The following is a 49,954-nucleotide window of genomic DNA, read 5'->3' as shown; positions in this document are numbered from 1 at the left end:
CGCGAGGTGGTCAATTTGAACCGGCGCACACTGGATATTTAGAGCGTTTTTTCCAATGGCTGACCAAAAAGTTTGTTCCATCGGCCTGTGAACTCAAAGGCTCTATATTCAGTTTCGGCAAGCTGCTTAACAGTGATGACTTTGGATGAAAGGGATATCGGATTACTCGAATAATAATCGTGTAAGTCGTTTAATTTAGGGCTTGCGGCGGCAACAGGCGGTTGCAATTTCGACGGTTCAGGTTGGCACTCCCGCCTTGGTTGTTGCGGAATAGGCAAGGAAACCGCAGGTGATGGAACCATTCTTGTTTCATATCGCTGGACAAGGGCTATCCGCCTGTCCATTTCACGAAGTTGGGCAAGATTATCCGTATAATAAACGATTAATGCCTGTATTTTAACGATTATTTTTTGCAACCGTTCCTGTTTGTCAGCTTCACGAATATCCTTGGTTATACTTTTCAAACCCATACCCAAGCCAACACCAGCCGCACCGGAAAGCAATACCTGCCATCCCTTCTTGTATTTTGTCGCACCTAAAATTATTCCAGCCGTTCCACCTGCTGCCGGTATAATGATGCCATTTTCCATTTGAATTATTGCTTTTTCTTTTTTTAGTTTTTCAATTTCATTTCTTTGTTGATTGTACTTGTTTAGCAAGGCCAACCTGTGCTTCCTTAATCCAATGTATTCACTGGTTTCAACTTTTTCGGCCTTCATCACGACCTGTTCCGTAACCTGTTCGGCGACATTTGAAACACTTTCATCAACAACGCCCTTTAGTGTATCCATTAAACTCACTTCCGGCTGCATCTCCTCCCCCTTGTGCTCATAATGATGCCTTGACTTGCACCCGATATTACAGAAGCGTGCATCGCTCCTTTTTGGCTCAAATTCCGTATTACAATATTCACAAATTTTCATCACGTTGGTTTTTTTTATATTGTTAAGAAAAAGTGGCCTGCCCGAAGGCAGGCGCACGTTAATTTATACCTCATCGTCTTCTGTACCGATATTATCATCGACCCATTCCATCAGCTCGTACACGGCCTGCCTTTCATCGGGTTGGTAAAAGATATTAATAATGATGTTGTCATCTTCTTCGCCTTTGCCTGCAATTTCATTGCGAAGACCAGTTTCCTGAAGTAACTCGGCGAACCCGGCAAGTTCACTGGCGGGAATCTCGAAACTCTTTTTTTTCATGGGAATATTGTTTTAGTGAAATACGTGAAAATTATTTTTTCTATGGTGGTGGTTTTTCTCGCTTTTCTGCGTCCTTACGTCCAATGCCATGATAATACTCGAAGGCTCAAACGTTAAGGGAATTATTTTTTTTAAATATTACTAAATGTGCTACGTCCAAGTAAGTCCAACTTTGGACGTAAGGACGTAGGCTATTTTTTCATTTTTCATTTTTATATGTTTTTATATGATTGATATTCTGTTTATTAATTCATTTGGACGTACTGGACGTAAGAAAAGTATAAAAAGAGGTACACTCTCAAGGTGGTGGAAAAACGATGTATCTTGCCACTCCGCTTTTCCGTTCATGTCTTTCAGGTTCTACAGGTGAAAAATATCCTGAATACCTTGCATAGTTCCTCAACCATTCAGTGAACCTGCGCTGTTTCGCACCTTTTAGTTCCGCGAAATCCGGGCAGTCTTCGACAAATTTCAAATACAAGTCCTTTTTCTCATATTCAATCCCGGCCTTGATTTGTCCTTCACTAACCAAGCTATCCATGAATTCAACAAATTCAACGCTTGTTGTCTGGTGGAGCTTGCGCCTGTTCAGGTTTATTTGTACCGGGGTTATGACACCTTCAGCAAGGTAGGTTGCAATACAGCCAAGACAGAAGTTGTCAAATAGCTGCCATTGGCCATTATCCCAATCCCGAAAAAACCAATGCCCGAATTCATCTTCCGGGGAATAGTTCTCGCTATAATGGTCGGCAAACTCAAATTCAACTGCCCTGTCCTTCGCGCTTGCCCCTTCAATACGCAGGGTTTGGTTTGTTGAAACAATGAGTTTTGATTTAATTTTAAACGGTTTGGCGTTCTTGATGTCCACCACGATGCCCTCGGTGATATCGTTGAAAACGGTTTCAAAATCGAAATGCTTACGTACATCGTTCAGGTGGATAATCTGCGTGTCAAGATGTGCCTGTGAATACTTATGCTTGTTGGCAGGGTCGAAGTCCTTACCGTTTATCTCGGTATATTTTTTCAGGTAGCCCAGTGCCTGCCCCAACAGTGTCTTGCCTGTCCTGCCCGAAGGTGAATCAGATATCTTGCTGTCGGTAAAAACAACAGCCTTGAGCTTGCCGGCATAGAAACTATGCAACAGGTATCCAATGATGGTTCGTAAGGCATTAAACCGTTTCTCGTCTTTGCCGCAAATATTTAACAGGAAGGCCGAAAAATCGCCTTTGACATCCGGGGGCAAAGAATCAATGTCAACAGGTGCAAAATCTCTGTCAACGATTTGGTCACGCCATATAAGCCCCTTTAATTCTGTATAGGCCGATAGCTTGTACCCGCTGGATGTGCATTTGACAAAACCATTTCGATAATAGATATAACATTCGTCCTTGGTGTCATAATTGAACACGAACGGTTGCTTGGGCTTGAGAAGATTCAACCTTTTGTCGCAGAAATAATGCGAAGGGTTCCGGTAAATTTTGCCAATGATACTCTCTTTTGTTATGCCTTCTCCAAGGTTTTCAGGTAGTCCTTCGAGGTAGTTGATAAATGCATCCTGAATATGGGTGACGGATACTTCCTGTATTATTTGGTCTTGCACGCTGACAAATGAAAAGTTCATATCAATATCAAACCGTCTGAATCCAAGACCATACAACAGGTCAATCCATTTCATGTAGTCTATCTTGATATCCTTGAGTTGGCCGTCTTTATCATAAGAGGGCTGATAGAATTTTATATTATTCAAGGATGTCGCAGCAGGTATTGGCGGAATTGGACTGTTACTAACTTCGATAGAAGGAAGCAACTTGCCAGCTTTTTCAAAAAAGAAATCTATGCCAACCGAGTGGCTTCCGTCATGCAGGCACTTGAGATATTGGTCGCTACAGCTCTCATGGCTGTATCCGCCGTAAAACTTGCTTATCCGGTGGAAGTACTGCTCCCCGTCAGCGCCAAATTCATCTACAAACGCGAAGGCTAATTTTAACCAGTCCTCGTAGGAAGCAGTAAAATCGAGCTGTGCCGATTCAACCTTGCCTACAACATCTTCAACCTTTATCCTTGTTGTTTCATTTCTGGGAGGACTTTGCAATGTAGGCATTTCAAAAGTCGCCGCATCAGGATTGACATAAATATCAGGGTCAAACGAGTAAAAACAAAGGCGGCTTTCGTCTTTGACCTGTTCATCAATGGTTAACTCGTACTGCTTCAAGAAATATGTCTTTAACGCCTGAAACGCATCCTTATGGTTGCGTTCACCGGTATAGATAATACCTTTGATACCATTTCCACTTGGACTGACAAATAGAAGGTATAAATAAGGGTCTTGGCTAAGAACCTTTTTTATCGCTTCCGGGTTTTCAATTTTGTCGATGTCTATTTGCAAAAAATGAGTAAGACTGATTATGTCAGCCTTTTTGTGCCCTTTCTGACAGATGGCAGAAATAGTAACTGCCGGTAGTCCCTTTTTCAACTTACCTCTTTCATCACGGTCTTGAGTTCTTCTTATGCGTTCAATGACCGGCTTGATGCAGTTGCCGTTGACATCACCTGTCCTGATGGAGTTAATAAAATCATCGGCAGTAATAGTCTTGGGGGTTTTATCCCTGATGTTCTCAAAATGCGAAAAGATTATTTTTTTCATTCTCTCTTTTTTAAATTGCCAATTGGCGATGATGTAAATTCTTTTTCCTAAGGTAATTTTCAACTTCCGCTTCTGCTATGCGGCCATCGCTTGTGGTTAGTATCAAGCCTTCCTTAATGCGTTTGGTAATGGTAGCGTGAGCCACACCAAGCCTTTTTGCAATACTGTTCACCGTGTAGGTCTTGTCACGGTTCTTCTTTTTGAAGAAATCTTCCAATGCGGAAGCCATGAGCTCCTTCATCTCCATTCTCGTTTCTTTGTCCATCTTCTCCTTTTTTTTAATTTAATTTGTACTTTGTATCAATATTTATTTTATCTTTGTCAAATAAAACAAAAGCCATAAACGAAAACTGTAAATAAATATTTGGCAAATATACAAGTACCTTTTGACATTCGCAATGTTTATTTTTTACATAAGTAAGAATTTATGAACAATGAAATAGGTTTGAAAATCAAAGAGATCGCTGAAAAAAAGAATGTTTCTGTTAAGAACTTGGCAGATAGCATTGGCCGTACACGGCAGGCGATATATGATATCTACAGCGGAAAGGTTTCGGTAAACGTGGATATGCTAAATAAAATTTGTGGTGTTTTAGGTGTCCCGGTTTACACTCTATTTATTGGCGAATCTCAATTACCGCAATCCCAAGTTGAGTTAAAGAAAGTCATTAACTCCATTTTGGCACAGGTGATAAAGAAAAACTACGTTGAGAAACTCGCCATCAGGCAACTGATGATAAATATTTACACCAAGGCTTCCGAGGGGCATGGCTTGGTCAGCCTTGAGTTAAAGGCTGATAAAGGGGAAGGTCAGCCCGTCTTTCACGAGGTATATAAACCATTGAAGAATAAATTAACGGATAGCGAATTGAAAGATGCCGCCAACCTCATCTTCAAAAAATTCTTCACTAATATAAAAGAGATGGCTGACACGGCTGATTATGGAAAAATATTGGACGCATACATTGATGACCATTTCAAAGTGTAATCATTGCCTGTAGCCCTGATTATTATTGAAACCTATCGTTCCTTGAAGTTTTATTTGTATGTTTACACGTTAATTGAAAAGCGTGGCAGGAAAGTGATAGAGAAGCTGCCAGCTAAATGAATTACGGAATGATGATGTTTCACAATTGATTCACAATTTTTAAAATAAACTTTATAACAGATTGTCGATTAGCTACATAGTGCTTGAAGGTTCACAATCCCTACGCTCCACAAAAAATAGTCGTAAGTCAAGAGTCGTGAGTCGTAAGTACAAAAAATCTTTTACTCTTTCTTTGTACTAAATACTAAGTATTTAATTGTTTGGTGTTCCGCTGTCGATCCAGCAGAGAACAATATTCTTCTGGTCGTTGCTAAGTGCATTTCCTTGGGGCATGGAACCATCAGCAACACGACTGCGGATAGCTGTCGTTGAAGCAACCATTTCTGTGTAGCCACCAAAAGATGCGTGACAGCCTACACAATACGTATTCATTATGGGCTTCACATCAGCCTGCCACGATTTAGCCGGTCCGGAACAAACCGGTGTATATACCGTTGAAGAGGAGTTTTTTTTACAGGCAGAAAAGCCAACAAGTATCGCAATGGCAATCAGAAATCGTGTATGTTTATATTTTATCATTTTTTTGTTATTTAAATAAATTTAAAAACCATTGCGCTCGTCACCTTCTGTTCCTTCGTTATGGTGGTGCCCACTGCCCTCCCAATTTTTTCCTCCACCGACCCCAAGAGATTTTTCATGTTTCGCTTTAAGGTCCTGCATATATGAAGTATATTCTTCAAATTTTAAAGACGTTTTCAGAAGAATTTTCATTTTATCGTCCCGTGTTTTTTCTAGAGCCATTACAATTTTTTCATCGCCAGCGGAATGATATATTTTTAAATTATCAAAGAAGTCAGAAAATATCACTTGAACCGAATCCTTTTCTGATTTGTTTAGTACAAGTTTTTGTGCCAGTTTGCCGGCTATTTTTTTTGATCGCTCCTCAGAAGTTGGCATTGTTCCCTCATCGCGATTTTGCCCATTGACTAGTGGCATTATAGTTATTAGCATTGAAATAACGGCAATCAAGCGTTTCATGAGCATTCGGTTTAGGTTAAGTGCTGCTTTTCAAAAAATGACTTTTCATCACGTTTCAACGACAAAAATGGGAATAAAGTATTTTGAACAGCCTTTTATAAAAAAGGGTGTAGACATTGGCGGCAACACAGCATATTATAAAAATTCCAAAGATTGATTTTTTTTAAAATATAAAAACAAGTATATCCCGGCATTGAAAAGGATTTATAAAACAATCTATTTGATGAAGTATCTGCACGCGCCGGATTTCTAAATCACCTTCCGCGGAAATCGTTTTTTTGTTTCATAAAATCAAACGTAGTCTTACTTCAATGCATCTTTAAAAACCTTTTCGAATTTTTCGAGTTTTGGTCGTATCACAACCTGGCAATAAGGTTTTGATTTGTTGAGGTTGTAATAGTTTTGATGATAATTTTCGGAGGGCCAGAATACCTTTAACGGCACAATTTCGGTCACTATTTGCTTGTCAAATGCGCCTGATGCATTCAATTCTTTTTTGTATTTTTCTGCAAGTTCTTTTTGCTTGTCACTTTTATAAAATATGGCACTCCGGTATTGGGTGCCAACATCTTCACCCTGCCTGTTGAGCGAGGTGGGGTCGTGCACTTTCCAGAACACTTCCAGGAGCTTGTCGTAAGTAATCGTGTCGGGAGCGTAAATAATCCTGCAGCATTCGGCATGCCCGGTAGTGCCGGTGCAAACCTGCTCGTAAGTAGGGCTCTCGGTGGTGCCGCCGGCAAAGCCGGGTGTAACGCTGATTACGCCTTTAAGCTCGCTGAAAATGGCTTCTGTGCACCAGAAACATCCGGTGGCAAAAACGGCCGTATCCGTTTTAATAGTTGTTTCCATATTGTTTTTGTTTGGATCCTGTTTCATAGCATTGCACGAAAAAAATGCAATAAGCGTGAAAACGGAGATGAAAATGATAGTCGGTTGTTTCATCAGGTTTGTTGATTATAAAAGGGGATGATCCGGACCATAAAACCACATTTCAACAGACAGATAAGCTGAACGGCCGCGATTTGGCTCAACGTATTTGTATGCGACACTGAAATTCATGTTCGCTGTTTCCCAGACAGCGCGTATCACCGTGGTGTTTGTATTTTTTTTCCGGATTTTTTCAAAACGCGGACTTCGTTTTTTTAATAAGGATGGTTTCCCTGATTTTTTATTCTGTGCACTTATAAACTGCAGGGTCGCATCTCTGCAAAGGTTGAAATTCTGTTCTGTCAGATCCTTGTCGTTAAAGGTAAAGAAGCTGTAACAAAACCATTTCAAATGGCCTTCTTCGAACTGGTACAGCCAAGAACCATTGAGGCCGTGCACGATTTCGTCGCGATAAATCTGAGTGCGACTTTTTTCCTCATATTGCCTCAAAGCCGGGTAGCGCTGTGTAAAAGAGTCTAAGGGCATGCCGGGTAAAATACCGACATCCTGTGCCGTAGTTGAAAACGTAAGAAAACCAAGAAGCAGACCGATCAAAAATAATCGCATTCGCAGTTAATTAACCGTTCGGAAAAGTCAATGGAAAGAGGTGCAGAATAATTGCTTATTCTGCTACCAGCTTACCAATAAATTTCTTCTTTCCGGTGAGTTCAATAAAATAGATACCGGGAGCAAGATTCCGGCGCTGTAAAGTAAAACGGCTCGCAGTGATATTTTCCTGAGAGAAAACTATTTTGCCATAAATATCTCTGAGAGCGAGGCGGTATGAATCGTGCGTGGTATTGTCAAACTCAACCGTTACTTCTTCTTTGAACGGGTTCGGATAGGTTGATATTCTCGCGGAAGCCGCCATTTCTGAGATTCCTGAGTTATCGTGGCTGATGTTGATAAAAACGCAGCTCGAGTCATTATGGATATCATAATCATTCATTTTTGAAGTCCATACACACAAGTCGCCATAAATATCTGTAGCGTTATATAAAGGTGTTGTGAAGGTGAATAGCACTGAATCGCCCGGTGAGAGGGTTGCTCCGCTGTATGGCTGAACAACTTCCGGGCAGCCCCACATTTTATAATGCACATCAAAAGCGCTTTCGGCAGTTTGACCATAATTTTTAACCCATGCTTTAACAGTACCGGGAGCAAATAAGGTGTCGTTGAGCAGTGGCATGGTAATGCCTGCTGTTCCCACATCTTCTATTTGCGCCTTCTGTAAATTAAGTTCTATCAGAAAATCTTCGTCCTGATTATTGCGGTAAGGCGACCAGTAGTTGCCCACAAATTCCCATGAGTTGAATGATATAGGTGGTGTAGGATCTTTGCCTAAGGCTGTGCCGGTGCCATGCATTTCCCAAGTTACGTATACGCCGCCATCGTAAATTATTATCGGATGGCTCGGGTTAACCGTATTATATCCGCCAACAATAATGCCCGCAGCAGGCACAAACACAGAGTCAATGAGCGTGCCCGGAGAACCACCCTGACCATCGTCATCATAAATTTTTGCGCTGAAACCGTTCAAATTGGGATTCGATTCAATAAAATACTTGGTATTGTATACCTTGCATGGGTACTTGGGCGGAACCATGTACATGGCGACACCTCCCGTACCATCAACCCAGGAAAGACCCAGGCCATCGGAACTATTGTCGGTATAATTAAGTTTCATAATCAGCGTGGAAGTATCAATCGCCACCAATTCCTGTGTTACAGAATCGTTGGAATAAATAAGGTCGCCTGTAATACCGGTCAAGTGCGTAACATAGCTGTAGGTACCAAAAGTTGACGGTGTAAATGACTGGGTATAATTGAATATACTGTCATCAAGAACTTTCAGAGTATCGCTGAAAGGAACACTTGTGTTGAGGAGTATCGCACCCGAATAATTCTTGATTCTGCCTTGAGCCTGGAATGGAGGAGGTATATCCAGATTGCCTGTATTGGCAATTCTGGCTTTCAGCGGGAATGTCGTCGGATAGGGTAGGAATTGCCCGTTATTGCCCTGATGGGAATTCCATAAAGCAGCGCCGTCGTAAACGAAATAGGTTGGGTTTACAGGATAATAATACCGGATGCAATAGTTGCTTGCCGGGTAAGTCCCGTTGAACGGCATAAGCCCGATATTTCCGGTTAGGTTTTCAATGCCTGTTTTTACATCATTGGTTAAGGTGACTCCGGTTTGATTCAGGAAATTAATTGTGATTGATTTGTCAACTTTATTGAGAATAATCTGGAAGGTATTACTACCGGTCCATGTAGGCTGAACATCGGTATAAAAAGGAACGTTCATGTAGCATACGATAAGGGAGTCCCAGGTGTCTTTGTAATAGCACTGAGCCGGGTTGCCGACTCCGCTGAATGTGAGGTCGGCGAGAAGTGCGGAAATGAAATTATGTCTATTGTCGGTCGAATCGGGAATTTGTGGAAATACGCTTGCAAGCATAACGTTATTGAAACAGATGTAACCATTTGAACCCACCCAGAATTTATCAACGGTGTACCAATAAAAACGGAAATCAACTCCGCCGGCGTTGATAAAACTAAAAGGTCCGCGTACGTTGTCGTCGCCGAGTCCGTTCACTTTTCTGTCGGATGTCAGAATGTTTACCCAGTTAAACGTCGGTCCGCCCGGCTCATTGCTGTCTTTCCAGGTATAGCCGTATTTGTCGGGTCCGCCTGATAAAGCCATAGCGTTCAGGCAAAAAGGCAGTAATGCCAGAATAAGCAGAAATCTTCTCATAGTTAAAAGGATTTTGTAGTTAATTTTTTATTGAGCGTAAAATTATAAAATATAATCGTTTAAAGTACAATTTTAAGAATTATTTTTAGCATTTCATTAGCATTTGATATTGCTGTTAATTTGCCTGTTCATGTACAGACAAAATCTCCGGATATTTCAATGACCCGGCACTATTAATCATCCAAAGCCTTCAGGAAGCCAACAAAGAAACGGTTGAACGACTTCGGCTTTTGGTTGAATTTATTTTTTTTCAGGAGTATTGTTGGCGATATTTGTACTGAATCCCCCAAAGAAATGTGCCCATGAGATTTTATCTGATAACCATCCTTTTCCTCCTGTCAAATATGTTGCATGCGCAGTACGGAGGAAAATCATATACTCCGCTCAAAGTAACTGCAGCGCCTAAAATTGATGGTTACCTTAATGATGATGCCTGGAAAAACGCGGCTGTGATAGACGATTTCATTATGTATCGACCGGTGGAAGGCAATGCCCCGACACAACGGACAGAGGTAAAACTGGTGTATGATGATTATGGCATTTATGTCGGGGCCATGCTCAAGGATACTTCGCCCGACAGTATTTTGCATGAATTGGGTGTAAGAGATGATAATGCCATCACAGCGGATCTTTTCAGGTTTGGTATTGATCCGTATAATAAAGAGCAGGATTGCTATATTTTTGAAGTGTATGTCTCGGGAGTACAGATTGATTCACGGACACTCGATCCAACTTACAACGGAGTATGGCAAAGCGCCACTCGAATTCACGACAACGGATGGAGTGTTGAAATTTGCATTCCGTATTCGGCAATTCGCTTTCCGGATACACCGGTACAAACCTGGGGAATGCAGTTTGCGCGTGATATTGCCCGTAATCATGAATATGATCAGTGGTCGCTTACACCCAAAAATGTAAACAATGTACTCCCGTACTGGGGAAAACTCAAAGATATCAAGAACATCCGATCGCCGCTGCGGCTGTCGCTTACACCTTTTGCTTCATTTTATTATGAGCAAGCCCAGAGTGATATCAACGGGAAACGAACAACAAATGATTCGTACTCATACAACTTCGGTGCAGATCTTAAATATGGCATTGACGAAAAATTTACACTGGGTGTTACCTTGCTGCCCGATTTCAGCCAGGTACAGTCAGATAATAAAGTAAAAAATATCAGTTATCAGGAAGTAACCTACAATGATAACCGGCCTTTCTTTCAGGAAGGCACCGACCTGTTCTCGCGCGATAATCTTTTCTATTCGCGACGTATTGGTCAGACCCCTGCCGGATTTTATTCCATGCCTTACCGCATTGGTCCCGGTGAAGTGATTCGTGAAAATCCTTCAATTAGTAAGCTCATCAACGCAGTCAAACTTTCGGGACGCAATAATAACGGCATGGGAATCGGTCTGTTCAATGCCATCACCGGCAATACATACGCGGAGATTGAAGATTCAACAGGCAAGCGGAAAAAAGTTCTTACCGAACCGCTTACCAATTACAATATTGTCGTGTTTGATCAGCAACTGAAAAATAATTCATCAGTATATTTCATCAATACAAACGTTATACGCGACAAAAAATATGATGATGCGAATGTAACGGGAACGGGATTTACATTCTGCAACAAAAAGCAATCGCAGGCAGTTGATGCGACCTTCTCTTTCAGCCAGAAATTCAGCAATACCGACAGTGTACTGAATACCTTCAGCGACCTTATGGGTTATAAATATTTCATTGGCACACGCCGAATCTCGGGTAAATTTCAATGGGGCGTTTCACAAACCATGATTAACCGAACCTTTGATTCCCGAGATCTGGGCTATTATATTGTGAACAATCTGCTTAAGAACCGCGCTTATGTGGCATTCAATGTATATGAGCCCACGAAAACCTACAGACAAACGTACAACACACTCACCTTTGATTATATGCTGAATCCGGTTACAGGAAAAATGATACCGGGTACACAGGTAAGTTTCGACAACTATACCGAATTTCTTAATTACTGGTCGCTTACTGCCGGTGGTTTAATGGCGCCCTTTAAATCTTTTGATTATAATGAACCCAGAGTAAGCGGCAGATTCAGCAGGTCATTCGGAATGTTCTATGTTTATGCAGGATTCAACAGTAATACACGACGGGCGGTTGCATTGAATTGCAATCTTACCATCGGCAATTTTATAGGGCATTTTTTAGGCGAGAATTATATTGTCACACCGGGTATCCGTTATCGTGTAAATGACCGGCTTACCTTTAAATACAATTTAGAATACAATTGGGATCCGCAGAATTTCGGCTTCGCCAATTTTGACGAATACGGAAACAGTATTTACGGAAGCCGTAAAATGTTCACATTGACCAATACCCTGAATGCTAAATATATTTTCAAAAACGACATGAGCCTAAGCCTGAATGCCCGCCATTACTGGAATACATGCAGCTACCGTCATTATTTCATTTTGCAGGAAAATGGCGATTTTAAGGCTACCGATACTTATACAGAAAACAATGATTTCAATTACAATGTGTTCAATATTGACCTTATCTATTTATGGCAGTTCGCACCCGGAAGCAGTTTATCTTTCGTGTATAAAAACGCCATAGAAACACAGGCAGCGAATATTACTCATGATATTTCGGATAATTTTCGCCAGACACTTGAATCACCTCAAACAAACAGCATCTCACTGAAAGTGTTGTATTACCTGGACTATCAGTATATACGGAAACATAGCCGCAAGTATTAAATCAGGCGGTTTGGCTGCAAAATCGGGAATATTTGACTCAGGGCTTGAGCAATCTGGTTTTCAGTGTACGGATAAAATCAAAATCAGACAGTCGGTAATGCAGCATTTCGACTAAAGGAATGTTCATCACACGGCTGTATACAATGAGCAGCGTAATTGCCCCAAGCGTATAACTGACGTTGGTTGCCATAGCCGCGCCAAGTCCTCCGTATAGCGGGATCCAAAAAATATTAAGGATAATATTGATTACCACCGGTGGTGCAAATACCAATGCCGAAATATATGGTTTACCGATACCCGATAAGTGTCCGTTCAGCACCTTAAAAATAATAATAAACAATATTCCCGGAAGGATAAGCTGTACCACTTTTATACTCGGTGCGAATTGCGAGCCGTAGATAAACGTGATGAGAAAGGGGACGGCAAAAAACAGAATCACGGAACAAAGTAATGCTATTGCGAACGTTATTCTAAGCAATTTAGATACGTCGCGTGTCATCTTTACCTGATCGGTGGCATTGGCCGAACGGCTTACTACCACAGCAAAAAGTGCCGCCGGCAGCTGAAATAGCTGTTCGGCAATGTTAACGCCCAATGAATAATAACCGACCTCGGTCAGTGTTGACAGGCGTTCCATCAACACAATATCGATACGGTAATTCAGTCTGATGATGAAGTATGAAAGAGCAAATACCAGTCCCTGTTTAAAAATTGTGGAAACAACCTTTATATCAAATCCAAGCTGTATTCTGTGCTCGCGGGCAATAACCGCAACAGAGTATATTGATACCACCAGACTCGCAAACAACAGTGATAACAGGGCGCCCAGAACGCCAAGCTTCAGTATCCACACCAGCACGATAACGCCGATAAGATTACACAGCATGAAAAAAAGATTGGAGCGGTTAAAGCGTTTGATTTTTTCCTTTGCCAGAATAAATGCCCGCGAATAGGCAATAGCAAGGCGAAGCGGTGTAATGATAATTATAATGATGATGAATGAAATGTGATAGTCGGGATTATTCAGAAAGTAAAAAATAATGCTGAACAGTATTATGCAGACGATGGTAGAAATGGCAAGGATGTAAATTAATCCCGAGACGATTTTTTCTTCGGAATAAACTTTTTTACCTGTAAGAAAAACGATGGTGGGACGAACGCCCAGTTCAATTAAACTTTGTGTAAGCAGCGGAATAGCAAGTATAGCAAAGTACAGACCCATGGCTCGAGGTCCGAGTTCGCGCGGAAGAATGATGCCAATGACGAATCCAATAATCAGTATAAAAATATTCGTACTGAACACCCCGAAAATATCTCTTGTCCATCCGCGGTTTGCTTCCAAAATATTCAGGCGTTTTTGATAATTATTTATAAGTGGTGGTTAATGTATCTCATCACTTCCACTGCCGTCGGCCAGGCATTTTTCATTTTTCATTCTTCCAGTGCACGGCCAGCCATATACATTGAGGCAGTTCCGACGTTTGAACAACCCGGTGCTTAGTTCCTGATGGGATATGCACATAATCGCCCGTTTGAAGTTCATGAAGCCCGCCGGTTTCAATTTCAAGAACGGCATTTCCCTGCATAACAATTACCCACTCATTTTTCGCCTGTTCGAGCCAGACTCCGTCAGGTGTTGATTCGCCCGATGAAACGATGCGTTCAATCAGAACACGTTCATCACTGAAAAGTGATTCAAACAATTCAGTTCCCGTTGCTTTATCAATCGCTTCAGAAAAAATGTTGTTTTTGATTTTCATAGAATAATGCTCAGAGATACTCTGCAATGTTGCCTTTTCCCTGACGGACAATGATTGGTTCTTCGCCGGTACAGTCAACCACCGTAGATGCTTCAATATCGCCGTAACCGCCGTCAATTACCATATCCACGAGTTTGGAATACTTTTCATTGATGAGCTCGGGGTCGGTGCTGTATTCAACGATAGTGTCTTCATCATGAATAGAGGTGGTCATCAACGGACATCCAAGCAACCTGACAATTTCCAAAGGTATTTGGTTTCCCGGAATTCTTATGCCGATGGTTTTTTTACGGCTCTGAAATAACTTCGGAACATTGCTGTTTGCCTCCAATATAAAGGTGAACGGCCCGGGAAGCACCCGCTTCATCAATTTGAAAATTGTATTCGGGATGGGCTTGGTATATTCGGAAATGTTACTCAAATCATGACAAATGATAGAGAAATTGGCTTTTTGTGTATCAACACCTTTTATACGACCGATGCGCTCAATTGCTTTGGGCTTGTATATACTGCATGCAAGGCTGTAAACGGTATCTGTTGGATAAATGATTACGCCGTCGTTTTTCAGACAGTCAACCACCATCATGATTTGTCGTTCACTGGGATTATCAGGATAGATTTTCAGCAGCATATTGTCGTTCGAAGAATTCACGTTTTCGGCAGCTCTGCACGAGCTTGCACATTCAGGACAAATGTACAAAATATTGATTAGTACCAATAAAAAATGGGTAAGTTACTTATATCGCACCGCTACGACTACTTACCCTTGCTTCCTTCCGAACCTGGGGGAGTTCGCAGGAGCTGGTCGTATAAGACTTACCCGGTGCAAATATAGATATTTTTTACAAGCTTGATTTGAAATAATATTAAATTTGTCCGATTAATACAGATAATTATGGAAAACGAGCCAACACCGGTGGTCGAACCACGGTTAAATACAAACAAGGCACTTCTGATGAACTCACTCAGTATGGGGCTCATCATTGCAGGTATTTTTGTACTGCTGTCGGTTATGTATTATATTTTGGACATTAACATGATGTCAATACTGTCATCCATTTTGATGTTCCTTGTAAATCTTGCTGTTCTTATCACTACCATTACCATGGTTATGAAAAAGTTTCGCGATAAAATTAACGGAGGTACTACGACCTATACAAAAAGCCTTTTTAGCGGATGGATTGCAGGCTTTATAGGTCTGGCCGTATCCGGAATCTTTTCGTTTCTGTTCTTTCATTTCTTCGCACCCGAATACTGGACGGAACAAGTGGCAAAACTTGGCGAAATGCTCAGTGCGCAGAATCTTCCTCAAGAAAAAATTGATGAGGTAATGGCGCAGGTTACAGCACGTTTTGAGCCCATCAAACAAATTACCGGCACAGCCATTAATTCTGTTGTTTTCTCAGGTATATTATCTCTTATCATTGCAGCGTTCATCCGTAAAGGTGAAAAAATGCCCGAAACTTTATAAGCTACCATTCCATGGATATTTCCGTTGTTGTACCTCTGTTAAATGAAAGCGAATCGCTGCCGGAACTTACCGAATGGATAGCGCGCGTGATGGATACGAATAAATTTTCGTACGAAGTTATTCTGGTTGACGACGGCTCTACAGATGATTCCTGGAGCGTTATTGAAAAACTGCAGGCGGCAAATCCGTGCATCAAAGGCATAAAGTTTCGTCGCAATTATGGCAAGTCAGCCGCACTGAATGTGGCTTTTGAAGCAGCACACGGCAATGTGATTATAACCATGGATGCCGACCTTCAGGATAGCCCCGACGAAATTCCCGACCTGTATAGAATGATTACGGCCGATGGTTTTGATCTGGTATCGGGATGGAAGAAAAAACGGTATGACCCGCTTTCAAAAACCATTCCTACCAAAATATTTAACTGGGCAACACGCAAGATGTCGGGTGTGCGGCTGAATGATTTCAACTGTGGGCTGAAAGCGTATTCAAACGATGTTGTGAAGAATATCGAAGTATACGGCGAGATGCATCGTTATATTCCGGTTATTGCCAAATGGAACGGATTCAGCAAAATTGGCGAGAAAGTAGTTCAGCATCAGGCACGCAAATACGGCAAAACAAAGTTTGGTATGAACCGTTTTATCAACGGTTTGCTCGACCTTATCTCTATCAGTTTCGTTGGTAAATTCGGAAAAAAGCCGATGCACTTTTTCGGAAGCATGGGCACGATAATGTTTGTGTTAGGCTTTATTGCCGCGGTTTTAGTGGGTTCTCAGAAAATTTACTATCTGGTAAATGCTATAAAAGCACCCAAAGTCATTGAAAGTCCTTATTTTTTCATAGCTCTGACCATGATGATATTGGGCACGCTGCTGTTCCTGACAGGCTTTTTGGCGGAGATGATTGCACGCACCGGCAGCGACCGCAACAAATATCACATCGAGAAAAAATCGGGGATTTAGAGCCTTATTTACAATAAGCATCAATAGCGCCCTGCACATCGGTAACGCCGAGCTCAAGTGCTTTTTTCCAGTCCGCGCAGGCATTTGTCGTATCTTTAAGATTATAATACGCATTCCCGCGATTGATATATGCTTTGCCGTATTTGGGACTGATTACAATCGCTTTTGAAAAATCTATAATTGCTTTATTATATTCTTTCATGGTGTAATAAGCCCATCCGCGGTTGTTATATGCGCCCGAATAAGTGGAGTCCAAAGCAATGGTTTTTGTATAATCAGCAATAGCTTTGTCTGTTTCATTCATGTTGAAATAGGCCCACCCGCGGTTGTTATAAGCATCGGTATACTTGGGGTTAATTTCAATGGCCTTATTAAAATCAGTAATGGCCTGTTCGTATAAATTCACATTCAGATATGCCCACCCGCGATTGTTATAAGCTTCGGTATAATCAGGCTTGATAGAAATTGCCTTGGTATAATCATCAATGGCAAGCGTGTTGTCCTGAATGGAAGCACCGGCATTGCCTCGGTTGTTATAAGCTTCGGCATACTGACCGTCCAGTTGAATAGCTTTACAAAAATCAACAATGGCTTTCCCGTAATTGCGTGACGCCAGATAAGCGATACCCCTTGCGTTCATCGCCTCAGCAAACATACTGTCGAGGCTAATAGCCTTGTTGTAATCGGCAAAAGCACCGTCGAGGTCATATGCTTTATACTTGGCATTGCCCGACTTTACCAAATCAGCAGCATTTTGCGCAAAAGAATGAAAACTGCAAGGTAAAATCATTGCAAGGGCTATCAGCAAACGGGCAAATTTATTCATGAGCTGCTTAAATTATGTGTTTATAAAGTTCGGTAAATGTAAGTAATATTTGAAGATGATTGAATACACTCATAAAGGATAGCGCCTCCGCATGCAATAAGAGCGTATCGTGTAATTTTAATTACCTTTGAAAAAGCATGGCTTTTGCACCATTCGAAACACACTTTCCAAAGCAAATGATAACGCAAATTTTAGAAGCATGACCAATACTGAAACATACATTTTGCTGTTCGACGGGGTGTGTAATCTATGCAACAGAACGGTACAGTTCACTATAAAAAATGATCCCCGGGCAAAATTCAAATTTGCTTCATTGCAGTCTGATAGCGGACAGGCACTGTTACAACAATTTAATCTGCCGACAGATCGTTTCGATTCACTGGTTCTGATAAAGGGAAACAATTACTTCGTGAAATCTTCGGCAGTTCTTCGTATTTTAAAGGAATTGAGAGGCGCATGGAAGCTGGGTTATTTCTTTATTATTTTACCACGGCCGTTCAGAGATTTCTTTTACAACCTCATCGCAAAATCACGCTACAGGATTTTTGGTAAACGCGAAACATGCATGATTCCTTCTCCCGAAATTAATAAAAGGTTTCTGCCCTGAAATTTCATCGGCGCTATTGAATGACAATTTTCGTCAGCGCCTCCTTTTCTCCATGCTTAATCTTTACGAAGTACATGCCTTTTGAATAAGCGGTCAAATCTATGATTTTCGAAATTACTCCGGCGTTGTTGTCTGCATCTTCGCTATAAATGAGCTGTCCGAGATTATTCAGAACTTCAATCGTAACAATTTCGTTCATAGTGCTGTTAAAGGAAATTGTAAAAATACCGTTGCCGGGATTAGGGAAAATACTGAAAATAGCGGATTCCGTATGTTGCTCTGCCGAAGTAACAATTACCGTGATTGTATCCGAAGGATCTGATGAACAGCCGTTCAGCGTAACAACACTGTAATAGCTTCCGTTTGACGCAGGTGTAAATGTTTGATTTGTGGCACCTGCAACCAATCCGCCTACTTCATACCATTGATTGCCCGATGAAGCATTGGATGATAATACAATCCCATTGAGTGTAATGACCGGTGGAGGCGGAATGGGGTATACAGAAACAACCATGTCGGTTATAGCTGTCCCGCAGGAATCAGTTGCAGTTGCCCTTACGGTGAAGTTTCCATTGGCCGCAGTTACCACGCCTGTGGTCGGATGAATCATTTCCGTTCCGGCAACAATGCTGTATGTTATAGATGCAGCATTGCTTGCGGTGGCCGTATAAGTGCTTCCCTGCCCGACACATAATGTAGCGGCGCCGCTTGTAAATACAGGTGTTCCGGGACCGGGCGCTGTTGTTATATATGCGGTGTCCGAATTGCTGCTAACAGGTGTGTAACTGCACATTCCGTAAGCACGCACGCGATACTGATAGCTGATTCCGGGATTGAGTCCGGTTACTACATACGATGTCACATAATTCACGTTTAAATTATGATAGCCCGGAACAAAAGTGCTGAACGTATCGGTAGAAACGTCAAGAAAAAAACCTCCGGCATTTGACATTCCACCCCAGTTTGCTGTAAACTTTGTACAGCCCGGCGACGTTGCAGTAATGAAATTTGGCTGCGTCACACTCAGTTGATTGATGGTAATTATGGGCGTGCCGACAGCTCCTTTGAATCCGTTAATCTGAACATAATATGTGGTACCTGAAGTGAGCGCCATTGCCGAAATAAATCCGGTATTTCCGGGTCCGCTGTTATCGTCGCTGGCAATTTGACTAAACGTACTGAAATCAGATACATTGGTTGCCGTGTAAATTGCCAGTTGCGTATCAAAACCGGTAGCGGCAACGGAATAACAACCACTTGCGTTTGGAATAAAACGGAACCATTGCGAATTACCGGGAGCGTCAGATGAAGTCAGCCACATTGAACCATAAGGCTCATTGATTTGAAATCCATAAAACGTGTTATCCTGACCTGTGTTAGCTCCCGTTGTCAGCAGAGGAACTCCTGCAGACACATCATCATTTGAACCGGGAGTGTAGGTGTATGCACATACATTGAACGTTCCCTGGGCAGCAGCACCTGTTCCTTCCGAAAACACTCTGAATTCATACGTTTTACCGGAAGTTAAACCACTAATGCGCATCCGTTCCGTTCCTCCTGTTCCGGTAAAATTATTATACATGATGCTTGATGAATTACACAACGCGGAATCTCTGAAATTTAATACCGGATCAAATCCTGCATTGCCCGAAACTTCAATGGTGGCCGTGGTTCCGGCAGGAGTGATGTTATACCAAACGTCATCATCGTCACCGGCAGATTCAGAAAGTGATTGTGTTGCACTGATGGTTGTTCCCAAAATGGGAGTGCATGACGGATTGATGGAAAGGGCTGTTCCCGGGCAGTTGTCGTTCACCGGAGCCGGCGGATTTCCCAAAATAACAAGGTTTTCCATACGGGAAGTACCGGAAGTGCCAATACTGCCACCTGCCACCGAAATCCCATCAATCATAATCCATCTTAGAAAAACATCGGGTTGGTTATCGCAAACCGGCGGTAGCGGAATATTGCTTACAACACCGCTTGTATAATTATCGGCGAGAGTTATGGTGGTAGCGCCCGGCAAGTCTGTCCATGGACCAGTTGAACTGAATCCATATTGTATCTTGAAGTCCCGTGGCCCTGTCGCCGAACTTCTCTGAATGGAAGAAACCGTCAGGGAATAATATCCGGTGGTTACAAAATCAATGAGCCAGTAATTATAATAACCATCCCAGCCGTTACTGGAACAGGCAAATCCCACACCGCCTATCCCGATAGGAAATGTATAGGGTCCGCTTGAAGTATTCTGAGCGAGCTTTGCTAAATTAGCAGGAATTCCGGCATCGGCCGTAATATTCTGATCATCAAAATTCCACAGTACAACGGTTGTTTGTGCAAATGAAATGTTGCACATAATTAGCAGAAATACGAGACTTTTTATCAGAACTGATATTGTTTTTTTCATGGAATGGATTTTAACGAATATATTTAAAAATATAGCACATATAACGCCTTGTGTAATAAAAGAACGCATTATGCACCTTTCACAAAATTAATTAATAAACAGTCAATCTGATGATTTGATGAAAAAATAGCTTTTGCCCTGTTCTAAGAGATATTATAATAAATAGGTCATTCAGGTTGACCTATTAATACTAACTTTGCGGCTCGTAATCATGTTGGTGTAATTTTATGCTATGAGATATATCAGAATACTGCCGATCCTTGCTATTGCGCTGATTTCATGTAATGGCGGCAATAAGCAGACTGCAAAAAAGGAAATTCCGCCACCCCGTGTTGAAGTAATTATTGCGCAGGAACAGGAATTCCCTGCGGGGATTGAAGTGAACGGAACGGTTTTATCGGAAGAAATGGTAGAGCTTCGTACTGAAATAAGTGGCCGAATCACGTTTTTGAATTTACCTGACGGCGCTTCCGTAAAGCAGGGCACCGTGCTTGTCCGTATAAACGATGCGGATTTGCAGGCTGAACTTGCAAAGGAGAAATCAGTTTATGAACTTGCACAAAAAACGGAAAAGCGTTTGAGGAAATTGCTGGCCGGACAGGGAATTGACCAGGCCACCTATGACGCCGCACTGAATGCAATGAATTCATCAGAAGCAAGTGTCAATGTTTTGAAAGCACAGATTGATAAAACCGTGGTTAAAGCACCGTTCGACGGTAAGCTCGGGCTGCGGCAGGTGAGTATGGGTGCGTTTGTAACACCGCAAACGCTGTTAGGCACATTACAGCAATCAGATAAAGTGAAAATTGATTTCACCGTACCCGAAGCCTATGTAAAACTAGTAGGAATCGGAAGCACAGTGATGGTTCAAACCAATGCTTCGGACGAAAAACTGCAAGCGACCATCAGTGCGGTTGAGCCTCAGATTAATGAAAGCAGCAGGAATATTAAGGTGCGCGCTCGTCTGAACAGCGGCACACTTTATCCGGGCGCATTCGTAAAAGTAATATTAACCCAGATTGCAAAAGGAATCGTGGTTCCCGGCAATGCAATCATTCCTGATGCCCAATCAAATCAGGTGATTGTTGTAAAGAACGGGAAGGGTGTATTTAAAAATGTGGAAACAGGTACCCGAACAGCCGATGTTGTTGAAATTACAGATGGTCTTGTTAATGGCGATACCGTTGTGGTTAGCGGGGTTCTTTTTGTTCGGCCCAATGCATCGCTTATTATTAAAGGTGTTAAGAAACTGAGTGAATTAAAATAATTTTGGATGCGTTTGTGTCTGTTGAGAAATTCAATAACACAACATCCAACAGGCGAATAATGTAATACGTAGGCTCAAATGAATATTTCTGAACTATCAATCAAAAGGCCTGTAATGGCAACAGTGATGAGCATCGCCATCATTTTGTTCGGGTTGATAGGATTAACTTTTTTGGGCGTTCGCGAATACCCGGCCATTGATCCACCGGTCATCACCGTCAGAACATCTTATACGGGAGCCAATGCCGATATTGTGGAAAGTCAGATAACCGAGCCGCTTGAAAAATCAATCAATGGTATTCCGGGAATCCGCACCATTTCATCGTCAAGCTCTGTGGGTGTAAGTAATATTACGGTTGAGTTCAATCTTGGTTCCGACCTCGAAAGCGCCGCGAATGATGTGCGTGATAAGGTTAGTCAGGCGGTACGCAACCTGCCTCAGGATATTGATGCGCCACCGGTTGTTACAAAAGCAGATGCCAACAGCGACTTCATCATTCTGCTTGCCATTCAGAGCAAATCAAAAGGACTGCTTGAGCTGAGTGATTATGCGGAAAATGTGCTGCAGAATAAATTTCAGACAATTCCGGAAGTGAGCGCAGTAAACATTGTCGGTCAGAAACGGCAGGCTATGCGTATATGGATTGATCCGGATAAAATGAATGCATATAACATCGCATTCAATGATATTTCAGGTGCGCTGAATAAAGAAAATGTAGAGGTTCCTTCGGGTAAAATTTATGGGACCAAAACGGAGCTGACAATTCGTGCACTGGGCCGCCTTACTACCGAAGATGATTTCAAAAATCTGATTGTACATGAAAGTGCCGATGGCATTGTTCGCCTCAGCGATGTGGCAAAAGTTGAACTCGGTCCGGAGCAGTATGAGCAAAGCTGGCGTTTGAATGGTGTATATGGCGTTGGTATTGCCATTGTGCCTCAACCGGGAGCCAATTACATTGATATTTCTGATGAATTTACAAAGCGTCTTGAAGAAATTAAGAAATCGGAGAAAAGCGATATTACGTTCACAACGCTTATTGATAATACTAAAAATGTCAGGGCATCACTCAAAGAAGTGAAAGAAACGCTCCTGATATCAATCTGCCTGGTAATTCTGGTAATTTTCCTCTTTTTCAGAAGCGTGCTGATCTCAATCCGGCCGCTTATTGATATTCCGGTTTCGCTCATTGCCACGTTTTTCATTATGTACATGGCAGGCTTCTCTATAAATATTCTTACACTGCTGGCGATTGTCCTTGCAACAGGTCTTGTCGTTGACGATGGAATTGTTGTTACGGAGAATATTTTTCGAAAGTTTGAGAAAGGAATGCCCATACGGCAGGCCGCAATTGAAGGCAGCAAAGAAATATTTTTTGTGGTAATTTCTACTTCTTGTACTCTTGCAATTGTTTTCCTGCCTGTGATTTTTCTGGAAGGATTTGTTGGCCGGCTATTCCGTGAGTTTGGCGTTGTACTTGCATTTGCCGTACTGGTATCTGCCTTTGTTTCACTCACGCTTACACCTGTTTTGAATATTTATCTGACCCGAAAAAAATCGCGTCACAGCTGGTTTTACAATAAAACAGAGCCTTTCTTCAGTGGATTTGAGAACGGTTATACAAAGCTGCTTACCCGTTTCATTGACAGACGCTGGATTGCGTGGGTTATCGTTGTCGTTTGTGTTTTTATCATTTATTTTGTCGGAAAAAATATTCAGAGTGAAATCGCACCGCTTGAAGATAAAGGAAGTGTCCGCATCGCTATGGTGGGACCTGAAGGGTCAAGCTATCAGTACATGGAACGCAACGGAATGAACTTTCTGAATTATTTAATAGACTCCATCCCCGAAAGGGAATTTGCATTTCTTGCATTGCCCAGTTACAGCAGTACAGGCGTTAACAGTGGAATGTCGCGTGTAGGACTCGTTCCCCGCAAAGACCGCAATAGGTCACAAAGCGAGATTGCTGCTGAAATAGCTAAAATTGCAAGCCGATATAACAACCTGCGTATTTTCCCTATCGAAGAACAAACGATTTCTGTGGGACTAAGCTCGCGTGGTGCGCTTCCTGTACAATTTGTAATTCAGAATCTTGATTTTATTAAACTGAAAACGATTATTCCTAAATTTTTGGAAGCCGCCAGAAGTGATAAAACGTTTCAGAATGTTGATGTGGATCTTAAGTTCAACAAACCGGAGGTTGACATCACCGTTGACCGGATTAAAGCCCGAGAAATGGGCTTGACAATGACCGATGTTGCCGGCGTAATCCAAAGTGCCTTCAGCGGACGAAGACTTGCCTATTTTATTATGAATGGCAGACAGTATCAGGTTTTCAGTCAGGTTGCCTATAAAGACCGGCAACGGCCGGGCGATATCACAAAATTATATATCAGAAATAATGTTGGTGAAAACATACCGCTGACGTCCATCATAAATGTTTCTACGGATGCCAATCCGCCTGCAATTTTTCATTTCAACAGGTATAAATCGGCAACCTTTTCTGCTTCACTGGCTCCCGGAAAAACGATAGGAGATGGGGTAGATGCCATGCGTGCTATTGCTGACAAGCAGCTTGACGAAAGCTTCCAGACCGCGCTGAGCGGCGCTTCGCGTGACTATGCGGAGAGTTCTTCAAATATCATTTTTGCTTTCTTGCTCGCCTTGGCACTGATTTATTTAATTCTGGCAGCTCAGTTTGAAAGTTTTGCCGATCCGCTTACCATCATGCTCACGGTGCCACTCGCCATTGCAGGCGCCTTCCTGACCTTGTTCATATTTGGGCAAACACTCAATGTGTTTTCCGAAATCGGAATGATTATGCTCGTCGGACTGGTCACCAAAAACGGAATTCTTATTGTTGAATTTGCAAATAAAAAACGTGCGGAAGGGATTCCAAAAATACAGGCGGTGATAGAAGCTGCCACTCAGCGTATGCGTCCCATTCTGATGACAAGCCTTGCAACTTCTTTTGGCGCGTTGCCTATTGCGTTCAGCCTCGGTTCTGCCGCTACGAGCCGCGTGCCCTTAGGAATAGTAATTGTAGGCGGTATATTATTCTCATTGATATTAACGTTATTCGTCATCCCGGCGGTTTATGTTTTTATTTCAGGAAAACATAAAAAATTGAAGGAAACCCCCGTTGAAGTGGATGCCAAATCATGATAAAATGAAAAAAGTATTTTTTATACTTTGCGTCTTTTTGCCGTCGCTGCTTCAGGCTCAGCAAACACTGCTGTTACGTTCAGCAATCGACTCAACACTGAGGAACAGTTTTGATATCAGAATCGCAAGAAATAATACTGAAATAAACACACTGAATTATTCATTTGGTAATGCCGGCGGGCTTCCTTCTGTGGGAATAACTGTTTCCGATAATACGGCGCTGAATACTCCCGATCAGAAATTCAAAAACGGTTCTGAAACAAACTATTCAAATAGTCTTGACAATAACGTGAATGCAGGCATTTATACAAGCATGACTTTATTTAACGGATTTAAGATTATTGCCGATTACCGGCGGTTAAGGATGTTGCAGGAACAAAGTGAATTATTGCTGAATGATATGATACAGTCAAAAGTAGCCGATGTAATGATTGCTTATTTTGACATTATCAGACAGCAGCGTTATTTGAAGATTATTGAAAGTACACTCGCCATTTCTGAAAAAAAACTTGAAATTGTGCAACAGCGTGACAGTGTCGGCATGGCAAGTGGTGTGGATATTATGCAAGCACAAATGGATGTAAATATTGCACTGCAAAATCAGGAAACGCAGAAGATGATTATTGAACAGTCAAAAACAGATCTTCTGGCACTCATGAGTTCAAAAACGTATTATTCATTTATTGTTGATGACAGCATTTCGGTTGATCCCGGAATCGGAGCTGATTCCGTATTGAACGCCCTTAAAAATAATCCGCAATATATGATTGCAGAAAAGCAGACACACATCAGTGAACAACTGATGAAAGAAGTCAATGCCCAACGATATCCTTCGGTTAAAATTTCCGCAGGCTACAACTTTGACCGCTCGGAAAGCGATAAAGCTGCCCTGTATTTTGGTCAGGTTTACGGACCTTCAGCGGGGCTTACGCTTCAGATACCTATCTATAACGGAAATGCTGTAAGACGACACGTCAAAGCTGCGCGTATTGAAATTATGAATGCGCAGCTGAGAACGGAAAACACGATGAATGATCTTACTTCAAACGCTGTAAAAGCTTATCAGTCGTACAGTACAGCAATCCGGCAACTTAACCGACAACAGGAAAATTACATTCTTGCCGGCAAACTGATGAACCTTGTACTGGAGAATTTTCAAGTGCGTCAGGCCACTATTCTTGATGTAAAAGCCGCGCAGTCAAGTTTTGAAAATGCGGCGTATTCACTGGTCAATACTCAATATGTCGCGAAGCTTGCTGAGATACAGCTTCAATCACTGATTTTTAAACTCAAGTATTAAACGTCACATAGGTACTCTCGGAAGTAGGGATATTATTTTACTTTAATCGACTAATCCATGGTGTTATGAAAAAAGCTGTAGTATTCATCCTGTTAATTCTGTTCTATGCAAATCTGAATGCACAGAACAACGGCATTCCCGATAAAGGAACCTACAAAGTGTGTGATACTTTTTTTATTTCTAAACCATTGAAGGAACTTGCAGAACAGCATCCTGCAAAAAGTATTTCTGATGATGAAAGGAGAAATGAAGCCGCTGATAAAGACCGTCATAACAGAATTAGACCGTTTGTTCCCAAATCGGGCGCCTTGCCGGCCAATGGCATTGATCCCATAAGGCAACTCACGAAAGGTATAGATTCATTAACTCCGCCATTAAGCAATTTCGACGGGCAGCCGGGTGATGCCTATCCTGCAGATCCTTCGGGCGCTGCAAATTCAGTATATTATGTGCAGGCGGTGAATGATCAGTACCGGGCCTATTACAAGAACGGAAATCCCGCAATGAGTTCGCTGGATCTTTCAACCCTGTGGTCGGGTAGCGTCAATGACGGTGATCCCATCGTTATGTATGATAGATTTGCTGACCGCTGGTTTATTCAGCAGTTTCAGGTGAGCAATTCGCCGTATAAGATTTTAATTGCAATTTCTACAACGAATGACCCCACCGGAGCTTATTATGTTTATACATTCAGTTTCGGAAACAATTACCCCGATTATCCCAAGTTTTCAATCTGGCACGACGGTTATTATATGGTTGCTAATTTTGATACACAGAAAGCTGTAGTTTATGAAAGAGCCAAAATGCTTGTTGGTGACAACACGGCGGCAATGATAACTACTTCCTATCCGTCAGGACTTACACTGCCCGGTGCAAGCGGTTTCTGGGTATCCACCACCCTGGATGCCGACGGGCAGTTGCCTCCAAGCGGTACTCCCGAAAATATTGTTTATTTCAATGATGACAACCAGGGTGCAGCCTCCGACCAAATCGTAATATGCAATATCACAACAAACTGGATTAATCATACAGCGGTAGTAACGCTTGATACAACACTTGCTACGCAGCCGTTCAATTCGTACTTCACAGGAGGCACACTTAAAGATATTGTGCAGCCATCGGGTGGCGAAAAGCTTGATGCACTGGATGGCATCTTTTCTTACAGAGCGCCCTATATGAGATTTACAAATCATAACTCTGTTGTGCTTTGCAATACAGTGAATCTGGGTAGTAAAATTGCCGGAATCCGCTGGTATGAGCTTCGGCAGAATCTCACGAATAATGCCTGGAGTATCTATCAGCAGGGTACTTATGGTCCGGCCGATGCAACCAGTCGCTGGACCGGAAGCATTGCCATGAACAACGACGGCAGCATCGGATTGGCGTATTCTGTTACAAATGCTTCAAGCCTGTATCCGGGGATACGATACACCGGAAGACTGGCAACCGACCCATTAGGTCAGATGACATTTACCGAGCAAACAGCAAAGGCGGGCACCAGTGTCTTATCAGGAGTTTATAATCGCTGGGGCGATTATTCTCAAACTTCGCTTGACCCCGATGGAATCACGTTCTGGCACACCAATGAATACAGTTCAGGCGGTCAGAAAACAAGAATATTTGCGTTCCAGATAATTAACCCGCTGACAGGAATTGAAAAGAGCCGCCAGCAGCCCGAACTTACATGTTTCCAATCAGACAATATCCTTGTTGTTAAAGCCGGGAGACTTCCGGCGTCAGGCGATATGATTGTGGAGTTGTTTGATATTGACGGAAAGAATCTGGCGCGTAAAACGCTGGTGCCGGTTTCAGGTTCAATAGAAACAAACTTTGATACCAGTAAGCTGGCCAAAGGAATTTATTTGGTAAGGGTGGGGAACAATGATTTCCAGCGTGTGGTTAAAGTGCTGGTTAAATAATTGTAATGGGTAAAAAAGGAAATAATTAGTAATTCCCTTTTACTTCGGCACCGGTAATAATGGCAACACTTGCGCCGCATCCGAGTCTTGATGCACCTGCATTGATAAGTGCAACCGCCTGTCCAAAATCTTTGATACCTCCGCTGGCTTTTACACCCAGTTTAGGTCCAACAACAGCACGCATCAGCGCGATATCGGGCACCGTAGCGCCTCCACCCAGAAAACCTGTGCAGGTTTTCACATAGTCGGCATCTGCTTTTTTGGAAATTTCGCAAGCAAGTACTTTTTCCTCTTCGGTAAGGAGATGTGTTTCTATGATTACTTTCAATATGGTATTGCTGCGGCAGGCGCGTTTAATAGCGCGGATATCTTCTTCAACAAGCTTCAGATTCCTTGATTTGAGAGCACCAACGTTAATAACCATATCAATTTCGTCGGCTCCGCTTGAAATGGCGCTTCGTGTTTCAAAAGCCTTGCTGCGGGTATCCATTTCTCCGAGAGGAAATCCGATAACAGAACAAATTTTTATGCCGGTACCTCTTAGTTTCTTTGCAACATAAGGCACCCAACTGGAGTTCACGCAAACCGACATGAATTTATACTGCAGTGCTTCATTGCAAAGCTGGTCGAACTGAGGCTGAATTGCTTCAGGTTTGAGCAGCGTATGGTCAATGTACCGGGCAAGTTCTGTAGCAGATAGCCTCGGTTTTGAGAATGTTGTACCTGCGTTCGTGTTCGGTGTTTCTGTTGTGCCCATTTGCCCTCTCAGGCGTGCAGCAACTTCTTTGGTTATCTTGTCGATTAGTTCATTTTGGTCCATATTACCTCCCGGTTCTTTCAATTGTCATCATTTTATTTATTCTTGGCCAATGGCGTCCTCCTTCAAAGCGGGTTTCGAGCCAAAGCCGAGCCATGGTGCAAAGTTCGGCGGCATTGTGTTGTGCCGTTCCCATGGTCAGTACATTTGCATTGTTGTGTTCGCGGCTGTTAATAATGGTCTTGTTGCTCCAGCATAAAGCTGCACGAATACCGCGTACTTTATTGCAAACCATGGATGAGCCAATGCCGGCTGCATCAAGCATAATACCACGGTCGCATTCGCCGCTTACCACTTTGCGTGAAACCGCCAAAGCAAAATCAGGATAGTCTACCTTGTCTTTGCTGTTGTTTGTACCGCAATCAACCACTTTATATCCAACAGTCTCAAGATATACCTTCAGCATTTCTTTAGAATCATAAGAGCCGTGGTCAGCACCAATAGCGATGCGTTTTACCTGATCCGTTGCATTTATTTCATCATCTTTCGTCATCACAAATCTTTCGTTTTTCCCTTTTCATTCAAATTATTGCATTGTAACCGCATCAACAATTCCAACAATCACCGTTTTGATGGTGAAGTTATCGGGCTCATTGAAAACCGAACGTGTAGAACCGCCCTCTTCAAGAACCAGTACCAAATCACCGGCACCGGCCTGTACTGTGTCAAGTGCAAGAAATGATGTTCCTTTCGCTTTTCCTGCAGGGTCTACAGGCTGCACAATCAGAACTTTTTTTGAGTCGTAGCCTTTATCTCTGATGGTGGAAACAACGTTCCCTAAAACTTTTGCAAGTATCATTTTGTATCGTCCAAATAAAGTTCATCAATAATGCCCATGATGGAAGCATCGCTTGGGTTCATCGTTGTTTCGAGCACCCTGCCGGCTTCTTTGCTTGTTTCAAAATAAATAAGTTCGCCGACACCGGATTGTATGGTATCTAGTGTAACGATAGGATCGCCTACTGCTACAAGTTTTTCGTCAAGAGGCTGTACCAATAATAGTTTGATTCCCTCAAAGGATTCCACTTTTTTGGTGCTGACCACCCGTCCTATTACTCTGCCAAATTTCATAGTTTTCTCTCCGGCTTACATTATTCTGAAATGATCAACAACAGTACAGCGTCTTTCGCGGGTAAAGGTTCTTGCCCTTGTAACACCGTCGCCCGTCGGGCTGGCAATAGTGAATGATGCGAAGCCCGCACCGCCAAAACCGAGACCGGCATAGCTTGGTCCGTTTTTGATAAAGATAGATACATTCATTGCCTTCGCCATTTTTGTCATCTTGGCAATATTCAGTGAATGCATGATGGCCGTATGCCTGAATCCATGTTCAACGGCTACAGCCATTTCAATGGCAGCATCAACGTCTCTAACGCGCACCAGCGGCATCACAGGCATCAGTTGTTCTGTCCACACCAGCGGGTGATCACGGTCAACTTCGCAAAGCAGCAGACGTGTTGATGCGGGAACAGAAATTCCTGCAGCCTGTGCTATATAGTCTGCATTTTTACCAACGAATTTTTTATTTGCCGCACCTTCGTGTCCGGGGCGACCGGCTTCAGCGATTACCATTTCGGTAATCTTGCGGGTCTGTTCGGAACTCAGTTCATAGGCTCCGTTTCTGCGCATTTCTTCTTTGAGCCTGTCGGCAACAGAATCCACGCAGATGATTTCTTTTTCGCAGATACAGATAACATTATTATCGAAGCTGGCACCATCAACAATGTCTTTTCCTGCTTTAACGATATCGGCAGTTTCGTCAACCACGCAGGGCGGATTTCCCGGACCGGCAGCAATTACTTTTTTACCGCTGTTCATCGCAACTTTTACAACCGCAGGACCGCCCGTAACAACCATGATGGCAATCTTGGGATGCGTCATCAGCTCTTTGGCCGATTCAATGGTGGGTTCGGAGCAGCAGGTAAGCAGGTTGGCAGGACCGCCGGCTTCCATAATGGCTCTGTTGAGCAAACCTACAAGGTAGCTCGACGTCTTTTTTGCTGCAGGATGCGGGTTGAAAACCACGGCATTGCCGGCAGCAATCATCCCGATACCATTACTGATAATGGTAACCACAGGATTGGTACTTGGTGTAATCGAACCGATAACGCCGAAAGGCGCATGTTCTACCAGTGTCATGCCGTTATCATCAGAAAAAGCTTCGGGCTGTATATCTTCAACGCCGGGAGTTTTGTAAATACCCAGCTCATTTTTTGCAATTTTATTTTCAACGCGACCCATACCGGTCTCTTCCTGTGCCATCTTTGCCAGAACGGCATTGTTGGCCAGACATACTTTACGCATGTTCTCAATAATCTTTTTACGGACATCAAGGGTAATATTGGTGAATGCCTTGTAAGCCTTATCGGCGGCATCAATAGCAGATCCAATATTGGAGTATACTCCGCTTGAAGTGCTGCCACTCTCGGTTGACGGAGTATTTGTCATATTCTTGACAACTTCCGTAACTAACTGTCGTATGTTTTCTTCTAAATTATCCAATTTCAAATCCTCCTGTTACATGAAAAATGGTTTAATTTCATTGTGGGGCTGGGGAATGAGCACATCTCTCACGAGAAGATTTTTTGCTTTCGCTTTCTCGGTGCCGGCTTCCATGGCCGCCTGAACGGCGTCAAGACTGCCGAGCATTTTTAAATATGATTTTCCTCCAAACCCTATTGCAAGCCTTATTTCAATAATGTTCACGCCTCCCGTTTTGGCGGCGGCATCAGCAGCTTCAATACTCGAAACAACGGATGAGGTTTCAATGATACCAATGGCATCCCATTCATCCGTTTTCACGATATTGCCGATAGCGGGCACCACATCGGGATGCACCATCGGCAGGAACAGGCTGTCAACAATACAGTCTTTGCCGCTCTCGTAACCCTGTTTGAATGAATATTCAACAGAAGCTACATCGCCACTAAAAACGATAATATATTTTCCCGGACAAATAGTTCTTGCTTCAATAATTTTTACCGGCGCAATTTTAACCATTTCATCCAGGGCTTTTATTCCGGCAGCTATGCTGCTATATTCCAACACCCCTAAGACTACAAAGCCCATTTATCCCTCATTTCTTATAAACAATCGTCTCATTCTCATCGATCATATCTATGATTGCAACAACAGCAGCATCGATGGCTTTATTTACTGTGGCAGGTGTTTCTCTTGCTGATGAACTTTCGGCAAGCAGGACCATTTCTCCGTGGCCGGCTCCAACCAGGTCAAGTGCGACAATAAAATCGCCTTTTACCGTGCCATGCTGATTGCATTTATCAACCAGCAGGTATCTTCCGCCCTCAATGTCAATATTGAGTGTGCTGCTTACCACCGTTCCGGCTATCTTACCTAATATCATAACTTCTGATTATCTTTACGATACGTGTACTGTCCGTCTTTTTCAATGAAATCAACGATGGCGATAATGGCAGAGTCGGTAGGTCTTCCTTCGGTAGTAGTCGTGAAGCGGGCACTGCTGCCCGATACATAAAACACGATCTCTCCGATGCCGGCGCCAACGCTGTCCATGGAAACAACAAAATCGTTCTTTCCTTTCATGGTCACAGGGTCAATTTTCTCAAGAAGCAGGAACGTAATTCCTTCAATCTTGGGCGCCTTGTGACTGGAAACAACCGTTCCAACAACTTTTGCTAAAATCATTTTCTGTATTATTAAGATGCATGTTAGGTTCAGCAGGACAGGTAATCCCGGAATAATTAAATTCTCAGAACCGCCTGTTCCTGCCGGACATTAACCAATCGCAAAAATTATTTCTTTGTGATAACGCGGCCCAAAGGCAGAGCGCTGTCAACATTATTATGCGGTCTCGGAATAACGTGTGTCGAAACAATTTCGCCAACTTTTTCTGCTGCGCGAACGCCTGCATCAACAGCTGCTCTAACGGCTGCAACATCGCCACGAACGATAGCAGTTACAAAACCGCCACCAATTTTTTCATAACCAATAAGTTCAACTTTTGCAGCTTTCACCATTGCATCAGAAGCTTCAACCATTGCGGTAAAACCTCTTGTTTCGATCATTCCTAAAGCTTCGGTATTCATTTCAGACATGGTAATTTCTCCTTTTTATTTTCTTATTAATATTAATTTCTAGTATTCTTCCCTTCCGGTAATCTCGGCAAGGCGTTTCTCAACTGTTTTCTTGCATTCCAGTACTTCAGCTTCTTCGCCACCGATATAAACGCGACCGAATTTTCCAAATCCCATTACATCAATAATGTTGATGCGGGCTGATTTTTCGGCTTCGTTGGCTGCGTAATAAGCATATCCTGCGGGTTCAACTTCCAGTACAAAAAGGGTATCGCCGCGCAGCAGCATCATTCCCCAGCGGTTTCTGTTGATGAGCTGTGCATGGTGGTCTTCCACGTTTTTAATCAACTGGCTGGTAAGAATTCTGGGTTTGATACGGTCAGTTTCTACACGTTCAATAGCTCTTAATACCGATTCTCCTGCCATGCGTGTATCGCCCTGACTGTCGGAATGTACCTCCAGCATACCATAAGCACGTTCTACCACCTGCATACCGGGGGTAACGTTGGTTGCCTTGAGGGCAATATCGGTAAGTGAGTTAATCTCAATACCGGGGGCAATTTCCATAATGCAGCAGGCCTGACCGGCTACCGGAAGATATCCTCTGGATACAGTGGACATGTAAGAAGCCATCTGCAACTGCAGGGAATCGAGAAAAATGTAAGTTCTTAAATCGATCATGGTTATTTTCCTTTCTTATTTGTTTTAACTCCCAACGGCAACGCGCTGTCAACATTTTGATGTGGTCTCGGAATAACGTGCGTAGAAACAATTTGTCCTACTTTTTCTGCTGCACGCGTACCCGCGTCAACGGCTGCCCTTACGGCTGCAACATCACCGCGAACTATCGCAGTAACATAACCTCCGCCTATTTTTTCATAGCCGATAAGTTCGACATTTGCTGCTTTTACCATGGCGTCTGATGCTTCAACCATGGCCGTAAAACCTCTGGTTTCTATCATTCCCAGGGCTTTCATGCCATTATCTTCCATTATTGGTCCTCCTTGTGAATGGTTAATGATTATTGTTTGTTTTGAATCCTTTACATTGAAAATACTTATCTCTCTTAAATTTAAGCCCTTGCGATAAACGGAGGGCTACACCTCAAATGAGAGAAACAAGGCAAAATATTTATGTTTGATATGATATCACTCATTTTCGGCAAATGTACTTATTTTTTTTCGTTTCACTGACAATACTACAATTATTAGAACAAAAACTAATGTAATATTGCGGCGAGTATTTATCAATGGTCATAATTCACCCTTCAACATGACACGAACCACTCCTTACCTGTCGTTGAGCCTGTTGAAACGCCCGGAAATATATGTGCGAAATAATATGTAATCAGCTGTAAAAAAGACCTTTACATTTTCATGCCTTCAGCAAAATACTTATAAAACCAGGGAATGGTTTCTATGCCTTTGAAAAAGTTGAAAAGCGGAAAATTTTCATTCGGGGAATGAATCGCGTCGCTCTCAAGACCAAAACCCATAAGAATTGACTTTGTGCCGAGAACTTTTTCAAACAATGCGATTACCGGAATACTGCCGCCTCCGCGTGTTGGTATTGGCTTTTTGCCGAATGTCTGTTCCAGCGCGGCACTGGCAGCACTGTAGGCAATGGTGTCTATGGGTGAAACATAGGCTTCGCCCCCGTGCAGGCTGGTTACCTTTACTTTTACTGATTTTGGGGCAACTTTTTTGAAATGTGCCTCAAATAATTTCTCAATTTTTTCGGAATTCTGGTTGGGAACCAAACGCATGGAAATTTTCGCACTTGCCGTTGAAGGCAAAATCGTTTTTGCTCCGGGCTCAATATAACCGCCCCAGATTCCATTTACATCCAGGGCAGGCCTGATACCCGTGCGCTCAGCCGTGGTATAGCCCTTTTCACCTTCTATGTCACCTATATCAATACTCTTTTTATATTTCTCAAGGTCAAAGGGCGCCCGCGCCATTTCGGCACGCTCGGCAGCACTGACTTCAAGCACATCGTCATAAAATCCATCAATGGTTATATGTCCGTTTTCATCTGTAAGATTTGATATCATTTTGCAAAGGACATTCAGCGGATTGGCAACAGCTCCGCCATAATGACCGCTGTGAAGGTCGCGATTGGGTCCGGTCACTTCTACCTCCATATAACATAAGCCACGCAATCCTACCGTAACAGAAGGGACATCAGGTGCAATCATTCCTGTGTCGGAAACAAGAATTACATCTGCTTTGAGCAGTTCCTTGTGCTGAGCGCAGAATTTTCCGAGACTTACAGAACCAACTTCTTCCTCGCCTTCAAGCATGAATTTTACATTGCAGGGCAATTTTCCGGTTTTACACATAAACTCAAATGCCTTGAGCTGCATAAACATCTGCCCCTTGTCATCATCTGCCCCACGCCCCCAAATTTTTTCATCTTTGATTATGGGCTCGAATGCTTTGGTCACCGTCCACAGTTCAAGCGGCTCGGCGGGCTGCACATCATAATGCCCGTAAATCATTACTGTCGGAAGATTTGCATCAATAATTTTCTCACCGTAAATCACCGGATGACCTTCTGTAGTCATCACCTCTGCCTTGTCAGCACCGGCTTCCACTATCTTCGTTTTGATGTATTCCGCGGCAGCGTACATGTCTGGTTTATGCTCTTCCTTTGCACTGACCGATGGTATGCGCATCAGGCCAAACAGTTCTTCTATAAAGCGTTCACGGTGGGTATCAATGTATTTTTTAATGTCTTCCATGTACTATCTTATTATTATGAGTTTAGAAATAAAATTGTCATTTTCTGTGGTCAATTTTACAAAATAAATTCCTTGCTGCAATGCGGACGTATTGATATCCGTCGTTTTTGTACCGCTATGCTGATGTCGGAAATCGATTGACATTACTGTTATTCCGGAACTATTTAAAACTTGCACGTTCGTTATCCTGCCGTTGGGTGGGAGAAGCGAAATACTTACAGATGCTGTTGCAGGATTCGGAAAAATCGTAAATCCTGTTTGTTCGGATGCATTATTAATCACGCTTCCTGTAAAATCAATCAGCGGCATTTCTATATACGACGCGTGGACTGAATTTGTGTAAATACGGTTCGTGGCAATCAGCGTATCGCCGGCTGCATACATTGCTTTTCCGTTGTTCAGATTGCAGTCGTAACGAGGATAGTTTGACGATGAAACATCAATACCAATGCGGTGTCCGGCCAGAAACGTATTGGCAATGTCGGGCAGGTCGATAATAATCTCGTATACCGTTCCCGGGATAAGGCTCGCGGTGTCAGAAGCATTATATCCATTTCTGAAACGTGCTCTGCGAGTGCCGTCAGCCAGCAACATTGATTTTCCGTCTGGGTAAATATCCGTCAGACGGATATCAAAATCGGTATCTTTCCGGTCGGATGAAATAAACAGATGTACCGTCGCTTTGCCTTTCATCACTACATCAGCGCCCAAAACCACCGAACGGTACAGCAAAATATCATTACGGTTCTCAACCGCAGGCGCCTGGTCGTAAGGTCCCTGAAGCAGGTCCTGCCTGAGTGTTGCGCCGCCAATCGTTGGCGAAGGATTACGCGGATCATAAATAACAGAATCATAGTCAACGGCAGCAGTCGGCATTGTTGTATTTACTGAGCCATCGTCGTGAAAATACAGATTGTAGGTTGTAAGTCCTGTCGGCGGCCATACCGCAGTATTTTGCCAGGTATTCTCGCCCATCTGAAAATACTGAATATACGGCGATGTATTCCACCCGTTTGCTTCATTATTCAGATAATACTCGAGATGCATAAGCGCGAGTGAATCGCTCCAGCCCACTGCATCATAATAATACAATTCGCCCTGCTGTGCACTTCCCACCTGTGCCGGTCCGAAGCCACCGTGTGCCCAGGGCCCCATCAGTAAGCGGTGTTTGTTACGCACGGCGAGTGGCGATGATGAATGAATGCCGTTATAAAATTGAATTAGTGGAAGAGTTTCATGATCATACCATCCGCCTATCATAAGCATCGGTACAAAAACAGAATCGGGTTTGTTGTTATAAAACTCAGAATAGGTCCACAGAATATCATGAACCGGATGTGCGCTTACCATAGTGGAAATGCCGAATCCAAGAGCATCAAGCTGTTCCACATATTCGGTACGGTAAACGCCTCCCGGATAATATTCCTGATAGTCGAACTGCGGACTTCCTACCAACGGCACGCCACATATCAGATGGGGCGGGTTTTGTCGCGCCGTTTCAAACTGAATTTTTCCGAGCGCCGAAGGACCCCAGGTTCCTATTTTACCGTTCGACCACGGCTGTGTGGCAATCCATTCCACAAGGTCATATCCGTCTTTCCCGCGATTCACATTCGTAGTACAAGCAGCTGCAGAACCGTAAAAGCAACGCCAGTCGGCAATTACAACTGCAAAATGCGAAGACGCAAGCGCGTTGCCTATGAGCGGTATTCCGATGATTCTGTATGCAAGCCTGTTGTAGGGCGTTTGTACCAAAATGGTTGACCACTGCTGCGATGTATCCGGCACATAGATATCTGCCGCCAGTTTCTTTCCGTCACGCATAGGCACCGAATCAACCAATGTTGGCGTAATGCCCTGCGAAAAGGCAAACAACGGGGCAAAAAGCAATGCGAGTATTGTTGTTTTTATTTTCATGGCTGGTTTTAGTTTACTCTCGACTCCTATTTCAGCGCTAAGTTACATTTTTCGCTTCAATCAGAAATATATCTGCAAGCATCCCAATTTTATTAATTTTGTAACCAAACACACCAATAACATGGAATTGAACGATTTTCAAAAAGCAATATTGCAGGGCATTCCCGATGTATTACCGCAGCCGGCAGACTACAATCCTATCGTGAATCACGCACCCAAGCGGAAGGATATTCTGACCGCTTCCGAAAAGAAACTTGCCTTACGCAATGCACTCCGTTACTTCGACCCCAAACATCATAGCGCGCTTGCACCCGAATTTCTGGATGAGCTGAAAAAGTTTGGCCGTATATATATGTACCGGTTTAAACCGGCATACAAAATATTCGCCCGTCATATCAACGAATATCCGCATCGGTCAAAGCAGGCAGCTGCTATCATGGTAATGCTGAGTAATAATCTGGATGAACGTGTGGCACAGCATCCTGACGAACTTATTACCTACGGCGGCAACGGCGCGGTTTTCCAGAACTGGGCGCAGTATCTGCTTACCATGAAATATCTTGCCACTATGACTGATGAGCAAACGCTGGCATTGTATTCGGGCCATCCTATGGGGCTGTTCCCGTCACATAAAGATGCGCCACGCGTGGTGGTCACCAATGGCATGGTTATTCCCAATTACAGCAAACCCGACGACTGGGAACGCTTCAATGCACTCGGTGTTTCACAGTACGGACAAATGACCGCCGGCTCTTTCATGTACATCGGTCCTCAGGGAATTGTTCATGGAACAACGATTACGCTGATGAATGCCGGACGTAAAACCGGAAATGCAAGCCTTGCCGGAAAACTTTTTGTATCGTCGGGCCTTGGAGGCATGTCGGGAGCACAGCCGAAGGCAGCCGTCATTGCAGGTGCAATCGGTGTTATTGCGGAAATAAATCCGAAAGCTACCAAAACACGGCATTCACAGGAATGGGTGGATGAAGTATTTGACAACCTTGATGAACTTATTGCGCGCATCGAAAAAGCAAAAATCAATAAAGAAGCCGTTTCACTGGCATATCAGGGAAATATCGTTGACCTGTGGGAATGCTTTGCAGAACGCGGCATGCAGGTTGATCTGGGCTCCGACCAGACCTCGCTTCATAATCCGTGGGCTGGCGGGTATTATCCGGCAGGCGTGGCTTTCGAAGATGCGAAAATTATGATGGCAGAACAACCGGAGCTGTTCCGCGAAAAGGTTCGCGAATCACTGAAGCGTCAGGTAAAAGCGATAAATACTTTATGCGGAAAAGGAATGTATTTCTTTGATTACGGCAACGCGTTTTTGCTTGAAGCAAGTCGCGCAGGTGCAGATATCATGGGCAACGATGGGCTGTTTCGCTATCCGTCGTATGTGCAGGATATTATGGGACCCATGTGCTTCGACTACGGCTTCGGACCTTTTCGCTGGGTATGTACATCCGGTAATCCCGCAGACCTTGAACGTACCGATAAAATTGCATGCGACGTTCTTGAAAATATAGCGCTCTCATCGCCTGACCGCATACAGCAGCAGATGAAAGACAACATCAAATGGATTCGCGAAGCCCAAAAAAATAAATTAGTTGTGGGCAGTCAGGCACGCATATTATATGCTGACTGCACCGGCCGAACCTTAATTGCAGAAGCATTCAACAAGGCTATCAAAGATGGAAAAATATCGGCACCTATCGTTCTCGGGCGCGACCATCACGATGTGTCGGGCACTGATTCGCCTTACCGCGAAACATCCAATATTTACGACGGATCCCAATTTACGGCCGATATGGCCATTCAGAATGTAATCGGCGATTCATTCAGAGGCGCTACCTGGGTTTCTATTCATAATGGCGGAGGTGTTGGCTGGGGCGAAGTAATCAACGGCGGATTCGGCATGGTGCTCGATGGCTCGGATGATGCAGACAGAAGGTTGAAGAACATGCTTTTCTGGGATGTCAATAATGGTATTGCACGCCGTAGCTGGGCGCGCAATGAGCCGGCAATGTTCAGTATACTGAGAGCGATGGAACATGAACCACGGCTTACAGTTACTATTCCCAATATTGCCGATGATGACCTGATTAACGAAATGATAAAATAAAGTTATTACGACAATGTTTGCTGTTCACTGATAACTGTTCACTGAAACAGGGCATAATTGTTGCTAGCCATGGTTTCTCAAATTAATACCAGTATGAAAACGGTTTTAAAAATATCAAGTATAGTGTCGATGATACTGTTGGCGGGCTTATTCGCTTGCAACACTGATAATGGCGGTGTGGATTCCGATGTGCGCGTAAAATATACCGGCGACTGGACCGCAACCGAAGGTGGTGGCATCAGTTATCCTGTCAGCATTTCGCTTGATGCAAGCAACAGTACTCAGGTGCTTATTAAAAACTTCCATTATTTTGGTCAGAATGAAAAAGCATATGCCATTGCAACGGCCAGTGCGCTCACGTTTCCCTCACAGGTAATTTGCGGAAATACAATCAACGGCTCGGCTACCTATGTTTCAAGCAGTAAAATTACCCTGCAATACAATGTAAATGATCAGGCGAATAATACTGCCTTCAGTGTTACCTACTCAAAGTGATTTTACAGAAAGCAATTCGCTTTGCTTGGTGCTGAGTTGCGTGAGGACTTCCTCATAGATAAATTTCAGCTCATCGATGTGGCGGCTGTAGAAATGTACAGAATCACTGAACTTTTTGCGGGTGATGTTATGCTTCTTCAGCACGGAAGTGTAATAATGCCCGGTATAATAATTTACATCCCTTTTGTTCCGTTGCACTTCAATTATCGCGGCTTCTGCAAGATGAAAATCAACCAGCACCGATGCCATTTGTTCCTGAGTCAGAATATTGGCAGGGGCAATAACAACTTCTTTGTGCCCACAGGAAGCAAGCAGCATAAATGCAAGTAATAATATGGAAAGCCGGATTTTCATTGGGAACAAAAATAGGAAATAATTGCATCTTCAGGACTAAATAATTATCCCGCAATCAGGGAGCCTATCTGGAAGATTCCAAAAGAAATAAACCATGCCAGAATAGTCGTATAGGCAATTACAAACAAGGTCCATTTATTGCTGCGCGTTACCTTTTTTATGGTTGTGATGGTGGCAATGCAGGGCGTATAAATGGAAATGAAAAACATAAACGAAAGGGCAACCAGAGGTGTAAAAATATTTTGTCCGGCCTTATCACCATCCGTATATTTCTGTGTTTTCAATGTTTTGATAAGATTATTTTTATCATTGCCCGGCTGATGTTCCTGCTGATATAATTCGCTCAATGTGCCTACCACCGTTTCTTTTGCTGCAACGCCGGAAATGATGCTGATGCCCATTTTCCAATCAAATCCCAAAGGCGCAATTACCGGCTCAATAGATTTTCCAAGCATTCCGAGATATGATTTTTCAATATTGGTCCGACCGTCAGTTCCGCGCGGAAAATAGCCCAGAAACCAGATTACTATCGATGCAATAAGGATGGCTCCGGCAATCTTTTTAAGAAACATTTTTGAGTACACCCAAATGCTGATAAAAGAACGACGAAGTGAAGGCAGTCGCAGAGGCATGATGGGCGGCTGATAATAATCGGATGTTTTTTTGAAAATAAATCTCTTAAGAAAGAGTGCCAGTATTGCGGCAATACCCACAGAAGTCATGTATACAAGAAAAAGCATAGTCCCTGAATGGCTCGGGAAAAAGGCCGAAATAAGAAGTACATATACCGTAAACCGCGAACTGCAGGGCATCAGCGGGTTAATCAATGTGGTTATAAGCCTCGAATGTTTGTTCTCGATTTTTTGTGCGGCCATTATCGCCGGAACATTGCATCCCAGTCCCATTACCATAGATATGAACGAACGTCCGTTAAGCCCCAATGGCTTCATTACCTTATCCATTACTTTGGTAACGCGCGCCATATAGCCCGATTCCTCCATCAGTGAAATCAACAGGAACAGTATAACGATGTTGGGCAGGAATATCAGAACACCGCCAACGCCTTTCAAAATGCCCATCACCACAAGGCTTCTGACCCAGTTGTCAGGCAACATATTATTGAGTAAATGCTCAAGCAGAAAAATAAGTTTCTCCAGCCATATCATGGGGAAATAACCCAGGCCAAAGGTGGCTTCGAAAATTATCCAGATGACCCCAATAAATATTACAATGCCGAAAACTTTGTGAGTAAGCAAAGCATCCAGCTTTTTCAGGAATGCATCCCGGCGATTATCGTGGCTTAAATCTGTCATTTTTGAAATTCGCGGCAAAGATAATAGTTATTTAGATTAGTTCCAAATAGAAATATCTGTTTCCGCGTTTTTAGCGAAACAGAATTCTTTGATTTAAACGATAAGTGCCGGATAGCATCCATTGTTTCGATAACTGCAATACTATGCTTTGTGTGAATGCGATGAAAATTATCTGCCCGTGGCCTGAACAATAATTTCGTCAAGGAATGTCCATGCGCGACCCGATGAACCACGCCAAGCGGGCAGCTTTCCGTAATTTTTTACTTCGACTCTGACGAAACGGGCTTTACGAATGCGCTTAAAATTGAGCGTGAATATTTTCGATTGCACATCAATTTCTGCTCCGGCATTTTTATTGCGCAATTTTTTAGAACCGCAGAAATGCCTGCCATCAGAGGAAAAACTAACGCGAAATTTGGTCGGAAACAGTACTTTGCTCAGGTTATCATCAAGGCAGGAAATACCAACTTGCTGTATCATTTTTATACTGTCAAGGTCTATGGTTGCCGTTACATCTTTACCGCGCCATCCCTGCCACAGGCACTCAATATCGCTGGTGCCGCGCACTCCGTCGGTGAGGCTGCCTTTTCCGTTTGCCGCGAAATCTTCCGAATAGGGTGTATTGAAGGTTATTTTTTTTCCGACAGCTAAATGAGAAACGGTTCCGTTACGGAAATATGAACTCATTTCTGCATAGTATTGCGCAGGCGTTGTGCGGGTTTCACTCAGTAATTCCGGTCCGTGTTTTTGTGTGAGGCGATAGAATTCAGAAAGCATTTCTACCGACACTTTTTTAACAAAAAGTGTTCCGTCAGGATATTTTTCAAACAACCAGTCGGGGCTGTTAACCAATGATTTTGATACTTCCAGCGATGCATAACGCAAAGGCTGCATGGCTTCATTCACACGATTTTCAAAAATAGTGTCGCCTGCCACTTCTTTCATGGCATCATTAAAAATACTAAAATATTCTTTTATTGCTGCAGGTGAAAGATAGCCATATTTGTGCAGTGCAGGCGAATCATAGATACCCAGTTTTCTGCCCGAATCATGCAATTTATTCTCGGTGCTGTGAATATACCGGCACACATACGGTCCGGCTTTACCATAGTATCCAATGCAAAAAGCATTCATCAGGGAATCAGCGTCAAGCGCTGGATTCCATAATAATTTTGCAAGCATATAACAGCGCAATTCTTCAAACTCTCCGCCAAATCCTTGCCAGCCCTGCTCGAACATCATTTGCACACCAAGTTTTTTGAATGTTTCAAGATTTGGTTTAAGTACATTCATATTTGGGAATGGAGAAGTCAGGTGCGAAAAGTTGACCACATAATCCCAAACTATAATATTTTTTGTGAGTGCTGTCCACTGGCGGAGATCACTGAAAAAGCCGGCAGAAGCCGAGTCGGATTGAATTGGCTTTCCGCGGTCTGCATCAATGGCGCACAGCATAATGTTCACGTTCCCGGCCGGCAAAGTAATCTGAGATGGCTTGCTGCTGTGCTGGTATGCGAGTGTGGAAATTATCTTGTCAGGGAAATTTTCAGCCACCTGATTCACGAAACGGATGATGCTCCCGGCATGTGAACCTTCTATGGAATCAGATGCACGGCACTTTGAACACTTACAATAATTCTGATTATCCATCTGGCCTACCGACCAGAATTTGGCCTCCGGGTTCTTCTCCATTCTTTTGCGAAGCGCCTCAACCGTGATGCGCAGCACATCCGGATCCGAAAGGCACAACTGGTCTTTCACACGCGTTTTTCCGCGCAAAGCGTAATATTCGGGATGTTTTTTATAATACTTGTCAGGCGGAACAAGGCGCAGCATGGTATGTCCCCACAAGCCCCATTCAGAAGAAATGGCAAAATCAGTTTCGCCCCGTCTGTGGGGTTCGTTATTCAGCTTATGCCAGTCTAGGTAAGGTTTCATAAAGGCCTCACCGTAGTAAACGGCGCGAAAATCAAAAGCCGGTTTTTCAATTTCATCGACAGGTCCGAGAATAATATCGGGCGAAGTGGGAATAAAAATTGCATCGGCAGCATAGTATCTGCAGCCAAGCTGCTTTTCAAGAAAATCATATACGGCATTTTGAATTCCGTGAGATGTCTTTGCCGAAAAATAGAGTGTGTTTCCGTTGCTGTGGATACGAAACCCTTCTTCACCGGTTTGCCCGATATCAAAGGTATGGTCGGAACTGTATCCCTCTTCAAATACAATAAGGTAAAATGATTTGTAGGATTCATCTGCCAGTTCAAGAGTGGCGCCTGAAATTTTTTGGATATGGTTTTGTAACACAACGGCTGCATCATGTGTGCGTTTGGAGGCGTTGCCTGCGACCTGAATACGGTAATGGCTTTTGCCGTTTACCACAATACGCAGTGAATCGGAGGCATGAACAAAAAGCCCCGTCAACAGCAGTGTGACCAACAATAAAATTCGCTTCATGGTAAGGTGTGGCGCGGCTTTGATGATTTACAACACATTCATGGATTGTTCCTTTATCTTCTCAAGCTCGTCTTTCATCTGCACCACCAGTTTCTGGATATCGGCATCATTGGCTTTACTTCCAAGTGTGTTTATTTCACGTCCTATCTCCTGGGTTACAAATGCCAGCTTACGACCGGGAGGTTCAGCATCGGCAAGGGTATCGAGAAAGTAATCCAGATGTTTTTTCAGACGCACTTTTTCTTCCGTAAAATCGATGCGCTCCAGATAATAGATCAGTTCCTGCTCGTAGCGGTTCTTATCCATCGTATTACTTTCAGCGAACGCTGCCAGATTTTTAGTGATACGGTCGCGGATGGTTCCGATACGTACCTGTTCGTATGATGCAATTTGTTTGAAATAATCATTGATGAGCCCGATGCGTTTTCTGAAATCATTTTCAAGGATGGCACCTTCATTTATGCGGAACGTATCAAATTTTTCTGTGGCATCATTAATCGCCTGAAGTAAAGTGTTCCATTCATCTTCGCCCACTTCGTCGGTGCCGCTTTTAACAACATCGGGCAGCCGGATCAGCATGCTCATGTAATCGGGTTCGGTCTTCTGATTTATTTCTTCTTTCAGCGAAAGCAAATCTCTGTAATATTGCATGGCCACACCTTTATTGATAACAAAAGGAGTGGTTTCCGAGCTGTTCTCGATATTTACATATAGGTCAACCTTACCGCGCACAATGACCGCTGCAAGCTGTGAACGGAGTTCTGCTTCTTTTTCGCGGTACGAACCGGGCATTTTGAGATTGATATCAAACTGTTTGCTGTTCCATGATTTAATCTCAACTGTAATCTTTTTTCCGCCGGTTTCGCAACTTGCTTTACCGTAACCGGTCATCGATTTTATCATACTTATGGTTTTTCACAAAGATAGAAAAATAATAATGGAAGCGTATTTATAAGGCTTTTAGGCGGAAAGGATGTAAAATAACTTTTTTTATTCCCTTTTTTTACCGACTTTTGTACCCACATTGAACCAGCAAGGGGAAATTAACGTATTAATAACATTCCGATTCCCAAAGCCCAACCATTACCATTGTGTCTGAACATATTGAACTCGGAAAGAACGGTGAAGAGGTGGCGTGCGGATATCTGCGCGAAAAGGGGTTCATTATAATCAAGAAGAACTGGAAACTCGGCGCCAATGAAGTTGATATAATTGCGCGTCACGGTGATTATATTGTGTTTGTTGAAGTGAAAACGCGCACTTCGGCATGGTTCGGAGAGCCGGAAATGTCGGTTACCAAACAGAAGCAGAAAACGCTGATACGCTGTGCCAATGCGTATATGCAAATGAATAATATTGATAAGGAAGCCCGTTTTGACATTCTCTCAATCGTTGTTTCCAGCGGAAAAACGAGCATTAACCACATTGAGAACGGATTCTTTCCTACATTATAATCACCATCAAATTAACAAAAACAACAAGGAAGCATTTTTATGGAACGAGGAAAAAGAGGTAGTGGAAAACCGGTTTCAGGCCGTCGCAAACCGGGCAGTGATACCAGGCGCCCTTACAGCATTAAAAAAGAAGGTGATTATAAAAGCAAGGACAGAACAGAAAAACCCGCCCGGCCATACAGTCGCGGTGGAGACGAAAAATCGGACCGCCCCTATGCACGCAAAGAGGGTGAACATACCGACCGGAAACGCTTTGAAAAACCCGAGAAAACATACGGCAGAAGCAGTGATGAATCGAGAGAGCGTCCGCACCGTGAGCGCAGCGACAAGCCCGAATTCAATAAAGATAAACCGGCACGCGAAGTCCGCAGAAAACGGATAAACCGCGACGGTACGCCCGCCAGAGACGACCACCGCAAGAAACGCTACGACGAACCCCGTCCGCGCAGAGATGTTGACAGTCCTTCACGGGATAAAAGAACCGACGACCGTCCTGAACGTAAATCATACGATAAACCGGATAAACCGTATACCCGTCGTGATGATGAAAAATCGGATCGTCCTTATACTCGTAAAAGGGAAGAAGACCGCCCTGAGCGCAAATCATTCGATAAATCTGACAGGCCGTTTAAGCGTCGTGATGAAGAAAAATCGGACCGCCCTTATACACGAAAAAGAGAAGAAGACCGTACCGAACGCAAATCCTACGACAGACCTGACAAACCGTTTACACACAGGGACGATGACACAACCGAACGCCCGTTCACACGCAAAAGCGATGAGGAGCGTCCGGAACGCAAATCCTACGATAAGTCCGACAGGCCGTTTACACGTAAAAGCGACGAAGAACGTCCGGAACGCAAACCTTATGGTAAACCCGAAAAATCGTTTACACGCAGGGATGACGACCGTTCGTTTGGTCACAAAAAAGAGGGCGACAAGAAAAATTTCAGCAAGAGCCGCAGGCCGGAAAAGCCCAGAGCGCGCGGAGGCGAGAGCCGTGAGCGTCCTTACAAGGAATCTTTGGAAGGCGTGCGTCTGAATAAATTTATTGCCAATGCGGGCATCTGTTCAAGGCGCGAAGCCGATGCCATGATTGAGAGCGGCGTGGTTTCCATCAATGATGTTGTGATTACACAGCTCGGAACACGCGTACAACAGGGCGATGTGGTAAAATATGGCGGGCAGACTTTGCGCGGCGAGCGCCTTCGGTATATTTTGCTCAACAAACCTAAAGGATATATCAGCACTACCGACGACCCGCATTCACGCGATACCGTGATGCAGCTTGTTGCCGACGCCTGCAAAGAGCGCATTTATCCGGTAGGTCGCCTCGACCGCAACACATCGGGTTTGCTGCTGTTCACCAACGACGGTGAGCTGGCGAAGAAACTGACGCATCCGAAACACCGTGTTGAAAAAATATATCACGTAGAGCTCGACCGTGGCCTTACTGCCGCTGATATGAAATTGATAGCCGAAGGCATTGAACTCGACGATGGTCCTGTTCAGGTGGATGATATTGCCTATACAGGCGAAGGCGGAAGCAAGAAAAAAATCGGCATTGTGATCCATTCGGGACGCAACCGCATTGTAAGAAGAATATTTGAAAAACTCGATTACAACGTTGTAAAGCTTGACCGTACGGTGTTTGCAGGCCTGAACAAGAAAGACCTGCCGCGTGCCGCATGGCGCCATCTTACCGAAGAAGAAGTGAATATTTTGAGGCGGATACGGTAAAACGTATTTTGCGGAACCTGCAAGTTCAGGTTGTTTCATGGTAGAATTTGAAGAATAGGTATGAAAAATAACATCTCTGTTTTCATTTTTATACTGGTACTTCTCATCACATCTCAAATTCACGGACAGGATTATGTCGTGGATAAAAATTCAGATACTGTACGATGCAGTATTACTTCTATTGCTGACAGCACGCTGTTTCTAAGCATTCTTTTTCATGAAGAAAAAAGAGAAACCTTCGTACATCTTTCACAAATCAGAGCATATTATTACTTAGATACACTTCATGTTCTGAATAACAATTTTCCTGAAAACAATACAACTCGGACTGAAAAAGTTTATGACAGCGTGACGCCAGATATGATTAATAAAGGTAACTTTTTCATTACAGTTGACGGCGGCTGTGATGTTACCCGCGAAATGTATTTTTTTCCGCTTTCAAACCCTCACGCAGCAGGGCTCTCCATAAAAGTTCATGGAGGATTTTTTGTTTCAAATGTGTTTGGACTTGGCCTAAAAGCGAATTGCTATTGGAATAAAGCAGAAGCTCAATATTCCAATATTATCAGAGGCTCTTCAACCTCAGAGTATAATGATAACATTCGCCTCATTTATATCGCGCCGACACTGACGATACAGTCACGGGCAGAGCCCGGGCGGCCAGTTTTATCTTTGCAATTATCCTTTGGCCCTGTTTTTTTCCATAACAAAAGTCATGAGAGGGAATACGGTTCTCAATGGGGTTTTTGGGGTTACCCGGGTACATATTGGGACTATCAGAGAGACACCACGTGGACTGTAAGGACTTATGGCGCTGAAATAAATGGTGGGATTGAGGTTCCGGTTACAAGGAATTTATTAGTGGATATACAATTGGCCTATTTTTATTCTCCGCCCGTCATCCGTCAATATGAGCAAACAATAAATATTTCAAGAATAGGAATCGCTGCAGGATTGAGATATTCTATTAAAACACACAAATAATGGGGTGTTTAGTGAATGCGCCGATTATTTTTCCGTGCGCTTCTCAAATATTTTCTTGATAATCACTACATAGAGGATTGCCGTGAAAAACGAGAACATGGCATAAACCACCGCGGGTTTTTGCATGCCGGCATTTTGTAAGATATTTCCCGATATCAGCAGTGCCAGTGCGGTATTATGCAGGCCAACTTCAATAGAAATGGTGAACTGGTCGGCAAAAGGGCGACGCAGTACCCGTGCTCCGAAAAATCCCAGCGACATGGCAAGTAAGTTCAGCAACAGCATAAATGGAAGAATATGCATGGTTTCGCTTACACTGATGCCTGTACCGCCGCTGGCAGTTCCCAGAAATATCTTGAGCGCAAAAACAGTAGCCAGAAGTGCCGGAAGTACATATTTTAAAGGCTTTTCGAGTGCTTTTGCAACCTTCACTTTATAGCGCCGTATCAGCAGGCCAACAGTAGCGGGTAATATGGAAACCATAAAAATCTGGACGATGGTTTCGAGGAACGGCAGCTGAATTTCTGCCTCTGTGTGCATAAAATTGCGCAATGCCAGATTGGTAAGCAGCGGAATGCTGAACAGCGTAATGATGGAATTGAATACCGTCATTGAAATGGCTAAGGCAACATTTCCTTTGAGCAGATGCGTGATGAGGTTGGACGAAGCTCCGCTGGCACACAGCGAAACCAACACCAGCCCGACGCGCATTTCCGCGGAAAGCGGGGCAAATGCAGCAATACCGAACGACACCAGCGGGAGGCCGATTATCTGTATTCCCAAAGCAGCAACCAATGAAACCGGGTGCAAAAAGATATTTCTGAAATCAGCGGCTGTAAGAGATAAGCCGATGCCGAGCATGATAAGTGCCAGCACCAGATTCACCAGAAGATCAACTGACAAAACACCGCTTATCATAAGGAATTCTTTTACTGATGCGAAATTAAGTAAAATCAAGGTATGGAATAATTATACTTTTTGCCTCTATCGTTCGTTACATAATTGGTCGGTATTATTAAAGCATTCATTACTTTTGCAGAAAAAAGCATCGTGAAGTTCCCGAAGGTCAGTTTTAAAATCAAGAATCCGAAGCTTGCCCGCAGGCTGAAACGGACTGCAGTTACACTGCTGATTACGCTTGTATCGCTTTTCGGCACCGGTCTTTTTGTGGGTTATTATTATGAGGATACGATCAAAAAAATCATCATTGACCAACTTAACAAAAGGCTGGCAACCGAAATACAGGTCAAAGAAATAGAGTTCTCTATTTTTAAAAAATTTCCATTCGCATCCGTCCATTTTATTGATGCCGTTGCGAAAGATGCATGGTCAGATCCCAAAATAAAAAAGGAAACACTGCTTGAGGCCAAAGATGTGTGGCTCGAGTTCAGCATTCTTGACCTCATTTTCAAAGAATTTACGATTAAACGGATTGAGGTCGACCAT

47 protein-coding genes and 1 other RNA gene (1 of these 48 running past the window's edge) are annotated in these 49,954 nt (G+C 43.3%); 15 read left to right on the top strand and 33 right to left on the bottom strand.

The window, feature by feature from the left end:
• Window positions 1-38: 38 nt before the first annotated feature.
• From WCM76_05425 to WCM76_05410, 4 genes are all read right to left on the bottom strand, one after another.
• On the bottom strand, window positions 39-923 hold the full coding sequence (locus WCM76_05425) for a hypothetical protein (protein ID MEI6765061.1): 885 nt from the start codon (window positions 921-923) through the stop codon (window positions 39-41).
• A 63-nt stretch (window positions 924-986) separates the two neighbouring features.
• Window positions 987-1,202, bottom strand: a complete 216-nt coding sequence (locus WCM76_05420) for a hypothetical protein (protein ID MEI6765060.1) — start codon at window positions 1,200-1,202, stop codon at window positions 987-989.
• 298 nt (window positions 1,203-1,500) lie between these two features.
• Window positions 1,501-3,846 carry a BT4734/BF3469 family protein gene (locus tag WCM76_05415; GenBank protein MEI6765059.1) on the bottom strand — a complete coding sequence of 782 codons (2,346 nt, stop codon included), beginning with the start codon at window positions 3,844-3,846 and terminating at the stop codon, window positions 1,501-1,503.
• 10 nt (window positions 3,847-3,856) lie between these two features.
• Complete coding sequence (locus WCM76_05410) at window positions 3,857-4,111, bottom strand: hypothetical protein (GenBank protein ID MEI6765058.1); 255 nt, start codon at window positions 4,109-4,111, stop codon at window positions 3,857-3,859.
• Between the two features lie 162 nt (window positions 4,112-4,273).
• Here WCM76_05410 and WCM76_05405 point away from each other — a divergent pair, with 162 nt between their 5' ends.
• Window positions 4,274-4,834, top strand: a complete 561-nt coding sequence (locus tag WCM76_05405; protein ID MEI6765057.1) for a helix-turn-helix transcriptional regulator — start codon at window positions 4,274-4,276, stop codon at window positions 4,832-4,834.
• Between the two features lie 312 nt (window positions 4,835-5,146).
• Here the strand turns inward: WCM76_05405 and WCM76_05400 are convergent, their stop codons facing one another.
• The 5 genes from WCM76_05400 to WCM76_05380 all read right to left on the bottom strand — a co-directional run bounded on the left by WCM76_05400 (window position 5,147) and on the right by WCM76_05380 (window position 9,617).
• Window positions 5,147-5,473, bottom strand: coding sequence for a hypothetical protein (locus tag WCM76_05400; GenBank protein ID MEI6765056.1), 327 nt, complete (start codon window positions 5,471-5,473; stop codon window positions 5,147-5,149).
• 21 nt (window positions 5,474-5,494) lie between these two features.
• A complete protein-coding gene (locus tag WCM76_05395) occupies window positions 5,495-5,932 on the bottom strand; it encodes a hypothetical protein (GenBank protein ID MEI6765055.1) in 438 nt (145 codons plus the stop codon).
• Window positions 5,933-6,235: 303 nt separating this feature from the next.
• Window positions 6,236-6,874, bottom strand: coding sequence for a peptide-methionine (S)-S-oxide reductase MsrA (gene msrA, locus WCM76_05390; GenBank protein MEI6765054.1), 639 nt, complete (start codon window positions 6,872-6,874; stop codon window positions 6,236-6,238).
• A gap of 12 nt (window positions 6,875-6,886) precedes the next feature.
• Window positions 6,887-7,426 (bottom strand): hypothetical protein, encoded by a 540-nt coding sequence (locus WCM76_05385; protein MEI6765053.1) that lies wholly within the window; start codon window positions 7,424-7,426, stop codon window positions 6,887-6,889.
• Window positions 7,427-7,481: 55 nt separating this feature from the next.
• A complete protein-coding gene (locus WCM76_05380) occupies window positions 7,482-9,617 on the bottom strand; it encodes a T9SS type A sorting domain-containing protein (GenBank protein ID MEI6765052.1) in 2,136 nt (711 codons plus the stop codon).
• 302 nt (window positions 9,618-9,919) lie between these two features.
• Between WCM76_05380 and WCM76_05375 the strand changes: the two genes are divergently transcribed.
• Entirely contained in the window at window positions 9,920-12,370 is a 2,451-nt protein-coding gene (locus WCM76_05375; protein MEI6765051.1) for a DUF5916 domain-containing protein, read from the top strand.
• Window positions 12,371-12,407: 37 nt separating this feature from the next.
• Here the strand turns inward: WCM76_05375 and WCM76_05370 are convergent, their stop codons facing one another.
• The 4 genes from WCM76_05370 to ffs form a co-directional block, all read right to left on the bottom strand.
• Complete coding sequence (locus WCM76_05370; protein ID MEI6765050.1) at window positions 12,408-13,712, bottom strand: oligosaccharide flippase family protein; 1,305 nt, start codon at window positions 13,710-13,712, stop codon at window positions 12,408-12,410.
• 82 nt (window positions 13,713-13,794) lie between these two features.
• Window positions 13,795-14,130, bottom strand: coding sequence for a cupin domain-containing protein (locus WCM76_05365; protein ID MEI6765049.1), 336 nt, complete (start codon window positions 14,128-14,130; stop codon window positions 13,795-13,797).
• A 10-nt stretch (window positions 14,131-14,140) separates the two neighbouring features.
• On the bottom strand, window positions 14,141-14,761 hold the full coding sequence (locus tag WCM76_05360; protein ID MEI6765048.1) for an L-threonylcarbamoyladenylate synthase: 621 nt from the start codon (window positions 14,759-14,761) through the stop codon (window positions 14,141-14,143).
• Between the two features lie 92 nt (window positions 14,762-14,853).
• Window positions 14,854-14,952, bottom strand: an RNA gene (gene ffs / locus WCM76_05355) — signal recognition particle sRNA small type.
• Between the two features lie 73 nt (window positions 14,953-15,025).
• On the opposite strand from ffs, the gene WCM76_05350 reads away from it, so the two are divergent.
• Both WCM76_05350 and WCM76_05345 read left to right on the top strand, forming a co-directional pair.
• Window positions 15,026-15,601 carry a DUF4199 domain-containing protein gene (locus WCM76_05350; GenBank protein MEI6765047.1) on the top strand — a complete coding sequence of 192 codons (576 nt, stop codon included), beginning with the start codon at window positions 15,026-15,028 and terminating at the stop codon, window positions 15,599-15,601.
• A gap of 11 nt (window positions 15,602-15,612) precedes the next feature.
• Window positions 15,613-16,566, top strand: a complete 954-nt coding sequence (locus WCM76_05345; protein ID MEI6765046.1) for a glycosyltransferase family 2 protein — start codon at window positions 15,613-15,615, stop codon at window positions 16,564-16,566.
• Between the two features lie 4 nt (window positions 16,567-16,570).
• On the opposite strand, the gene WCM76_05340 is transcribed toward WCM76_05345, so the two are convergent.
• Window positions 16,571-17,392, bottom strand: coding sequence for a tetratricopeptide repeat protein (locus WCM76_05340; GenBank protein MEI6765045.1), 822 nt, complete (start codon window positions 17,390-17,392; stop codon window positions 16,571-16,573).
• Window positions 17,393-17,591: 199 nt separating this feature from the next.
• On the opposite strand from WCM76_05340, the gene WCM76_05335 reads away from it, so the two are divergent.
• Entirely contained in the window at window positions 17,592-17,999 is a 408-nt protein-coding gene (locus WCM76_05335; GenBank protein ID MEI6765044.1) for a thiol-disulfide oxidoreductase DCC family protein, read from the top strand.
• A gap of 13 nt (window positions 18,000-18,012) precedes the next feature.
• On the opposite strand, the gene WCM76_05330 is transcribed toward WCM76_05335, so the two are convergent.
• A complete protein-coding gene (locus WCM76_05330; protein MEI6765043.1) occupies window positions 18,013-20,406 on the bottom strand; it encodes a T9SS type A sorting domain-containing protein in 2,394 nt (797 codons plus the stop codon).
• Window positions 20,407-20,638: 232 nt separating this feature from the next.
• Between WCM76_05330 and WCM76_05325 the strand changes: the two genes are divergently transcribed.
• The 4 genes from WCM76_05325 to WCM76_05310 all read left to right on the top strand — a co-directional run bounded on the left by WCM76_05325 (window position 20,639) and on the right by WCM76_05310 (window position 28,057).
• Complete coding sequence (locus WCM76_05325) at window positions 20,639-21,673, top strand: efflux RND transporter periplasmic adaptor subunit (protein MEI6765042.1); 1,035 nt, start codon at window positions 20,639-20,641, stop codon at window positions 21,671-21,673.
• Window positions 21,674-21,751: 78 nt separating this feature from the next.
• Window positions 21,752-24,838 carry an efflux RND transporter permease subunit gene (locus WCM76_05320; protein MEI6765041.1) on the top strand — a complete coding sequence of 1,029 codons (3,087 nt, stop codon included), beginning with the start codon at window positions 21,752-21,754 and terminating at the stop codon, window positions 24,836-24,838.
• Window positions 24,839-24,842: 4 nt separating this feature from the next.
• Window positions 24,843-26,138, top strand: a complete 1,296-nt coding sequence (locus WCM76_05315; GenBank protein MEI6765040.1) for a TolC family protein — start codon at window positions 24,843-24,845, stop codon at window positions 26,136-26,138.
• A gap of 65 nt (window positions 26,139-26,203) precedes the next feature.
• Entirely contained in the window at window positions 26,204-28,057 is a 1,854-nt protein-coding gene (locus tag WCM76_05310; GenBank protein MEI6765039.1) for a T9SS type A sorting domain-containing protein, read from the top strand.
• Between the two features lie 25 nt (window positions 28,058-28,082).
• Here the strand turns inward: WCM76_05310 and deoC are convergent, their stop codons facing one another.
• The 13 genes from deoC to WCM76_05245 all read right to left on the bottom strand — a co-directional run bounded on the left by deoC (window position 28,083) and on the right by WCM76_05245 (window position 37,589).
• Window positions 28,083-28,898, bottom strand: coding sequence for a deoxyribose-phosphate aldolase (deoC, locus tag WCM76_05305; GenBank protein ID MEI6765038.1), 816 nt, complete (start codon window positions 28,896-28,898; stop codon window positions 28,083-28,085).
• Window positions 28,879-29,367: an RpiB/LacA/LacB family sugar-phosphate isomerase gene (locus WCM76_05300; GenBank protein MEI6765037.1), complete on the bottom strand. Its 489-nt coding sequence runs from the start codon at window positions 29,365-29,367 to the stop codon at window positions 28,879-28,881. Before WCM76_05300 ends, deoC begins: the two co-directional genes overlap by 20 nt.
• Before the next feature lie 33 nt (window positions 29,368-29,400).
• On the bottom strand, window positions 29,401-29,673 hold the full coding sequence (locus WCM76_05295) for a EutN/CcmL family microcompartment protein (protein ID MEI6765036.1): 273 nt from the start codon (window positions 29,671-29,673) through the stop codon (window positions 29,401-29,403).
• Complete coding sequence (locus tag WCM76_05290; GenBank protein ID MEI6765035.1) at window positions 29,670-29,945, bottom strand: EutN/CcmL family microcompartment protein; 276 nt, start codon at window positions 29,943-29,945, stop codon at window positions 29,670-29,672. The genes WCM76_05295 and WCM76_05290 overlap by 4 nt, the downstream gene beginning before the upstream one ends.
• Window positions 29,946-29,960: 15 nt before the next feature.
• On the bottom strand, window positions 29,961-31,376 hold the full coding sequence (locus tag WCM76_05285; protein ID MEI6765034.1) for an aldehyde dehydrogenase family protein: 1,416 nt from the start codon (window positions 31,374-31,376) through the stop codon (window positions 29,961-29,963).
• 15 nt (window positions 31,377-31,391) lie between these two features.
• Window positions 31,392-31,943: a BMC domain-containing protein gene (locus WCM76_05280; GenBank protein MEI6765033.1), complete on the bottom strand. Its 552-nt coding sequence runs from the start codon at window positions 31,941-31,943 to the stop codon at window positions 31,392-31,394.
• Window positions 31,944-31,950: 7 nt separating this feature from the next.
• Window positions 31,951-32,238 (bottom strand): EutN/CcmL family microcompartment protein, encoded by a 288-nt coding sequence (locus tag WCM76_05275; GenBank protein MEI6765032.1) that lies wholly within the window; start codon window positions 32,236-32,238, stop codon window positions 31,951-31,953.
• On the bottom strand, window positions 32,235-32,540 hold the full coding sequence (locus tag WCM76_05270; GenBank protein ID MEI6765031.1) for a EutN/CcmL family microcompartment protein: 306 nt from the start codon (window positions 32,538-32,540) through the stop codon (window positions 32,235-32,237). Before WCM76_05270 ends, WCM76_05275 begins: the two co-directional genes overlap by 4 nt.
• A 107-nt stretch (window positions 32,541-32,647) precedes the next feature.
• The gene (locus tag WCM76_05265) at window positions 32,648-32,941 is read right to left on the bottom strand and encodes a BMC domain-containing protein (protein ID MEI6765030.1); all 294 of its coding nucleotides are present in this window, start codon (window positions 32,939-32,941) and stop codon (window positions 32,648-32,650) included.
• Between the two features lie 48 nt (window positions 32,942-32,989).
• Window positions 32,990-33,610: a hypothetical protein gene (locus WCM76_05260; protein MEI6765029.1), complete on the bottom strand. Its 621-nt coding sequence runs from the start codon at window positions 33,608-33,610 to the stop codon at window positions 32,990-32,992.
• Window positions 33,611-33,612: 2 nt separating this feature from the next.
• Window positions 33,613-33,891, bottom strand: a complete 279-nt coding sequence (locus tag WCM76_05255) for a BMC domain-containing protein (protein MEI6765028.1) — start codon at window positions 33,889-33,891, stop codon at window positions 33,613-33,615.
• A 404-nt stretch (window positions 33,892-34,295) separates the two neighbouring features.
• On the bottom strand, window positions 34,296-35,672 hold the full coding sequence (locus tag WCM76_05250; GenBank protein MEI6765027.1) for a dipeptidase: 1,377 nt from the start codon (window positions 35,670-35,672) through the stop codon (window positions 34,296-34,298).
• A gap of 3 nt (window positions 35,673-35,675) precedes the next feature.
• Entirely contained in the window at window positions 35,676-37,589 is a 1,914-nt protein-coding gene (locus WCM76_05245; GenBank protein ID MEI6765026.1) for a CocE/NonD family hydrolase, read from the bottom strand.
• A 121-nt stretch (window positions 37,590-37,710) separates the two neighbouring features.
• Between WCM76_05245 and WCM76_05240 the strand changes: the two genes are divergently transcribed.
• Window positions 37,711-39,714 carry a urocanate hydratase gene (locus WCM76_05240; protein MEI6765025.1) on the top strand — a complete coding sequence of 668 codons (2,004 nt, stop codon included), beginning with the start codon at window positions 37,711-37,713 and terminating at the stop codon, window positions 39,712-39,714.
• Window positions 39,715-39,807: 93 nt separating this feature from the next.
• Window positions 39,808-40,209, top strand: a complete 402-nt coding sequence (locus WCM76_05235) for a hypothetical protein (GenBank protein MEI6765024.1) — start codon at window positions 39,808-39,810, stop codon at window positions 40,207-40,209.
• On the opposite strand, the gene WCM76_05230 is transcribed toward WCM76_05235, so the two are convergent.
• The 4 genes from WCM76_05230 to WCM76_05215 all read right to left on the bottom strand — a co-directional run bounded on the left by WCM76_05230 (window position 40,201) and on the right by WCM76_05215 (window position 45,233).
• Window positions 40,201-40,563: a DUF4296 domain-containing protein gene (locus WCM76_05230; GenBank protein MEI6765023.1), complete on the bottom strand. Its 363-nt coding sequence runs from the start codon at window positions 40,561-40,563 to the stop codon at window positions 40,201-40,203. The genes WCM76_05235 and WCM76_05230 overlap by 9 nt on opposite strands.
• 44 nt (window positions 40,564-40,607) lie before the next feature.
• Window positions 40,608-41,876 carry a ferrous iron transport protein B gene (feoB, locus tag WCM76_05225; protein MEI6765022.1) on the bottom strand — a complete coding sequence of 423 codons (1,269 nt, stop codon included), beginning with the start codon at window positions 41,874-41,876 and terminating at the stop codon, window positions 40,608-40,610.
• A 168-nt stretch (window positions 41,877-42,044) separates the two neighbouring features.
• On the bottom strand, window positions 42,045-44,330 hold the full coding sequence (locus WCM76_05220; GenBank protein MEI6765021.1) for a DUF4838 domain-containing protein: 2,286 nt from the start codon (window positions 44,328-44,330) through the stop codon (window positions 42,045-42,047).
• Window positions 44,331-44,357: 27 nt separating this feature from the next.
• The gene (locus WCM76_05215; GenBank protein MEI6765020.1) at window positions 44,358-45,233 is read right to left on the bottom strand and encodes a YicC/YloC family endoribonuclease; all 876 of its coding nucleotides are present in this window, start codon (window positions 45,231-45,233) and stop codon (window positions 44,358-44,360) included.
• A 188-nt stretch (window positions 45,234-45,421) separates the two neighbouring features.
• Between WCM76_05215 and WCM76_05210 the strand changes: the two genes are divergently transcribed.
• The 3 genes from WCM76_05210 to WCM76_05200 are packed head-to-tail and all read left to right on the top strand — an operon-like array spanning window position 45,422 to window position 48,508.
• Window positions 45,422-45,784: a YraN family protein gene (locus WCM76_05210; protein MEI6765019.1), complete on the top strand. Its 363-nt coding sequence runs from the start codon at window positions 45,422-45,424 to the stop codon at window positions 45,782-45,784.
• A 39-nt stretch (window positions 45,785-45,823) separates the two neighbouring features.
• Window positions 45,824-47,524, top strand: a complete 1,701-nt coding sequence (locus WCM76_05205; protein MEI6765018.1) for a pseudouridine synthase — start codon at window positions 45,824-45,826, stop codon at window positions 47,522-47,524.
• Window positions 47,525-47,584: 60 nt separating this feature from the next.
• Entirely contained in the window at window positions 47,585-48,508 is a 924-nt protein-coding gene (locus WCM76_05200; GenBank protein MEI6765017.1) for a hypothetical protein, read from the top strand.
• Between the two features lie 24 nt (window positions 48,509-48,532).
• Here WCM76_05200 and WCM76_05195 read toward each other — a convergent pair whose 3' ends face one another.
• Window positions 48,533-49,426 carry a bile acid:sodium symporter gene (locus WCM76_05195; GenBank protein ID MEI6765016.1) on the bottom strand — a complete coding sequence of 298 codons (894 nt, stop codon included), beginning with the start codon at window positions 49,424-49,426 and terminating at the stop codon, window positions 48,533-48,535.
• Window positions 49,427-49,558: 132 nt separating this feature from the next.
• Here WCM76_05195 and WCM76_05190 point away from each other — a divergent pair, with 132 nt between their 5' ends.
• Window positions 49,559-49,954: the start of an AsmA-like C-terminal region-containing protein gene (locus tag WCM76_05190; protein ID MEI6765015.1), read on the top strand. It continues 2,295 nt past the right edge of the window; 396 of the gene's 2,691 nt are visible here — the first part of the coding sequence; its start codon is at window positions 49,559-49,561; the stop codon falls past the right edge of the window.

It is taken from the genome of Bacteroidota bacterium (genome assembly GCA_037133915.1).
GTDB lineage: Bacteria > Bacteroidota > Bacteroidia > Bacteroidales > CAIWKO01 > JBAXND01.
This window is presented reverse-complemented; position numbering and strand designations above follow the sequence as displayed.

Excerpts from the sequence above, each read along its gene's own strand:
- WCM76_05425 (MEI6765061.1), bottom strand. The coding sequence starts at position 923 with ATGAAAATTTGTGAATATTGTAATACGGAATTTGAGCCAAAAAGGAGC.
- WCM76_05420 (MEI6765060.1), bottom strand. The coding sequence starts at position 1,202 with ATGAAAAAAAAGAGTTTCGAGATTCCCGCCAGTGAACTTGCCGGGTTC.
- WCM76_05415 (MEI6765059.1), bottom strand. The coding sequence starts at position 3,846 with ATGAAAAAAATAATCTTTTCGCATTTTGAGAACATCAGGGATAAAACC.
- WCM76_05410 (MEI6765058.1), bottom strand. The coding sequence starts at position 4,111 with ATGGACAAAGAAACGAGAATGGAGATGAAGGAGCTCATGGCTTCCGCA.
- WCM76_05405 (MEI6765057.1), top strand. The coding sequence starts at position 4,274 with ATGAACAATGAAATAGGTTTGAAAATCAAAGAGATCGCTGAAAAAAAG.
- WCM76_05400 (MEI6765056.1), bottom strand. The coding sequence starts at position 5,473 with ATGATAAAATATAAACATACACGATTTCTGATTGCCATTGCGATACTT.
- WCM76_05395 (MEI6765055.1), bottom strand. The coding sequence starts at position 5,932 with ATGAAACGCTTGATTGCCGTTATTTCAATGCTAATAACTATAATGCCA.
- msrA (MEI6765054.1), bottom strand. The coding sequence starts at position 6,874 with ATGAAACAACCGACTATCATTTTCATCTCCGTTTTCACGCTTATTGCA.
- WCM76_05385 (MEI6765053.1), bottom strand. The coding sequence starts at position 7,426 with ATGCGATTATTTTTGATCGGTCTGCTTCTTGGTTTTCTTACGTTTTCA.
- WCM76_05380 (MEI6765052.1), bottom strand. The coding sequence starts at position 9,617 with ATGAGAAGATTTCTGCTTATTCTGGCATTACTGCCTTTTTGCCTGAAC.
- WCM76_05375 (MEI6765051.1), top strand. The coding sequence starts at position 9,920 with ATGAGATTTTATCTGATAACCATCCTTTTCCTCCTGTCAAATATGTTG.
- WCM76_05365 (MEI6765049.1), bottom strand. The coding sequence starts at position 14,130 with ATGAAAATCAAAAACAACATTTTTTCTGAAGCGATTGATAAAGCAACG.
- WCM76_05360 (MEI6765048.1), bottom strand. The coding sequence starts at position 14,761 with ATGCTGCTGAAAATCTATCCTGATAATCCCAGTGAACGACAAATCATG.
- WCM76_05350 (MEI6765047.1), top strand. The coding sequence starts at position 15,026 with ATGGAAAACGAGCCAACACCGGTGGTCGAACCACGGTTAAATACAAAC.
- WCM76_05345 (MEI6765046.1), top strand. The coding sequence starts at position 15,613 with ATGGATATTTCCGTTGTTGTACCTCTGTTAAATGAAAGCGAATCGCTG.
- WCM76_05340 (MEI6765045.1), bottom strand. The coding sequence starts at position 17,392 with ATGAATAAATTTGCCCGTTTGCTGATAGCCCTTGCAATGATTTTACCT.
- WCM76_05335 (MEI6765044.1), top strand. The coding sequence starts at position 17,592 with ATGACCAATACTGAAACATACATTTTGCTGTTCGACGGGGTGTGTAAT.
- WCM76_05330 (MEI6765043.1), bottom strand. The coding sequence starts at position 20,406 with ATGAAAAAAACAATATCAGTTCTGATAAAAAGTCTCGTATTTCTGCTA.
- WCM76_05325 (MEI6765042.1), top strand. The coding sequence starts at position 20,639 with ATGAGATATATCAGAATACTGCCGATCCTTGCTATTGCGCTGATTTCA.
- WCM76_05320 (MEI6765041.1), top strand. The coding sequence starts at position 21,752 with ATGAATATTTCTGAACTATCAATCAAAAGGCCTGTAATGGCAACAGTG.
- WCM76_05315 (MEI6765040.1), top strand. The coding sequence starts at position 24,843 with ATGAAAAAAGTATTTTTTATACTTTGCGTCTTTTTGCCGTCGCTGCTT.
- WCM76_05310 (MEI6765039.1), top strand. The coding sequence starts at position 26,204 with ATGAAAAAAGCTGTAGTATTCATCCTGTTAATTCTGTTCTATGCAAAT.
- WCM76_05300 (MEI6765037.1), bottom strand. The coding sequence starts at position 29,367 with ATGACGAAAGATGATGAAATAAATGCAACGGATCAGGTAAAACGCATC.
- WCM76_05295 (MEI6765036.1), bottom strand. The coding sequence starts at position 29,673 with ATGATACTTGCAAAAGTTTTAGGGAACGTTGTTTCCACCATCAGAGAT.
- WCM76_05290 (MEI6765035.1), bottom strand. The coding sequence starts at position 29,945 with ATGAAATTTGGCAGAGTAATAGGACGGGTGGTCAGCACCAAAAAAGTG.
- WCM76_05280 (MEI6765033.1), bottom strand. The coding sequence starts at position 31,943 with ATGGGCTTTGTAGTCTTAGGGGTGTTGGAATATAGCAGCATAGCTGCC.
- WCM76_05275 (MEI6765032.1), bottom strand. The coding sequence starts at position 32,238 with ATGATATTAGGTAAGATAGCCGGAACGGTGGTAAGCAGCACACTCAAT.
- WCM76_05270 (MEI6765031.1), bottom strand. The coding sequence starts at position 32,540 with ATGATTTTAGCAAAAGTTGTTGGAACGGTTGTTTCCAGTCACAAGGCG.
- WCM76_05265 (MEI6765030.1), bottom strand. The coding sequence starts at position 32,941 with ATGAATACCGAAGCTTTAGGAATGATCGAAACAAGAGGTTTTACCGCA.
- WCM76_05260 (MEI6765029.1), bottom strand. The coding sequence starts at position 33,610 with ATGATCGATTTAAGAACTTACATTTTTCTCGATTCCCTGCAGTTGCAG.
- WCM76_05255 (MEI6765028.1), bottom strand. The coding sequence starts at position 33,891 with ATGATAGAAACCAGAGGTTTTACGGCCATGGTTGAAGCATCAGACGCC.
- WCM76_05250 (MEI6765027.1), bottom strand. The coding sequence starts at position 35,672 with ATGGAAGACATTAAAAAATACATTGATACCCACCGTGAACGCTTTATA.
- WCM76_05245 (MEI6765026.1), bottom strand. The coding sequence starts at position 37,589 with ATGAAAATAAAAACAACAATACTCGCATTGCTTTTTGCCCCGTTGTTT.
- WCM76_05240 (MEI6765025.1), top strand. The coding sequence starts at position 37,711 with ATGGAATTGAACGATTTTCAAAAAGCAATATTGCAGGGCATTCCCGAT.
- WCM76_05235 (MEI6765024.1), top strand. The coding sequence starts at position 39,808 with ATGAAAACGGTTTTAAAAATATCAAGTATAGTGTCGATGATACTGTTG.
- WCM76_05230 (MEI6765023.1), bottom strand. The coding sequence starts at position 40,563 with ATGAAAATCCGGCTTTCCATATTATTACTTGCATTTATGCTGCTTGCT.
- feoB (MEI6765022.1), bottom strand. The coding sequence starts at position 41,876 with ATGACAGATTTAAGCCACGATAATCGCCGGGATGCATTCCTGAAAAAG.
- WCM76_05220 (MEI6765021.1), bottom strand. The coding sequence starts at position 44,330 with ATGAAGCGAATTTTATTGTTGGTCACACTGCTGTTGACGGGGCTTTTT.
- WCM76_05215 (MEI6765020.1), bottom strand. The coding sequence starts at position 45,233 with ATGATAAAATCGATGACCGGTTACGGTAAAGCAAGTTGCGAAACCGGC.
- WCM76_05205 (MEI6765018.1), top strand. The coding sequence starts at position 45,824 with ATGGAACGAGGAAAAAGAGGTAGTGGAAAACCGGTTTCAGGCCGTCGC.
- WCM76_05200 (MEI6765017.1), top strand. The coding sequence starts at position 47,585 with ATGAAAAATAACATCTCTGTTTTCATTTTTATACTGGTACTTCTCATC.
- WCM76_05195 (MEI6765016.1), bottom strand. The coding sequence starts at position 49,426 with ATGATAAGCGGTGTTTTGTCAGTTGATCTTCTGGTGAATCTGGTGCTG.